This is a genomic window from Ruegeria sp. D7 (assembly GCF_056534355.1).
This window is the reverse complement of the sequence record NZ_JBQFPG010000007.1, coordinates 109873-163875: the sequence shown is the minus strand read 5'-3', so window position 1 is coordinate 163875 and position 54003 is coordinate 109873. Positions and strand designations below refer to the sequence as shown.

Annotated in this window: 59 protein-coding genes (2 of these 59 cut by a window edge); 31 read left to right on the top strand and 28 right to left on the bottom strand. The window is 57.9% G+C overall.

Features of this window, described 5'->3' with window-relative positions:
• Both mobB and ACRZ9U_RS12180 read left to right on the top strand, forming a co-directional pair.
• Positions 1-147 carry the 3' end of a molybdopterin-guanine dinucleotide biosynthesis protein B gene (gene mobB / locus ACRZ9U_RS12185; RefSeq protein ID WP_170566241.1) on the top strand. 345 nt of this gene lie to the left of the window's left edge, so 147 of the gene's 492 nt are visible here — the last part of the coding sequence; its start codon lies beyond the left edge, outside the window; it ends in the stop codon at positions 145-147.
• Positions 144-1409, top strand: coding sequence for a molybdenum cofactor synthesis domain-containing protein (locus tag ACRZ9U_RS12180; RefSeq protein WP_170408366.1), 1266 nt, complete (start codon positions 144-146; stop codon positions 1407-1409). Before mobB ends, ACRZ9U_RS12180 begins: the two co-directional genes overlap by 4 nt.
• Here the strand turns inward: ACRZ9U_RS12180 and ACRZ9U_RS12175 are convergent.
• The 3 genes from ACRZ9U_RS12175 to ACRZ9U_RS12165 all read right to left on the bottom strand — a co-directional run bounded on the left by ACRZ9U_RS12175 (position 1406) and on the right by ACRZ9U_RS12165 (position 3498).
• Entirely contained in the window at positions 1406-2398 is a 993-nt protein-coding gene (locus ACRZ9U_RS12175) for a hypothetical protein (protein ID WP_170408365.1), read from the bottom strand. The genes ACRZ9U_RS12180 and ACRZ9U_RS12175 overlap by 4 nt on opposite strands.
• A 14-nt stretch (positions 2399-2412) precedes the next feature.
• Positions 2413-2883, bottom strand: coding sequence for a transcription elongation factor GreA (greA, locus tag ACRZ9U_RS12170; RefSeq protein WP_170408364.1), 471 nt, complete (start codon positions 2881-2883; stop codon positions 2413-2415).
• Between the two features lie 234 nt (positions 2884-3117).
• Positions 3118-3498 (bottom strand): VOC family protein, encoded by a 381-nt coding sequence (locus tag ACRZ9U_RS12165; protein ID WP_170408363.1) that lies wholly within the window; start codon positions 3496-3498, stop codon positions 3118-3120.
• An 89-nt stretch (positions 3499-3587) separates the two neighbouring features.
• Here ACRZ9U_RS12165 and soxR point away from each other — a divergent pair, with 89 nt between their 5' ends.
• From soxR to ACRZ9U_RS12145, 4 genes are all read left to right on the top strand, one after another.
• A complete protein-coding gene (soxR, locus tag ACRZ9U_RS12160; protein ID WP_170408362.1) occupies positions 3588-4043 on the top strand; it encodes a redox-sensitive transcriptional activator SoxR in 456 nt (151 codons plus the stop codon).
• 136 nt (positions 4044-4179) lie between these two features.
• Positions 4180-5826, top strand: a complete 1647-nt coding sequence (locus ACRZ9U_RS12155; protein WP_170408361.1) for an electron transfer flavoprotein-ubiquinone oxidoreductase — start codon at positions 4180-4182, stop codon at positions 5824-5826.
• Positions 5827-5930: 104 nt separating this feature from the next.
• Positions 5931-7643 carry a tetratricopeptide repeat protein gene (locus tag ACRZ9U_RS12150; RefSeq protein WP_170395730.1) on the top strand — a complete coding sequence of 571 codons (1713 nt, stop codon included), beginning with the start codon at positions 5931-5933 and terminating at the stop codon, positions 7641-7643.
• Positions 7633-8451: a 4-(cytidine 5'-diphospho)-2-C-methyl-D-erythritol kinase gene (locus tag ACRZ9U_RS12145; RefSeq protein WP_170408360.1), complete on the top strand. Its 819-nt coding sequence runs from the start codon at positions 7633-7635 to the stop codon at positions 8449-8451. The genes ACRZ9U_RS12150 and ACRZ9U_RS12145 overlap by 11 nt, the downstream gene beginning before the upstream one ends.
• Here the strand turns inward: ACRZ9U_RS12145 and ACRZ9U_RS12140 are convergent.
• On the bottom strand, positions 8444-9442 hold the full coding sequence (locus ACRZ9U_RS12140) for a polyprenyl synthetase family protein (RefSeq protein WP_170408359.1): 999 nt from the start codon (positions 9440-9442) through the stop codon (positions 8444-8446). The genes ACRZ9U_RS12145 and ACRZ9U_RS12140 overlap by 8 nt on opposite strands.
• Before the next feature lie 56 nt (positions 9443-9498).
• On the opposite strand from ACRZ9U_RS12140, the gene ACRZ9U_RS12135 reads away from it, so the two are divergent.
• From ACRZ9U_RS12135 to ACRZ9U_RS12125, 3 genes are all read left to right on the top strand, one after another.
• On the top strand, positions 9499-9714 hold the full coding sequence (locus tag ACRZ9U_RS12135; RefSeq protein ID WP_008755664.1) for a putative signal transducing protein: 216 nt from the start codon (positions 9499-9501) through the stop codon (positions 9712-9714).
• Positions 9711-10478, top strand: a complete 768-nt coding sequence (locus tag ACRZ9U_RS12130; protein ID WP_170408358.1) for a methyltransferase — start codon at positions 9711-9713, stop codon at positions 10476-10478. The genes ACRZ9U_RS12135 and ACRZ9U_RS12130 overlap by 4 nt, the downstream gene beginning before the upstream one ends.
• Positions 10479-10602: 124 nt before the next feature.
• Positions 10603-10767, top strand: a complete 165-nt coding sequence (locus ACRZ9U_RS12125) for a YdcH family protein (RefSeq protein WP_170395738.1) — start codon at positions 10603-10605, stop codon at positions 10765-10767.
• A 4-nt stretch (positions 10768-10771) separates the two neighbouring features.
• Here the strand turns inward: ACRZ9U_RS12125 and yddG are convergent, their stop codons facing one another.
• The 10 genes from yddG to ACRZ9U_RS12075 all read right to left on the bottom strand — a co-directional run bounded on the left by yddG (position 10772) and on the right by ACRZ9U_RS12075 (position 18792).
• Positions 10772-11638 (bottom strand): aromatic amino acid exporter YddG, encoded by an 867-nt coding sequence (yddG, locus tag ACRZ9U_RS12120; protein WP_170408357.1) that lies wholly within the window; start codon positions 11636-11638, stop codon positions 10772-10774.
• Complete coding sequence (locus ACRZ9U_RS12115; protein ID WP_170408356.1) at positions 11635-12582, bottom strand: transcriptional regulator GcvA; 948 nt, start codon at positions 12580-12582, stop codon at positions 11635-11637. The genes yddG and ACRZ9U_RS12115 overlap by 4 nt, the downstream gene beginning before the upstream one ends.
• Before the next feature lie 303 nt (positions 12583-12885).
• Positions 12886-13608 carry an acetoacetyl-CoA reductase gene (gene phbB / locus ACRZ9U_RS12110; RefSeq protein WP_170395744.1) on the bottom strand — a complete coding sequence of 241 codons (723 nt, stop codon included), beginning with the start codon at positions 13606-13608 and terminating at the stop codon, positions 12886-12888.
• 187 nt (positions 13609-13795) lie between these two features.
• On the bottom strand, positions 13796-14971 hold the full coding sequence (locus ACRZ9U_RS12105) for an acetyl-CoA C-acetyltransferase (protein ID WP_170395746.1): 1176 nt from the start codon (positions 14969-14971) through the stop codon (positions 13796-13798).
• Between the two features lie 194 nt (positions 14972-15165).
• Entirely contained in the window at positions 15166-15999 is an 834-nt protein-coding gene (locus ACRZ9U_RS12100) for an EAL domain-containing protein (RefSeq protein ID WP_170408355.1), read from the bottom strand.
• A gap of 110 nt (positions 16000-16109) precedes the next feature.
• Positions 16110-16298: a hypothetical protein gene (locus ACRZ9U_RS12095; RefSeq protein ID WP_170395750.1), complete on the bottom strand. Its 189-nt coding sequence runs from the start codon at positions 16296-16298 to the stop codon at positions 16110-16112.
• Positions 16299-16388: 90 nt separating this feature from the next.
• Positions 16389-17360 (bottom strand): sterol desaturase family protein, encoded by a 972-nt coding sequence (locus ACRZ9U_RS12090; protein WP_170408354.1) that lies wholly within the window; start codon positions 17358-17360, stop codon positions 16389-16391.
• A complete protein-coding gene (locus ACRZ9U_RS12085) occupies positions 17357-17743 on the bottom strand; it encodes a hypothetical protein (protein ID WP_170408353.1) in 387 nt (128 codons plus the stop codon). Before ACRZ9U_RS12085 ends, ACRZ9U_RS12090 begins: the two co-directional genes overlap by 4 nt.
• A gap of 59 nt (positions 17744-17802) precedes the next feature.
• The gene (locus ACRZ9U_RS12080) at positions 17803-18132 is read right to left on the bottom strand and encodes a hypothetical protein (protein ID WP_170395756.1); all 330 of its coding nucleotides are present in this window, start codon (positions 18130-18132) and stop codon (positions 17803-17805) included.
• Between the two features lie 93 nt (positions 18133-18225).
• The gene (locus tag ACRZ9U_RS12075; protein WP_170395758.1) at positions 18226-18792 is read right to left on the bottom strand and encodes a TlpA disulfide reductase family protein; all 567 of its coding nucleotides are present in this window, start codon (positions 18790-18792) and stop codon (positions 18226-18228) included.
• Positions 18793-18813: 21 nt separating this feature from the next.
• Between ACRZ9U_RS12075 and argH the strand changes: the two genes are divergently transcribed.
• The 4 genes from argH to ACRZ9U_RS12055 all read left to right on the top strand — a co-directional run bounded on the left by argH (position 18814) and on the right by ACRZ9U_RS12055 (position 24527).
• Positions 18814-20202 carry an argininosuccinate lyase gene (gene argH / locus ACRZ9U_RS12070; RefSeq protein ID WP_170408352.1) on the top strand — a complete coding sequence of 463 codons (1389 nt, stop codon included), beginning with the start codon at positions 18814-18816 and terminating at the stop codon, positions 20200-20202.
• Positions 20202-20384 carry an argininosuccinate lyase gene (locus tag ACRZ9U_RS12065; protein WP_170395762.1) on the top strand — a complete coding sequence of 61 codons (183 nt, stop codon included), beginning with the start codon at positions 20202-20204 and terminating at the stop codon, positions 20382-20384. Before argH ends, ACRZ9U_RS12065 begins: the two co-directional genes overlap by 1 nt.
• A 294-nt stretch (positions 20385-20678) precedes the next feature.
• Positions 20679-21944 (top strand): diaminopimelate decarboxylase, encoded by a 1266-nt coding sequence (lysA, locus tag ACRZ9U_RS12060; RefSeq protein ID WP_170408351.1) that lies wholly within the window; start codon positions 20679-20681, stop codon positions 21942-21944.
• Between the two features lie 36 nt (positions 21945-21980).
• Positions 21981-24527, top strand: coding sequence for a TIGR02302 family protein (locus ACRZ9U_RS12055; RefSeq protein ID WP_170408350.1), 2547 nt, complete (start codon positions 21981-21983; stop codon positions 24525-24527).
• Here the strand turns inward: ACRZ9U_RS12055 and ACRZ9U_RS12050 are convergent.
• Complete coding sequence (locus ACRZ9U_RS12050) at positions 24524-25291, bottom strand: zinc-ribbon domain-containing protein (RefSeq protein WP_170408349.1); 768 nt, start codon at positions 25289-25291, stop codon at positions 24524-24526. The two genes, ACRZ9U_RS12055 and ACRZ9U_RS12050, sit on opposite strands and share 4 nt — an antisense overlap.
• 182 nt (positions 25292-25473) lie before the next feature.
• Between ACRZ9U_RS12050 and ACRZ9U_RS12045 the strand changes: the two genes are divergently transcribed.
• The 4 genes from ACRZ9U_RS12045 to ACRZ9U_RS12030 are packed head-to-tail and all read left to right on the top strand — an operon-like array spanning position 25474 to position 28379.
• On the top strand, positions 25474-26151 hold the full coding sequence (locus ACRZ9U_RS12045; RefSeq protein ID WP_480886365.1) for a cell division ATP-binding protein FtsE: 678 nt from the start codon (positions 25474-25476) through the stop codon (positions 26149-26151).
• Positions 26148-27047, top strand: coding sequence for an FtsX-like permease family protein (locus tag ACRZ9U_RS12040; protein ID WP_170408348.1), 900 nt, complete (start codon positions 26148-26150; stop codon positions 27045-27047). The genes ACRZ9U_RS12045 and ACRZ9U_RS12040 overlap by 4 nt, the downstream gene beginning before the upstream one ends.
• On the top strand, positions 27047-27787 hold the full coding sequence (locus ACRZ9U_RS12035) for a lysophospholipid acyltransferase family protein (RefSeq protein ID WP_170408347.1): 741 nt from the start codon (positions 27047-27049) through the stop codon (positions 27785-27787). The genes ACRZ9U_RS12040 and ACRZ9U_RS12035 overlap by 1 nt, the downstream gene beginning before the upstream one ends.
• A complete protein-coding gene (locus ACRZ9U_RS12030) occupies positions 27774-28379 on the top strand; it encodes a pyridoxamine 5'-phosphate oxidase family protein (RefSeq protein WP_170408346.1) in 606 nt (201 codons plus the stop codon). The genes ACRZ9U_RS12035 and ACRZ9U_RS12030 overlap by 14 nt, the downstream gene beginning before the upstream one ends.
• Positions 28380-28396: 17 nt before the next feature.
• Here the strand turns inward: ACRZ9U_RS12030 and ACRZ9U_RS12025 are convergent, their stop codons facing one another.
• From ACRZ9U_RS12025 to mdh, 9 genes are all read right to left on the bottom strand, one after another.
• The gene (locus ACRZ9U_RS12025; protein WP_170408345.1) at positions 28397-28705 is read right to left on the bottom strand and encodes an EthD family reductase; all 309 of its coding nucleotides are present in this window, start codon (positions 28703-28705) and stop codon (positions 28397-28399) included.
• 121 nt (positions 28706-28826) lie between these two features.
• The gene (gene lpdA, locus ACRZ9U_RS12020; protein WP_170408344.1) at positions 28827-30215 is read right to left on the bottom strand and encodes a dihydrolipoyl dehydrogenase; all 1389 of its coding nucleotides are present in this window, start codon (positions 30213-30215) and stop codon (positions 28827-28829) included.
• A gap of 71 nt (positions 30216-30286) precedes the next feature.
• Positions 30287-30556 (bottom strand): hypothetical protein, encoded by a 270-nt coding sequence (locus ACRZ9U_RS12015; RefSeq protein WP_170395780.1) that lies wholly within the window; start codon positions 30554-30556, stop codon positions 30287-30289.
• Between the two features lies 1 nt (position 30557).
• Complete coding sequence (gene odhB, locus ACRZ9U_RS12010) at positions 30558-32078, bottom strand: 2-oxoglutarate dehydrogenase complex dihydrolipoyllysine-residue succinyltransferase (RefSeq protein WP_170408343.1); 1521 nt, start codon at positions 32076-32078, stop codon at positions 30558-30560.
• Positions 32079-32081: 3 nt separating this feature from the next.
• Positions 32082-35039, bottom strand: coding sequence for a 2-oxoglutarate dehydrogenase E1 component (locus ACRZ9U_RS12005; protein WP_170408342.1), 2958 nt, complete (start codon positions 35037-35039; stop codon positions 32082-32084).
• A complete protein-coding gene (locus tag ACRZ9U_RS12000) occupies positions 35036-35575 on the bottom strand; it encodes a DUF805 domain-containing protein (protein ID WP_170408341.1) in 540 nt (179 codons plus the stop codon). Before ACRZ9U_RS12000 ends, ACRZ9U_RS12005 begins: the two co-directional genes overlap by 4 nt.
• 34 nt (positions 35576-35609) lie before the next feature.
• On the bottom strand, positions 35610-36491 hold the full coding sequence (sucD, locus tag ACRZ9U_RS11995) for a succinate--CoA ligase subunit alpha (protein ID WP_152456828.1): 882 nt from the start codon (positions 36489-36491) through the stop codon (positions 35610-35612).
• Positions 36492-36574: 83 nt separating this feature from the next.
• Complete coding sequence (sucC, locus tag ACRZ9U_RS11990; RefSeq protein ID WP_170395786.1) at positions 36575-37768, bottom strand: ADP-forming succinate--CoA ligase subunit beta; 1194 nt, start codon at positions 37766-37768, stop codon at positions 36575-36577.
• Between the two features lie 309 nt (positions 37769-38077).
• On the bottom strand, positions 38078-39040 hold the full coding sequence (gene mdh / locus ACRZ9U_RS11985) for a malate dehydrogenase (protein WP_170408340.1): 963 nt from the start codon (positions 39038-39040) through the stop codon (positions 38078-38080).
• A 161-nt stretch (positions 39041-39201) separates the two neighbouring features.
• On the opposite strand from mdh, the gene ACRZ9U_RS11980 reads away from it, so the two are divergent.
• Positions 39202-39957, top strand: coding sequence for a sulfite exporter TauE/SafE family protein (locus tag ACRZ9U_RS11980; RefSeq protein WP_170408339.1), 756 nt, complete (start codon positions 39202-39204; stop codon positions 39955-39957).
• Here ACRZ9U_RS11980 and ACRZ9U_RS11975 read toward each other — a convergent pair.
• Positions 39954-40253 (bottom strand): hypothetical protein, encoded by a 300-nt coding sequence (locus ACRZ9U_RS11975; protein WP_170408338.1) that lies wholly within the window; start codon positions 40251-40253, stop codon positions 39954-39956. The genes ACRZ9U_RS11980 and ACRZ9U_RS11975 overlap by 4 nt on opposite strands.
• A gap of 175 nt (positions 40254-40428) precedes the next feature.
• Between ACRZ9U_RS11975 and ACRZ9U_RS11970 the strand changes: the two genes are divergently transcribed.
• The 11 genes from ACRZ9U_RS11970 to ACRZ9U_RS11920 all read left to right on the top strand — a co-directional run bounded on the left by ACRZ9U_RS11970 (position 40429) and on the right by ACRZ9U_RS11920 (position 48861).
• Positions 40429-41286: an HpcH/HpaI aldolase/citrate lyase family protein gene (locus tag ACRZ9U_RS11970; protein WP_170408337.1), complete on the top strand. Its 858-nt coding sequence runs from the start codon at positions 40429-40431 to the stop codon at positions 41284-41286.
• 6 nt (positions 41287-41292) lie between these two features.
• Positions 41293-41847, top strand: a complete 555-nt coding sequence (locus ACRZ9U_RS11965) for an NnrU family protein (RefSeq protein ID WP_170395794.1) — start codon at positions 41293-41295, stop codon at positions 41845-41847.
• 12 nt (positions 41848-41859) lie between these two features.
• Positions 41860-42066, top strand: a complete 207-nt coding sequence (locus ACRZ9U_RS11960) for a DUF1737 domain-containing protein (protein WP_170408336.1) — start codon at positions 41860-41862, stop codon at positions 42064-42066.
• A complete protein-coding gene (locus ACRZ9U_RS11955) occupies positions 42066-43094 on the top strand; it encodes a MaoC family dehydratase (RefSeq protein WP_170408335.1) in 1029 nt (342 codons plus the stop codon). The genes ACRZ9U_RS11960 and ACRZ9U_RS11955 overlap by 1 nt, the downstream gene beginning before the upstream one ends.
• Positions 43095-43160: 66 nt before the next feature.
• Positions 43161-43832 (top strand): DUF1194 domain-containing protein, encoded by a 672-nt coding sequence (locus ACRZ9U_RS11950; protein WP_370644346.1) that lies wholly within the window; start codon positions 43161-43163, stop codon positions 43830-43832.
• Between the two features lie 207 nt (positions 43833-44039).
• Complete coding sequence (gene sdhC / locus ACRZ9U_RS11945; RefSeq protein WP_170408334.1) at positions 44040-44423, top strand: succinate dehydrogenase, cytochrome b556 subunit; 384 nt, start codon at positions 44040-44042, stop codon at positions 44421-44423.
• Between the two features lie 13 nt (positions 44424-44436).
• On the top strand, positions 44437-44820 hold the full coding sequence (locus ACRZ9U_RS11940; protein WP_170408333.1) for a succinate dehydrogenase, hydrophobic membrane anchor protein: 384 nt from the start codon (positions 44437-44439) through the stop codon (positions 44818-44820).
• Between the two features lie 12 nt (positions 44821-44832).
• A complete protein-coding gene (sdhA, locus tag ACRZ9U_RS11935; RefSeq protein ID WP_170395802.1) occupies positions 44833-46641 on the top strand; it encodes a succinate dehydrogenase flavoprotein subunit in 1809 nt (602 codons plus the stop codon).
• Between the two features lie 12 nt (positions 46642-46653).
• Positions 46654-47433, top strand: coding sequence for a succinate dehydrogenase iron-sulfur subunit (locus ACRZ9U_RS11930; protein ID WP_170408332.1), 780 nt, complete (start codon positions 46654-46656; stop codon positions 47431-47433).
• Positions 47434-47570: 137 nt separating this feature from the next.
• On the top strand, positions 47571-47711 hold the full coding sequence (locus ACRZ9U_RS11925) for a hypothetical protein (protein ID WP_170408331.1): 141 nt from the start codon (positions 47571-47573) through the stop codon (positions 47709-47711).
• 286 nt (positions 47712-47997) lie between these two features.
• Positions 47998-48861 carry a DUF1989 domain-containing protein gene (locus ACRZ9U_RS11920; protein WP_170408330.1) on the top strand — a complete coding sequence of 288 codons (864 nt, stop codon included), beginning with the start codon at positions 47998-48000 and terminating at the stop codon, positions 48859-48861.
• A gap of 12 nt (positions 48862-48873) precedes the next feature.
• Here the strand turns inward: ACRZ9U_RS11920 and deoD are convergent, their stop codons facing one another.
• The 3 genes from deoD to ACRZ9U_RS11905 all read right to left on the bottom strand — a co-directional run bounded on the left by deoD (position 48874) and on the right by ACRZ9U_RS11905 (position 51997).
• Entirely contained in the window at positions 48874-49584 is a 711-nt protein-coding gene (gene deoD / locus ACRZ9U_RS11915) for a purine-nucleoside phosphorylase (RefSeq protein WP_170408329.1), read from the bottom strand.
• 18 nt (positions 49585-49602) lie between these two features.
• Entirely contained in the window at positions 49603-49914 is a 312-nt protein-coding gene (locus ACRZ9U_RS11910; RefSeq protein ID WP_170408328.1) for an H-NS histone family protein, read from the bottom strand.
• A gap of 115 nt (positions 49915-50029) precedes the next feature.
• Entirely contained in the window at positions 50030-51997 is a 1968-nt protein-coding gene (locus tag ACRZ9U_RS11905; RefSeq protein ID WP_170408327.1) for a protein meaA, read from the bottom strand.
• Positions 51998-52142: 145 nt separating this feature from the next.
• Here ACRZ9U_RS11905 and ACRZ9U_RS11900 point away from each other — a divergent pair, with 145 nt between their 5' ends.
• Positions 52143-53525, top strand: a complete 1383-nt coding sequence (locus tag ACRZ9U_RS11900) for a 1-acyl-sn-glycerol-3-phosphate acyltransferase (RefSeq protein WP_170408326.1) — start codon at positions 52143-52145, stop codon at positions 53523-53525.
• 111 nt (positions 53526-53636) lie between these two features.
• Positions 53637-54003: the start of a crotonyl-CoA carboxylase/reductase gene (gene ccrA, locus ACRZ9U_RS11895; RefSeq protein WP_170395824.1), read on the top strand. It continues 920 nt past the right edge of the window; 367 of the gene's 1287 nt are visible here — the first part of the coding sequence; its start codon is at positions 53637-53639; its stop codon lies beyond the right edge, outside the window.

Sequence of the window (54003 nt, the reverse complement as noted above, 5' to 3'; positions counted from 1 at the left end):
GAACCCGGAAATCCGCTGATCGCCACGGATGATGACACGGTTCGCGCGGTTGCAAGTGATACGCCTTTGGAATTGGATTGCCCGGTGTTTGATCTGGATGATACGGCGGCCATTGCAGATTTTATCCTGGAAGAGGTCGGATTATGAGCACGCCGGATATCTCACCTCCGCCCTTGCGCAATGATTGTTTCGCCTTGCCTGCAGGGGTGAACTGGACACCCGTTGATGAGGCTCTGGCGCTTTTGCGAGACAGATTGTCGGTGGTAGCTGGGGTTGAAAACGTGCCCGTGATGCGGGCGGCGGGCCGAGTTCTGGCGGTGGACGTGTCGGCCAAACGATCAAACCCGCCTCAGCCCAACACCGCTGTCGATGGGTACGGATTTGCCGGTCCGGTGCCGGACGGACCCTGTGTCATGCCTTTGGTAGAGGGCCGGGCGGCCGCGGGTGTACCCTTTGACGGTGAGGTCCCAGAGGGCCATGCGATACGCATTCTTACCGGAGCTGCACTGCCAAAGGGTGTTAATACGGTCATATTGGAAGAGGATGTGACCTTTGATCAGGGGCACATTGCATTCCGAGGTCCGTTAAAACAGGGCGCGAACACGCGAAAGGCAGGCGAAGACGTGGTTGAAGGCGCGCTGACCTTGCCAGTTGGGCGGCGTTTAACACCAACGGATCTGGCGCTTTTGTCGGCGGTTGGTCTGACTGAAGTTTCTGTCCGCAAGGTTTTGCGGGTCGGAGTGCTATCGACCGGGGATGAGCTGGTCGAGCCGGGTGACAGCGCCGGACTGGGGCAGATTTATGATGCCAATCGTCCGATGCTGCTGTCACTGGCCGAGCGGATTGGATTCAAATCGGTTGATCTTGGGCGCGCCGAGGATGATCGCGCGGCGCTGAAACAGCATTTGGATCGCGCAGCTCAGCAAGTGGATGTAATCCTTACCAGTGGCGGCGCCTCCGCCGGCGATGAAGATCACGTCTCGGCATTGTTGCGAGAGGCCGGGGCGATGCAGGAATGGCGCATCGCACTAAAACCCGGGCGGCCTTTGGCGCTGGGCATGTGGGATCAGACGCCGGTGTTTGGCTTGCCGGGCAATCCGGTGGCAGCACTGGTTTGCACGTTGATCTTTGCCTGCCCAGCACTGAACCTGCTGGCCGGTGCAGGCTGGCAAGAGCCGCAAGGCTTCGACGTGCCCGCCGCGTTCAAAAAGCACAAGAAACCGGGTCGCCGGGAATACCTGCGGGCGCGCATCCGTGAAGGACAGGCCGAGGTATTCCATTCGGAAGGATCTGGCCGGATCAGCGGGCTGAGCTGGGCCGAAGGCTTGGTCGAAATCGAGGACGGTGCCCGCGATATCAAGCCCGGCGATCTGGTGAGGTTCATACCCTACGGGAGTTTTGGGCTTTAATCGAACGTCCCTGCGACACGTCCCACCAGCATGAAGGCACGCGCTGTGCGGGTTTCGCCCAGAGCTGTAAGCTCGGCATCGCTGGCATTAGGTTCGAACTCGACGATCATATGGTCAAAGCGGCGCAGGAAATGGTGTGCGGCATCGCGAAAGATCGGATCCTGTTTCATCCGCGCCGCAGTCAGCGCCAGTGACGAACGGTCCCGAATGCCACCCAAGGCAGCCACCGACCGCCCGCGCGCGCCTTGGGCAAATTGCCGCCAGACTTCGGGTCGGGCCATATCGGGGCGCAGGTCATCCATATAGATGCCTTCCTGGCTGAGAAGGGTCAGAACATCTTGTGAGGCCTGCACAAGTTTCGAGGTCTTGCGATCTTTCAATGCAAGCCGCAGCGCGTTAAATCCCTCGGCATCGCTTTGCGTCTCGGGGAAGTTCAGGGCGCGGATAAAGATGTCGGTGGGCAACGGGGGCGCAATTTCTTCCGCTGAGGTGCCAAGTTCCAACGAAGTCTGATTGGCCATGTCCGGCGCGGGCCTTTGGGTGCGCCCGGGTTCACCGCGATTGGTCGAGAATGTCGCCAGCGCGCTCTCGGTCTTTTTTGTGCTTTCGGCGATTTCATCCAGTTTCTTGCCGACCGTCGGCTCATACGTGCTGGCCGCGCGTTGTTGCTGAACGACATAGCTGTTGCGGATCGCATCGATGGCTGTCTGCAGGCGGGCGCTTTCTTCGCGCATCACTCGGCTGGCGCGCATCGCAAGGGCTGCGACCCAGATCATTGCGACCGGCATGAACACCGCCAGGAAGGTGACGATGAACCCTCCTTGTTGCCCGCCGGGCAGTACCAGAAACACGACCGACACCACCAGCCAGATCACGCTGAGAACAACTGCTGCAATCTCGATCTCGGTGACCGAACGGTGCGCCGGACGGTCGTAGATACCCAGCGAGGTGGGTTTCTCGGGTTCTTGCTCAGGTTCAGACCCTGACATGACAAACGCTCCGGTCAGGCGTATTCGATATTCAGAACTTCATAAGAGCGCACGCCTCCGGGGGTGCGGACCTCGACACTGTCGCCTTCTTCTTTGCCAATCAGGGCGCGGGCGATGGGGGATTTGATGTTCAGAAGGCCCGCTTCGATATTGGCCTCATACTCACCCACGATCTGCCAGGTCTTTTCTTCGTCGGTATCTTCATCCACCAACGTGACCTTCGCGCCGAACTTGATGGCCCCTGACAGTTTGGCCGGATCAATGACATCTGCCAGCGACAGGATGCCTTCAAGCTCTTTGATGCGGCCTTCGATAAAGCCCTGCTTTTCGCGCGCCGAGTGGTATTCGGCGTTTTCTTTCAGGTCGCCCAGTTCGCGGGCTGAGGCAATCGCCTCGATGATCGCCGGGCGCTCGACGGATTTCAGATTCTTCAGCTCTGCCTCGAGCGCGGCATTGCCCGAAGGCGTCATGGGGATCTTTTCCATTGTCTTGTCGTCCACGCAGAAATTGTTACGCCCCGCCGCACAATAGCGTCGGGGCGAAGGATGGGTTGGCATTTACCTGACCCAAATGAGGCGTGAATTGCAAGAGGGGAGGTGTGCGTTGTCAGTAAACTCGCAACTTAGCGCCGCCGTTCCGGGGGGCGGGTGCGCCTGTGGCGCTGTCCCAACAATTCTCCACTTCGCCAACGGCTGGCTTCGTGCCCAAGCCACAGCATCTCAATCATACTGAACCACTTCGAATTCGATGCCATTGTCATCTTCGAAATAGAACCGCTTACCGGGCTCATAGTCTGCGTGGTTGTGCGGTTCAAATCCCGCTTTGCGGACCTTTTCCTCGGTGGCGTCGATATCCTCGACCAGCACACCTACATGGTTCAAGCCGCCCACGAAATCATAGCTGTTTTCGCCTGATGGCTTGGGATCGCCGGGGGCGTAGAGTGCCAGATAGGTATGCGGGCTGCCCACATGCACCGTATAGCCACCGGCAATGGCAGGGCCTTCCCAGCGTGTTTTCCAGTCGAAGACTTTCTGCATCCACGCCGCAGATGCCTTTGGGTCGCGGACCGTGAAATTAGTATGTTCCAGCGTCGCCATCATGGGATTCTCCTTCCAATTTGAGGCTTGTCCCGACTCACTGTAATTTCTAAACCTAACTTTAGGTCAAGAGATTTCTTTGGGAGGATGTAATGGTTGTTTCGGAAGGTCTGGCGATTGGAGCATTGGCCCGGCGCACCGGGTTGGGGGTGTCGGCGATCCGATACTACGAGGCGCAAGGTTTGATATCTCCATGGCGTAACGCGGGTGGGCAGCGGCGTTATCAGCGCGCCGATATCCGACGGCTAAGCTTTGTGATGATCGCGCAGCAATTCGGTCTGACTTTGCCCGAGATCCGCGAGGTATTGTCGGGCTTGCCAGGAAATCGCACACCGACGCCTCAGGACTGGAAGAGTATCAGCGAACGGCTGCGCACGCATCTGGATCAGCGAATCGATACGCTGATGCGACTGCGCGACAATCTGGATGGATGTATTGGTTGTGGCTGCCTCAGCCTGCCGAAATGCAAGCTTTACAACCCCGATGACAGGGCCAAATCCCATGGTAGCGGTCCCAGATACCTTATGGGGGACGCACCCGGAGCCTGAAGTGTCGAATAGCGGCGTTGTTACGCCGTGTTTCGATTGACCAAAGTCTTTATGACCATGTAATCAGCCGTGAAACAATATTGCGCCGACCGCATGAAGAAAGCGCCAATTCGGAAAGTTAGCTAAGGAGCCCGCGATGGCCGAGATTGAACGCGAAGCGATGGAATATGACGTGGTGATCGTGGGTGCTGGCCCCGCGGGCCTGTCTGCGGCCATCCGTCTGAAACAGCTGGATGCCGACCTGAACGTCGTGGTTCTAGAGAAGGGTTCGGAAGTGGGTGCGCATATCCTGTCGGGTGCGGTGCTGGACCCTTGTGGTCTGGATGCTCTGATCCCCGATTGGAAGGAAAAGGGTGCCCCGCTGAACGTGCATGTGCATGAAGACAATTTCTACATGCTGGGCGAGGCTGGCAAGATCCGCATCCCCAATTTCCCGATGCCGCCGCTGATGAACAACCACGGCAACTACATCGTCTCGATGGGCAATGTCTGCCGCTGGATGGCAGAGCAGGCCGAAGAACTAGGCGTCGAAATCTTCCCCGGCATGGCCTGTTCCGAGCTGGTCTACGGTGAGAACGGTGAAGTCAAAGGCGTTGTAGCCGGTGTATTTGGTCTGGAGCCAGACGGATCCTACGGCCCCAACACCGAGCCGGGCATGGAACTGCATGGCAAATATGTCTTCCTGTCGGAAGGCGTGCGCGGCTCACTGTCCAAGGAAGTCATCGCCAAATACGACCTGTCTGCCGGTAAAGAGCCGCAGAAATACGGCGTTGGCATGAAAGAGATCTGGGAGATTGATCCGGCCAAGCACAAAGAAGGCAGCGTCACGCACACCATGGGCTGGCCGCTGGGCAGCAACGCGGGTGGCGGGTCGTTCATCTATCACCTTGAAAATAATCAGGTCTATGTCGGTTTTGTGGTCCACCTTAACTACAAGAACCCGCACCTGTACCCCTACATGGAATTCCAGCGTTTCAAGCACCACCCGATGGTGGCCGAGCTGCTGAAAGGCGGCAAGCGTGTGGCTTATGGTGCCCGCGCGATCACCGAGGGTGGCTACCAGTCGATGCCGAAACTGGTCGCACCGGGGGTTGCGCTGTTGGGTTGCTCGGCCGGCATGGTCAACGTGCCGCGCATCAAGGGCAACCACAACGCGATGCTGTCAGGCAAGGCCGCGGCCGAGGCCGCCTATGACGCCATCAAGGCCGAGCGTTCGGGTGATGAGCTGACCGCTTATGAGGCCAACGTTCGCGATGGTGCAATCGGCTCGGATCTGAAGAAGGTGCGCAACGTCAAACCGCTGTGGTCGAAATACGGCCTGACCGCCAGCCTGGTACTGGGCGGTATGGACATGTGGACCAACACGCTGGGCTTCTCGCTGTTGGGCACGCTGGGTCACGGCAAGAACGACGCGGAATCGACCGAAGATGCCAGCAAGCATCAACCCATCGACTATCCGAAACCCGATGGCACACTGTCCTTTGACCGCCTGACGAACGTATCGTTTGCGGCCACCAACCACGAGGAAAGCCAGCCTTGTCATCTGAAACTGGCCGACCCGGACATCCCGGTTAAGGTCAACCTGCCCAAATTCGACGAGCCGGCACAGCGTTACTGCCCCGCAGGCGTCTATGAGATGGTCGAGGATGAAGACGGGCCGCGATTCGTGATCAACTTCCAGAACTGTGTTCACTGCAAGACCTGTGACATCAAGGATCCCAGCCAGAACATCACCTGGACTACACCGCAGGGCGGCGACGGGCCGAACTACCCCAATATGTAGGCAAGAACACGGGCGTTGGCAGGGTCGTGAAGGCTCTGCCATTGCCTCTCGCCCAGCAAAGCCCTAGCTTGTCGGTCAGTCAACGACAGCAAGGCAGATTATCAGTGGTTTCCCTGGTTCGACGCGCGGCTCTGGCCGTGATCCTCAGTTCTTCAATCGCGTTTCCTGCGGTATCGGATACCGGATCGGGGTCGTATCTGGCCGGGCGTCAGGCGATTTATGAGAGCGATTATCCCGCTGCCGAGCGTTACTATGCGCAGGCGCTTCGCGCTGATCCCCAAAATCCGAAACTGCTGGAAAACGTGGTCGTCGCCCGGCTCGCCTTGGGTGAGATTGAGCGGGCCCTGACCGTCGCCGAAGTTATCGAGGAAAATGAACTGCCCAGCCAGGCCGCTCGGATGGTGATCGCCGCCAATCTGGTGGCAGATGGCAAGCTGGATGAATTTCTGGCCCGCGATCCTGAAACGCAGGGGGTTGGACCGCTGGTTGATGGCCTGATGATTGCTTGGGCTCATATGGGGCAAGGCGCCATGACCAAAGCGATGGAACAATTTGACGTTGTTACCACGCAGGAAGGTCTGAAAGAATTTGCACTTTATCACAAGGCCATGGCGCTGGCGTCAGTCGGAGACTTTGAGGGGGCTGAGGCGATCCTTGCCGCAGATGATGGCCTGGTTGCCCGCTTTTCACGCCGGGCTGCGCTGGCGCGTGCCGAAGTGCTGTCGCAGCTGGATCGCAACGACGATGCGCTGGAATTTCTGGATAACGTCTTCGCCGCCGGCAGTGATCCGACCATCGAAGGTTACGTCACCCGGCTGTCTGATGGCGAAACGCTGCCCTTTACCCATGTCCGTTCTGCACAGGATGGCATGGCCGAGGTTTTCTTTACCGTTGGCGCTGCGCTGAGTGCGGAGGCCGCGCAGGATTATGTTCTGCTATATGCCCGGGTCGCGGCCTTTCTGCGGCCTGACCATATTGATGCGCTTTTGCTAAGCGCTGAGTTGTTGGATGGGCTGGAACAATATGATCTGGCGGTTGATGTCTATCGGCAGGTGCCTCCGGACAGCAGCGATTATCATGCCGCCGAGCTGGGGCGCGCCGAGGTCCTAAGTCGCTCTGACAGAAAAGAAGCTGCCGCCGAGGTCCTGCAAAACCTTGCCGCCCAAAGCCCTGATTTGCCCGGTGTGCATGTAGCCCTGGCCGACCTGCGGCGCCAGCAAGAGGATTACGCGGCAGCGGTCACCTCTTACGACAAGGCGATTGGCCTGACGGAAGAGGGTGCAGGCGGAAACTGGTTCCTGCATTATGCCCGCGGGATATCGCATGAACGCCTGAAGAACTGGGACGAGGCCGAGGCCGATTTCCGCCGCGCGCTTGAGTTGAACCCGGACCAACCACAGGTGCTGAACTATCTCGGGTATTCGCTGGTCGAGCGGCGCGAGAAATTGGACGAAGCGTTGAATATGATCGAACGCGCCGTCGCAGCGCGCCCTGACAGCGGCTATATCGTTGACAGCTTGGGCTGGGTGTTGTTCCGCCTGGGCCGGTACGACGAAGCAGTCGACCACATGGAGCGCGCCGTTGAACTGATGCCGGTCGATCCGGTGGTAAATGATCATCTGGGCGATGTTTACTGGGCCGTAGGTCGCGGGCGTGAAGCCGAGTTCCAGTGGAAACGAGCCCTGTCTTTCATTGATCCTGAAGATACCGACGGCGAAGCCGATCCTGAACGCATTCGCCGCAAGATTGAAGTCGGATTGGATGCGGTTCTGGCCGAGGAAGGCGCCGAACCCCTGAAGGTCGCCAATGAAGGCTGAGGCATTTGCCCCCGCCAAGATCAACCTGACCCTGCATGTGACCGGCCAACGCGCGGATGGCTATCATCTGCTTGATTCGTTGGTTGCCTTTGCCGATGTTGGGGATCAGTTGAGCCTCAGTTCCGGCCCCGAGCTGTCTCTGTCGGTCACGGGTGAGTTTTCGGATGGCGTACCGACCGATGATCGCAATCTGGTCTGGCAGGCCGCCGAGGCCGCAGGCTGGACCGGTCGCATTCATCTGAACAAACAACTGCCGCACGGTGGCGGTGTCGGGGGCGGCTCATCGGATGCTGCGGCGGTTTTGCGCACCGTGAAGAAGGGGGGAGAGTGGCCCGATAGCGTGTCGCTGTCGCTCGGCGCGGATGTCCCGGTATGCGTACACGCCGCGGCAGCGCGTATGCGCGGGATTGGTGAACAGATTGAGCCGATGGCGTCGCCGCCCCTCCCGGCGCTTTTGGTCAATCCGGGTATTGAAGTTCCCACCGGCCCGGTGTTTTCCGCTTTGCAGAGCAGAGACAACGCACCGATGCCTGCTGAGATCCCTGCATTCAAAACACCGGAAGACTGCGCCACGTGGTTGCAGGTTCAGCGGAATGATTTAGAGGCACCTGCAATATCTGTAGCGCCGGGCATTGCGGAGGTCTTAGCGGCGTTGGAAGACACCCGAGATGCGTTGATGGTTCGTATGTCGGGTTCAGGCTCAACCTGTTTCGCACTTTATCCAACGCTCAAAGCAGCCCATTTTGCTGCCTATGAGATCGGCGCGGCCCAACCCGGCTGGTGGTGCCGCGCAACGACGCTCAGTTAAGGCGCGATACGACGTAATCGGCCAGATCGCCTAACAGGGTGCGGATTTCGTGATCCGGAAGAGGCGCCAGCGCAGCCTTGGCCCTGGCCGCCCAACCAAACGCATCCGCGCGGGTTGCATCCAGCGTGCTGTATTTGGCCATCAGCGACAAAGCGTGATCCAGATCACCCTCTTCCTGCCGCCCGCGTCCGATCGTCCGTTCCCAAAACGCGTGTTCCTCGGCAGTTGCCTGAGCCACGGCTTTGATCACCGGTAGGGTCAATTTGCGTTCACGGAAGTCGTCGCCGACGTTTTTGCCTGTGGCCGCACTATCGCCCTGATAATCCAAAAGATCATCTGCGATCTGGAACGCGATTCCAAGCGCATCGCCATAGTCATACAGCGCCTTGACCTGCGCCTCGGTCGCGCCTGCGATCACACCACCCACTTCGGTTGCGGCAGAAAACAGCGCCGCTGTCTTGCCGCGCACAACCTGCAGGTAGACACTTTCATCCGTGCCCAGATCGGTGGCCGCTGTCATCTGCAGCACCTCGCCTTCGGCGATTGTGGCCGACGCATTTGCAAGGATATCCAGAACCCGCAACGAACCGGTTTCGACCATCAACTGAAAGCTGCGGGAAAACAGGTAATCGCCAACCAGAACACTGGATTTATTGTCCCATAGCAGGTTTGCCGTCGGTCGCCCGCGCCGCTGCCCGCTTTCATCGACGACATCGTCATGCAGCAGGGTTGCGGTATGAATGAACTCGACCGTTGCAGCCAGCTTGACGTGATGGTCGCCTGAATAGCCGAACAGCTGCGCCGCCGCCAGGGTCAGCATCGGGCGCAGACGCTTGCCGCCCGCCTCGACCAGGTGCGCGGTCACTTCGGGAATGCGCGGGGCATGTTCCGACGCCATACGCGTCCGAATCAGCGTATTTACTGCTGCCATTTCGCCCGCAAGCATCTCTGCCAGACGCTCATGCGGTTTCGAGATCGTGCTGACGTTCATCACTCTCCTGATACAAGGCTCGACATCCCTGTCACCTTGCCCTTACATCCATCCCCATGAAAGAACTATTGCGCAGCACCGATCCGACAATCCTAGCCTTTGCAACGGCTCTCCTTGAGGGCGAGGATATAGACTGCTTTCAGATGGACGTAAATATGAGCATCCTAGAAGGCGGCATCGGAATCTTTCCCCGTCGCCTGATGGTGCGGGCAGATGATCTGACCCGCGCCGAACGGGTCATGCGTGATAACGAGATCCCGCTGGGGCGATGAGCAGCTTTTCCGACAGTGATCTGACCTGCAATGATTTTCTGGGCGGGCGTGTGCGTCTGTGGCAGCCGCGTTCAGGATATCGTGCAGGGGTCGATCCGGTCTTACTGGCGGCATCGGTCCCGGCACAAGCTGGCCAGTCGGTGCTGGAATTGGGCTGCGGGGCAGGGGCTGCTATTCAGTGCCTAATGGCGCGAGTGCCGCACCTGAAGGCAACGGGAGTTGAACTGCAGGCTGGCTATGCAGATCTGGCCCGCCGCAATTCGGAACAAAACGCAGCGATCACCCTGGTTGAGGCGGATTTGAACGCACTACCGAATGATCTGCGACAAGAACAGTTCGATCATGTGATCGCCAATCCGCCCTACTACCGGGCAGGCGCGCATAGCCCTGCCACCGACGCGGGTCGGCAGATCGCACTGGGTGAAGACACGCCGCTTGAGGACTGGATCAATGTCGCCGCCCGACGTCTGGCGCCGCGCGGTTATCTTCACATGATCCAGAGGGCAGACCGGCTGCCCGATATGCTTGCGGGGTGCGCGGGCCGCTTGGGCTCGATTCAGGTGCTACCTCTGGCCCCCCGTGTGGATCGCGGGGCTGAGCTAGTGGTTTTGCGCGCCAGAAAGGGCGGACGCGCCGCATTTCGGCTGCACGCTCCGCTGATTCTGCACCTCGGTGAACAGCACGTAGAAGACGGTGAAAGCTATACTCCTGTGGTTTCGGCGGTGTTGCGCGATGCGGCGGATTTGACAGGGCACTTTGCCTGATCGGCAATGACCAGCCGAATTTGTCGGATTTATTATAGATTTCGTGCGTCTGCAGCGTGACAGGCTGGAAATGATGTGATCAACTTCTTACGTGACACTTACAAACCAGAGAAGGAGGACCGCCATGAGCGTGAGCGCACATCTGACGGAGTTGAAGAAAAAACACGAAATTCTCGGTCTTGAAGTGGAAGAAGCGCAACGCTCACCTGGTATTGACGATCTCCATATCGCACAGCTGAAGAAGCAAAAGCTGAAGCTAAAAGAAGAGATCGAGCGCCTGTCGACCTAAGGTTCTAGGCCTTCAGGCTGGCGCGGGCCGCGATGGCAGCGCCACCGGTGACAAACAAGGCCGCGATCGCCAGGCCCCAGGACGGGGCGGCGATCCCGGCCAGAACCAACACAAGCGTCGATAGCAAAGGTGCCGCGTATGAGACGGTGCCCAGTATTTGAATGTCCCCGCGCTTGACGCCGATATCCCAGACATAGAACGCCAGCCCAACCGGTCCCAGGCCAAGTGCAAAGGTCGAGGCCAAGCCAAATGTGCCTTGCGGCCAGATCGTTTCTTCCACCGTGAAATGCAAGGCCCATGAGGCGATCGCCGTCAAAATGCAGAACACCGCGACCGAACTTGTCGGCACATCACCCAGCCGTCGCGATAGAACCGAGTAGCTGGACCATGTAAGCGCGCACAGCAAGGCCAGCCCGTAGCCGGGCAGATGCTGGACCTGAAACCCTGCGCTGCCACCACCCGTGATGATGACGGCGGCTCCAGCAAAGCCAAGGCAGGCTCCGATAAGGTGACCAGGTTTCAGATGTTCTCCGGGCAGCAGACCTGACAGAAGAACGATCAGCAAAGGCCAGAGATAAGCGATAAGCCCAGCCTCGGCTGCAGGGGCCATGCGAAGGGCTGAAAAGTACAGCGCGTGGTAGCCAAAAAGGCCAATTGATCCAAGCAGGTATGTCGTCCACGCGACCTGGCGCAGTTGACTCAGCCCGCCGCTGGCGAATGTCCAAATCAGACCCAGCGTACCGCCGATGGTAAAACAGATCGCGTTCAACAACAAAGGCGGCGTCGGGGCCGAACCCACAGTGAACAGCGCCAGCAGAGACCATAGCAAAACGGCGACAAAACCAATCGCGGTCGCGCCCATTCTGCTCATTCACCAGCTACCTTCTCAACAGGGATGATTTCAAACTCATCCGATATATGCGCGGTCTTTTCAATCTCGGATATGAACCAGTCGCGGAACGCTGCGATCTGCGGTCGCTTCTCTGCCCCTTGCAGGCAGAGGAAACGAAATCGCCCGGCGGTCTCCAGTGCCACTTTGAACGGCGCGACCAGTCGCCCTTCGGTCAGGTCTTTCAGGATCATGGCGCGCCGCCCCAGAACCACGCCCACCCCGGCCACGGCAGCATCGATGGCGTGATCGGCGTTTGAAAAATGCGCCCCATGGGTCGGTGTGAAGTCCAATCCCACCGCGCGGAACCATGCAGGCCAGTCGCAACGCGGCTTGAGGAAACTGATCGAATCGTCGTGGATCAGGGGGGCGTCGCGCAACGACGCAGGCGTGGGGAATTGTTCGGCCAGCTCCGGGGTCATAACCGGTGTCAGCCACTCCTTGCGGACGGGAACCGAATAGAGCCCCTCATCCGGCCCATAACCAAAGCGGATCGCCACGTCCACGTCATCCCGTTCAAGGTCCATGTTGCGCAGAGTGGCCGAGAATTTCAGGTCAATCCCCGGATTTGCACGGGCAAACTCATAAAGGCGCGGTGCCAGCCATTTCGCTGTCAGGGCAGGGCCTGCTGTAACCGTTAGGCTGGTTTCATCCTGCAGCCTCCGCGTCGCTTGCCACGCGGCTTGCAGGGCGGCAAAGCCATCTGCGGTTCCGGGTGCCAATGTGCGCCCGGCTTCGGTCAGTTCGACGGCGCGATTGAGCCGGCGAAACACGGGGTGACCCAGATGCTCTTCTAACGACTTGATTTGAAAGGACAGGGCAGCCGGGGTCACGTTCAGCTCCTCCGCCGCCTTGGCAAACGACATATTTCGTGCGGCGGCATCGAAGGCGCGCAAAGCAGTCAGCGGAGGCAGGCGGTCGGTCATGTCGGTTAAGTTTTTCTGAACTGAAGGATCGAAAACTCTCGTTTGTGCAATTTAAAATCAAAGGCCATGTTGATGGCAAGACAAATCCAACTTGATTGAGAGGGGTTCAGCATGATCGAGATGACAACAAACCCAGCCATTCAGAACGCCATTCACCGCGCTCATGAAGAGCGCGGCAAGGTGGTTGTAGGATTCTGGTCCTGGCTATTCGGTTCCCGCTGATCGCAGCGCGCGTGATCTTACGGGATAAAAGAAGGGCCGGTCCTTGATGGACCGGCCCGTTTTCATTCTCAGGTCGCCGGTTTAGACGAAGAACTGTGCACCGTTTGCGGAAATGGTCGAGCCGTTGATGAACTGCGAATCGTCCGATGCCAGGAAGGCGACGCAACGCGCGATTTCTTCCGGTTCACCCAGACGACCAGCCGGGATTTGACCGATGATCGATTCGCGCACTTTTTCCGGCACGGCCATGACCATTTCGGTCGCGATGTAGCCGGGGCAGATCGCGTTGGCCGTGATACCGGCCCGCGCACCTTCCTGCGCCAGAGATTTCACGATGCCCAGATCGCCCGCTTTGGTTGCGGCATAGTTGACCTGCGCAAACTGGCCTTTCTGACCGTTGATCGAGCTGATCACGATGATACGACCAAATTTACGCTCGCGCATACCCGGCCATACCGGGTGCACGGTGTTGAACACACCAGTCAGGTTGGTGTCGATGACCTGATGCCACTGTTCAGGTGTCATCTTGTGGAACGGAGCGTCGCGGGTGATACCTGCGTTGGCGACCACGATGTCGATCGGGCCAACCTCGGCCTCGACTTTTTCGATGCCCGCTTTGGATTCGTCGTAATCCGCAACATTCCATTTATAGGTTTTGATACCGGTTTCGTCGGTGAACTTTGCGGCGGCTTCGTCATTGCCTGCATAAGTGGCGGCAACATTGTATCCTTCGGCCTTCAGCGCCTTGGAAATTGCTGCGCCGATGCCGCGGGAACCGCCGGTTACGAGTGCTGTACGTGCCATTTAGGACTCCTCCAAATTTAGTCGTCTTGGTAATTCTGTTACTCTGAGAGTTAAGGGTGCGCAATATCGTTTCGTGATCGATCTTGTCTTTCTGTCCGGCGATATTGTCGCATCTAAGGGGTATGATCCGATTGTAACAAAAAAGGGCGCCCAGTAGACGCCCTTTTGTATTTAGTTTTCAGCGCACTTAGTCACGCTCCACACACAGGGCGACACCCATGCCGCCGCCGATGCAGAGGGTCGCGAGACCTTTCTTGGCATCCCGGCGCTTCATTTCGAACAGCAGGGTGTTCAGAACCCGGCAGCCGGACGCGCCGATTGGGTGTCCGATGGCAATTGCACCACCATTGACGTTTACGATCGACGGATCCCAACCCATGTCTTTGTTTACAGCGCAGGCTTGCGCTGCGAAGGCTTCGTTTGCTTCGACCAGATCCAGATCATCGACCGACCATCCAGCTTTCTCCAGCGCCTTGCGCGAAGCGTAGATCGGGCCAACGCCCATGATCGACGGGTCAAGTCCGGCGGTCGCGTAGGATGCAATTCGGGCCAAGGGCTCAATCCCACGCTTTTCGGCATTCTCAGCCGACATCAGCAGGGTGGCAGCGGCACCGTCATTCAGGCCCGAAGCGTTTGCGGCCGTGACAGAACCGTCCTTGGCGAAGGCGGGGCGCAGTTTGCCCATGGCTTCGATTGTCGCGCCGTGGCGGATGTATTCGTCCTTGTCCATCACGATGTCGCCCTTGCGGGTCTTGATGGTGAAGGGCACGATTTCATCGGCGAACTTGCCAGCGTTCTGGGCCGCTTCGGCTTTGTTTTGCGAGGCGACCGCAAATTCATCCTGCATATCGCGGCTGATCTGCCATTTCTCGGCGACGTTCTCAGCCGTTTGACCCATGTGATAGCCGTTGAAGGCATCCCACAGACCATCGCGGATCATCGTGTCGATGTATTTCATGTCACCCATTTTATGACCGGCGCGCAGGGCGGCGGCATGGGGCGACAGGGTCATGTTTTCTTGTCCACCAGCCGCAACGATGTCGGCATCGCCCAATTGGATATGCTGTGCACCCAGAGCAACAGCACGCAGACCCGAACCGCAGACCTGGTTGATGCCCCAAGCCGCGCTTTCCTGCGGCAGGCCCGCATTTATATGCGCCTGGCGCGCTGGGTTCTGACCTTGGGCGGCAGTCAGGACCTGGCCCATGATGGTTTCGCTTACTTCGCCCTTGTCGATCCCAGCACGTTCGACAACTGCTTCAAGGACGGCAGCGCCCAGATCATGTGCGGGGGTGTTCGCAAACGAACCGCTAAAGCTACCGACGCCCGTACGTGCGGCGGATGCGATTACTACGTTGGTCATAAAGTCAATCCTTTACCGTCATGGTCCTGTGGGAAATCTGACGGCGCGGTGTAAGGAGAAGTCTTCTCCGGGTGCAAGAGCGCCTCGTGATCCCCCGCTCAAGCATCTTCTGCAATAGCGCAATGCTGCATCTGCAGCAACGGACAGCTTGTCTCAGAGTGAGCCTTGGCGGTGTTCCGCGCGACCAGATGCTATCAACTGCCCGTTTTTGCAGCTTTTTCCGAGCTCCAGGGCGGAGTGACTGAAGGCGCTCCATACAGAAAGCCCTGCAGACAATCGACACCGTTTGCGATCAGGAAATGAGCATCTTCGTCACTTTCGACCGATTCGGCGGTGACAAGAATTTCGAATTCCCGCGCAACTGCAATCAGTGCGCGCACCAGCGATTGATTGTCGGGATTGCTGCTGATGCCCCTGATGAACTGCCCATCGATCTTGGCGGCATCGAACAGAAATTCACGAAAGTGGCGAAAGCCAAAGTTACTGGCCCCAAAATCATCCAGCGCAAAGGCGATACCGCGGGCTTGTTGGCGATCCATGAAATCTACCACCAGTTCGGGCACCTGCATCGCCGAAGATTCTGAGATTTCCAGAATCAACCTTTCGCCCAAGCTTGCGTCTTTTTTCAGAAACCTATCCAGCACACGCGACCAGTTGGAATAACCGATGGACCGCGCGGACATGTTGATTGACAGGCGGATGCCAGGGTTGCGGATCAGAGTGCGCAGCCCCATTTCAAGCGCGACGCAATCAAGGTCCCGGCCAATTGGCGTGTTCTCAACCTGTGGCATGAACTCGCGCGCGGGGATGACGCGGCAGGTTTCATCCAATACACGGATGAACCCCTCGTAGAACGCGATTCCCTGAGGAGGATGTGCTTGAACAACAGGCTGGAACGCCAGCCTGCATTGTCTATGCTTCACGGCTTCGGTCGCCATCTGTACCACCGATCGATCCCGTGAAGTGACGGCGGCGCTCAAAGGGTCGTCCGATCCCTCGGGCAGGTCTGCGCGTTTCCTGTTTCCCATGACGTACCGTTCCCCTGATCCCGATGATTTTGGCCGGGGCCAGTTTCAGGGAAGACAGGTAAAACCGGGGTTAACGCTCAAAGTTTTATCGCAGGTGGCGGGGCGGAAGATCAGTGTGTTGATTGCCAAGCATGTCGCAGCGAAGCAGCCGCACCGATAAGCGCTCCTAAAAGTCCCAGCGCGGCCATGACAAATCCCAACCCCAATAGCGCGGGCATTGCTCCGTTGAGTGCGGCGGTCATTGTGATGACGAGGCCCAGCAAACCTGTGATCGTAGAAATTCTCATCAGCTTTGACATGCGGACCTCCGGAAATGCACTCTTAAAACATCTCAGGGGATATGGAGCGCTTGTGCCAAATTTCAAGCAAAGAAAAGGTCTTTTTGAGACCTAGGCCCGCTTGGCTGTGGAAGCAGGTGATTTGGTGCCGAACTGTTCGAATCCCGGTGTGCCGTGATCTTGCGGATGGCGGACAAGGTGCTTGGCCTTGATCTGTTGGGAATTGTCGCGGCTGCCATCGTGGCTATAGCCCGGAGGGGCAAAACAATAAGCCAGACGTTGGCGCAAGGTCAGGCCCGGTTGGGTGGCGTCCCGCCAGATTCCAACCCATTCATGAAACGCCACGCGCAGCGGATTGAACGTGCCGATATTGTGGACAAGCCCATAGTCGACCTTGTCATCTTCTTGCTCGGGGACAAATGTGCCGAACATCTTGTCCCAGATGATAAAGACACCCGCATAGTTGCAATCAAGATATCGCGCATTTCGCCCATGATGGGCGCGGTGGTGACTGGGCGTATTCATGACGGCTTCGAACCAGCGCGGCATTTTGCCGATCGCTTCGGTATGGATCCAGAATTGGTAGATCAGGTTCAGACCTCCGACGAACAGCACCATCGCCGGGTGAAAGCCTAGTAAGATTAGCGGCGCACGTACCGCCATCATGAAGCTGAATGTATAGGTCCAGGTCTGCCGCAGCGCCGTTGTCAGGTTGTAATGCTGTGAGCTGTGGTGGTTCACATGACTGGCCCAGACCCAGCGAATGCGGTGCCCAAAGCGGTGCACCCAGTAATACCGCAGATCGTCCAGTACAAAGCACAAGATGATGACCGGGATCGAGGTCCCTAGGTTGAGCGGTGTGATCTGCCACAGCCACATGAAAAACGCATATGCGATGAAGCCCAGCAAAAAGCCCGAGGCGATATTGCCTGCCCCCATGATTAGCGAGGTCAAGGCATCGCGGGTTTCGTACCTACCGCCCCGGCCTTTGATCGCGATCCAAAGGAATTCGGCCAAAATGGCCGCGATGAAGAAGGGCACGGCCCATTGCACCGCGTCGGGAAAACTCACGTGATCGGTCATGCGGGATCCATCAGATTTTGCCAGTGCTGGCGTTCGGTCTCATCAAGGTGGACGATGACCCGAGGAGTGCTGAAATCGTGGAACAGGACTTCAAAGCCTTCGGGATGATCCAGCCAATCGAAATCCCGTAAATGGCGGGCCACGGTATCGGCACCAAAGGACCACAGCAGACCGGCTCCGGTTTCGGTTCGGATAAGGGCGGCGTGACCATCATGGGCAACGGTTACGTCAATGATGGAATCATCTGGAAAGTGACGCAGCCACTGTTCGTGCGCTGTCTCAGGCGTCAGCACTTGCAAGCGTGACTTGCCCGTCAGATGCAGCAGCAAGGCGACCCCGGCAATGCCGCCGACGACGAGGATCAATAGTATTTCCAGCGGCATTCCATCCTCCTGCAGATAACCTGCAAGCGGGCGATTTGTCTGTCAAAGGTGGCGTGGCGTCAGCCGCTTTCCAGGCTTTCCAGAATCTCATGCTGGACGATGCGTGCGACAAACGGCATTAACCCGTCAGGGCCAGAGGCCCGATCTTTGAGATGGATGCAGATATCGGGCCTGCGCGCGGCGATGATGCCAACCATTTCTCCGCGTATCTTGTCATCAAGACCCGCGCCCATGATCGCACAGGCGATGCGCGGTTCCGCGTCCAGCTGCCGCCGCACCTCATCCTGATCATGCGCGCCCAGCCACTGAATCGGCAGGTGATCCAGTTGTTGTGCCACGTTGCCGATTACATTCGGCAACCGCCCAATCAACAGAACTACCGGTTTCATCGGAGTCTCCCTTTCTTCCGGTCGCAAACGAAAACCGGCCCGTTGGGGCCGGTCTCATTCTAACACAGATTTTCTGCAAGAGCGCGCGGGACCTCAGCTATTGCCTTCGACAAGCGCTGAAATTATCGCCTTGGCACTGTCCGAGTTCCATTCTGCATCACCGATCAGGCGTGCGATCTCATTGCCATCGGGGTCGATGATCACAGTGATCGGCAGGCCAATCACTCCCATTTCGCGTGCAACCGCCTGTTTCGGATCCTGATGACGCGGCAAGTTGTCGATGCCGTTTTCGTCAAAGAACTTCTTGATCCCGGCAGGTGTGTTGCGACCGGTCGCCAGGGTCAGAACCTCGAATTTGTCACCGCCAAACTCCTGTTGCAGTTCAGCGATCTGAGGCATTTCTTTGCGGCACGGCGCACACCATGTGGCCCAGAAGTTCAGCAGCACATACTTGCCTTTGTAGTCGGCCAGCGATCCGGTGCCGCCATCATCTTCTAGTTCAAAATCGACCACTTTGACCGGCTTGGGCTCACTATGCAGGATCAGCCGCTTCAGGCTGCCCTCACGCAATGGGCCAAGCGTTGCCGCATCTGTTGCCAAAGCGGCGTTTGCACCCAGCGCTAGGGCCATATAAAGGGGGATCAGACGTAACAGGCGCATATCAACTCCGGGTTTTCTTTCATGACCGATCAATCTTCGAACCAGATGTGGGGCGGCCGCTTTGCCGCTGGTCCAGACGCGATCATGGAGGCGATAAATGCCTCGATCGGGTTCGATCAGCGGATGGCAGCCCAGGACATCGCAGGCTCGCGCGCCCATGCCGCCATGCTGGCTGCCACAGGCGTTATTACTGATAGTGATGCGCACGCCATTCGGGAAGGCCTGCTCACCGTTTTGTCAGAAATTCAGAACGGAGAATTTCAGTTCTCGACTGCGCTGGAAGACATTCACATGAATGTCGAGGCGCGACTGAAAGAGGTGATCGGAGAACCCGCAGGCCGTCTGCACACGGGCCGGTCGCGAAACGACCAGGTGGCGACCGATTTCAAACTCTGGGTTCGCGACCAGCTAGATGCCGCAGAATCCGGTCTTCTGGCCCTGATCCGCGCGCTTTTGGCGCAGGCCGAGGCCGGGGCAGACTGGGTCATGCCCGGTTTCACCCACCTGCAAACCGCGCAGCCAGTAACCTGGGGTCACCACATGATGGCCTATGTCGAGATGTTTGGCCGCGATCTGTCCCGCGTGCGCGACGCCCGTGCCCGGATGAACGAATCCCCCTTGGGCGCAGCCGCGTTGGCCGGGACCTCTTTCCCAATCGACCGCCAGATGACAGCTGAGGCGCTGGGCTTCGACCGCCCCGCAGCCAACTCATTGGACGCTGTCAGCGACCGCGACTTCGCGTTGGAGTTCCTGTCGACCGCCTCGATTTGCGCCATGCACTTGTCGCGCTTTGCCGAGGAATTGGTAATCTGGTCCTCGGCCCAATTCCGGTTTGTATCACTGTCTGATCGCTTCTCGACTGGTTCATCAATCATGCCGCAAAAGAAGAACCCCGATGCAGCTGAGCTCATCCGTGCCAAGGTTGGCCGCATATTTGGTGCGAATACTGGCCTGATGATGGTGATGAAGGGGCTGCCGCTGACCTATTCCAAGGACATGCAGGAAGACAAAGAACAGGTATTTGATGCGGCAGATAACTGGATGCTGGCACTTGCCGCGATGGAAGGCATGGTCAAGGACATGACCGCCAATCGCGAAAGCCTGGCTGCCGCTGCCGGGTCTGGCTTTTCAACTGCGACCGACCTGGCCGACTGGTTGGTCCGCGTGCTGGGCCTGCCCTTCCGCGACGCGCACCATGTCACTGGATCGCTGGTGGCCATGGCTGAAAGCAAGGGCTGCGACCTACCGGATCTGACGCTGGAGGACATGCAATCGGTCCACGCGGACATCACCGACGACGTCTATTCTGTTCTTACCGTCGAAAATTCGGTAAACTCTCGCCAATCCTATGGCGGCACCGCACCGGATCAGGTGCGGGCCCAGATCAAGCGATGGAAGGCGCTGGTGTAATGCAGATACGACGGGTGGTGCTATTGATTGCGGTCGCAGCGGCCTTGGCCGGGTGTGGTGCCGATGGCGAACCCATACAGCCCACCATGAGCGCAAGCGTCGGCGTAGGCAGCAGCGGCACCTATGGCGGTGTTGGCGTTGGTCTCAGACGCGGTGGGCTGGGCGTTTATCTGGGGCTCTGAACTCCAAAATTGCAATTTGCTGATCGCACACCCATCTGCATCTGACACGTCCTGAATGACAAAGAGAAAATGCATGAGACCTGTCGGCCTGATCCTCTGCCTCGCCGTACTTGCAGCTTGCGACCCGTCAGGCGCACCCCGAACGGAACCAACGGCCGCACCTAGCGGGTCCGGGGTCTCGGTTTCAGGATATGCGAGGGTTGGCGCGTCAAAGACGTTCTGAACCGCGACGGTGACCACAACCCTACCGGAATCATTTGATCCACATACCTCTTTTGGTCTAAGCGCGCAGGCATGGATCATTTTCTCTACCGCGACGGCGCGCTTTTCGCCGAGGATGTGCCAATCTCCGAAATCGCAGCCGCGGTCGGAACCCCGTTCTATGTCTATTCGACGGCGACGCTGCAGCGGCATTTCAAGCTGTTCGATGACGCGCTTGAGGGCACTGATCACCTAGTCTGCTATGCGATGAAAGCGGCCAGCAATCAAGCCATCCTGAAGACGCTGGCGCAGGCAGGTGCGGGAATGGATGTGGTTTCGGGCGGGGAATATCTGCGCGCCAAAGCCGCGGGCGTGCCCGGAGACAAGATTGTCTTTTCGGGCGTCGGCAAGACAGCGGATGAGATTCGTACCGCTCTGACCGGTGGCATTCGTCAGTTCAACGTCGAATCCGAGCCCGAAATGCAGGTGATCAATGCGGTTGCACTGGAATTGGGCAAGGTTGCGCCGATCACTGTTCGGGTGAATCCGGACGTGGATGCAAAAACCCACGCCAAGATCGCCACCGGCAAGTCCGAGAACAAGTTCGGTATCCCAATCTCGCGTGCGTCCGAGGTTTATGCACTGGCCGCAAGCCTTCCGGGACTGGAGGTGATTGGGATCGATGTCCATATCGGCTCACAACTAACCGAGCTTGAGCCGTTTGAACTGGCTTATATGAAGGTTGCGGAACTGACAGAGCGCCTACGCGCAGAGGGGCATAACATCCGCCGCCTCGATCTGGGCGGTGGTTTGGGTATTCCTTATGCCCGTTCCAACGACGCGCCTCCGCTGCCGGTTGAATATGGTGCGATGGTCAAGAAAACACTGGGCCATCTGGGCTGCGAGATCGAGATTGAGCCCGGTCGGCTGATCGCTGGCAATGCGGGTCTGATGGTGTCCAAGGTCATCTATGTTAAATCCGGCGAAGACCGCGATTTCCTGATCCTCGATGGCGCAATGAACGACCTGATCCGCCCCGCGATGTATGAGGCGTATCATGATATAGTGGCGGTCGAAGAACCTGCCGCAGGGGTCGAACAGCGCCCGTATGATATCGTTGGTCCGGTCTGTGAATCCGGGGATACCTTTGCAAAACAACGCAACATGCCGGCTTTGAAATCGGGCGATCTTATCGCATTCCGCAGTGCAGGTGCCTACGGTGCAGTCATGTCTAGCGAATACAATACGCGGCCCCTGATCCCTGAGGTTCTGGTGAACGGGGATCAATTTGCCGTAATTCGTGAACGCCCAAGCTTTGACGAAATCATAAACCGCGATACCATACCTGAGTGGCTTTGACGCGATAGGCGCGTCGGGCCGATCAGGAGGCCTGCCTTGCGCGACAACCAGACCTTGCCAATTCCAAGACTGTCCCTGTGGCTGACGCACGGGGGTATGCTGGCTGAGCAGGTGATGCGCGCCTTCTGGCCGTTCTTTTCTATTCTTATGGCGCTGCTGGCCGCCCTGATGCTGGGTCTGCACGATCTTGTGCGCATTGAAGCCGTTTGGATTTCTGCAGCGATCGGATTGATTGCTTTGATTGCGACAGCGGTTTTGGGAATCAGACGGTTCCACCTGCCAACCCGGGCCGAGGCGCTGGTTCGGCTGGATGAAACCCTGCCCGGACGCCCGATACAAGCACTGATGGACGATCAGGCAATCGGTGCGATGGATGCGGATTCGGTGGCACTGTGGCATGCGCACCAGACGCGCATGGCAGATCGTGCATCAAAGGCCGATCCGGTGAAACCCGACTTGCGGCTGGCGTCTCGCGATCCCTATGCGCTTCGCTATGCTGCCTTATTGGCACTCGTCGTTGCGGCTCTGTTCGGCTCGTTCTGGCGGATAGGCTCAGTCGCTGACATGACGCCGGGGACCGCTCAGGCGGGGCAGGGCCCGACTTGGGAGGGTTGGATTGAACCGCCGCGCTACACCGGGCTGCCAACACTCTACCTTGCAGATCAGACCGATCCGACGTTGACGGTGCCTAAAGGCAGCCGCATCACACTTCGGTTCTACGGCGAGATCGGCGCGCACAGCCTGACAGAATCTTCGACACCTCTGGGCACCGAAGCCGCGACAGAACCGGAACAGGAATTTGTTGCGGAACGCTCGGGTCAGATGCGGATCGATGGCCCGGCCGGGCGCGATTGGGCGCTTGAGATCCTTCCGGACACTGCCCCCAGGATCGCGACGGCAGGAGTGGCGCAATCAGAGGCTGGCGGACAGATGAAGCTACCCTTCGCTGCTGCGGATGACTATGGAATCGTCTCCGGCACCGCCCGGATCGAATTGGACCTGCCTGCGGTCAACCGTCAATTCGGTCTTGCGACCGAGCCAGAACCGCGCGAGATCATTACGGTCGAGTTGCCAATGCCGATTACAGGCGATCGGACCGATTTCACCGAAGACTTGATCGAGGATTTCTCGCAGCACCCTTGGGCACATTTGCCGGTGAAAATAACCCTCATGGCCATCGATGCGGCGGATCAAGAGACGGTGGCAGAACCTTATCTGACAGAACTGCCCGCCCGTAGGTTCTTTGACCCATTGGCTGCTGCGGTGATCGAACAGCGGCGCGATCTGCTCTGGTCGCGCGAAAACGCGCTGCGTGTATCGCAATTGCTGCGCGCGGTTTCGCACCTACCCGAGGACCTGTTCCGCTCAGATACAGCGTATCTGCGTCTGCGTGTGATCCTGCGGCGGCTGGAGACCTTCGACAAATACAGCGCACTGAACGTCAAACAGCAGGAAGAAATTGCGCAAGCACTGTGGGATCTGGCGGTTCTGATCGAGGATGGCACGCTGGCCGACGCACTGGAACGGATGCGCCGTGCGCAGGAGCGTCTGACCGAAGCGATGCAGAACGGTGCCAGCGACGAAGAGATTGCCGAACTGATGCAGGAGCTGCGCGAAGCGACACAGGATTACATGCGGCAACTCCAGCGTCTGGCGCAGGAAAACGGTGAGACGCAGCAAGGACAGCAGGGCCAGAACGGCGAAACCCTGCAGATGACGCAGGATGACCTGCAGCGAATGATGGACCGCATTCAGGAGCTCATGGAACAAGGCCGCATGGCCGAGGCGCAGCAGGCATTGGAAGAGTTCCAGCAAATGATGGAAAACATGCGCGTCACACAAGGGCAGGGCCAAGGTGGCCAGTCCGAAGGACAGCAGGCCATGGAAGGGCTGGCAGAAACCCTGCGCGAACAACAGGGCCTCAGCGATCAGGCATTCCGCGACCTGCAGGAACAGTTCAACCCCGGTGCGCAAGCGGGCGAAAGTCAGGGCAATGAGGGTCGCAACGGTGGTCTGGGACGCGGCCAGAGCCATGAAGGCCAGGGCGGCCAGGGCCAGGGGCAGGATGAGGCTGGTGAAGGCCAGCAAGGTCAGGGGTCACTGGCGGATCGGCAGCAGGCGCTGCGGGATGAGTTGAGTCGGCAACAACAAGGTCTGCCCGGCGGTGGTACACCCGAAGGCGACGCTGCGCGCGAAGCATTGGGCCGTGCGGGCCGGGCCATGGACGACGCCGAAGACGCCTTGCGCAGCGATGATCTGGCCGAGGCGATTGACCGTCAATCCGAGGCGATGGAAGCCTTGCGCGAAGGCATGCGTTCACTGGGCGAAGCCCTGGCGCAGAACCAGCAGAACCAGCCGGGTCAAGGGACCGAGGCCGGCGACATGCAGGCCAATAACCGCGATCCATTGGGTCGTACGCCAGGTTCCGCGGGATCAATCTCGACCGACGACAACCTGCTGCAAGGCGAAGATGTATATCGCCGTGCGCGCGAGTTGCTGGATGAAATCCGCCGTAGGACCGGTGAACAGGATCGGCCTCAGATCGAGTTGGAATACCTCAAGCGATTGCTCGAAAGGTTCTAGTTCTGCCCTGCGCCCCCGGTCTGTGTCTCAAGCCAAAGGCGCGCTTGATCGACCAGTGAGACATATGATTTCAGCATCGGATCAGCCTGAGGAACCGCCTCGCTGATCTGATTGGCGTTTCCATATATCAGAAACAGAATGACGCCGATGATAATGATCAAGGCAAAGCCACGCAGAAACCCACCGGATTTGCGGGCCGGAGCAACGGCTTCAGCTTCGTCCGATGTCAAGTCGCTGCGCAGACCCGAGTTGATCGCCTCAACATCCGGCAGCTCATCTTTCTGACCTGCGTCAGCGGCGGTTTCAGTGGCCGAGGGCCGTTTCGGTTTGACTTTGGGCTCTTCAGGCGGATCCAATGCCAGATCAGGTTGGCTTTCCAGATTGCTGCCTTCACGCTCGCGCAGCTCTGCCTCGCGTGCAGCCTCTTCCTTGAGGATGCTGGATACCGCTGGGTCTACGTTTCCAACACTCAATTCCTCGGGCGCATCGGGTTCTGGTGTGTCTTCTGCCTTAACCTTTTCTGGCTCGGCCTTGGCCGCATCGGGTTCTGGCGCATCCTCTGACTTAACATCTTCCGGTTCGGCAAAGGCTGCCTGGATTGCAGTCGCAGATTTCGCTTCCGGCTCTGCTTTGCTGGCGACTCGATACTTTTCCTGAAACCAGGTCTCTTCGCAAGCCGAGCATTGAACTTCGCGCCCGTCCTCGGGGATCACTTCGTCCGGGACTTCGTACTGGGCGCTGCAATTCGGACACGTTAAACGCATTCTGCCTCCTGGCCTTCAAGGCTGGCCTGATAATAGTTTTTTCAGGGATGATATTCCGTTAAGACCCAACAGCAAAGCGTGTTTTCGGTTTCGCGGGCCAAGTGTCGCCAATTGGCCCCGCCCGAGGCATTGAATCCACCGCTGCGCTCGGGCAAGAGGTGAGCAGAATAAAGGGGGCAGGCGTGATCGAGCTGGAGAATATCAGCTATACCTACGGCGGTGGTGAGTTGCTAAGCGATGTTTCGCTGCAATTGCAGCCCGGATCGTTCCACTTTCTGACCGGGCCTTCGGGTGCGGGCAAGACCACATTGCTGAAACTCTGTTATGGCGCGTTGTTGCCAACCTCGGGCAGGTTGATGGCCTTTGGCGAGGATATCGCCCGCATGGACCGTGATCAGATGGCGCTGCTGCGCCGCCGAATTGGCGTGGTGCATCAGGATTGCCGGTTTTTGGATCACATGACGCTGGCCGAGAATGTCGCGTTGCCGCTGATGGTCTCGGGGCGCTCTGAAAATGGGCAGCAGGACGATCTGACCGAACTGCTTGGCTGGGTCGGGCTTGGCAGCAGGCTTGAGGCGCACCCGCCTGAACTATCGGGGGGCGAACGCCAGCGTGCCGCATTGGCCCGCGCAGTCATCCTATCGCCCGATGTGGTGCTTGCGGATGAACCCACCGGCAACGTGGACTGGGAGATGTCGCAACGACTTCTGCACCTGTTGGTCGAATTGAACAGGATGGGAAAAACCGTGCTGATCGCCACCCATGACCTAAGCCTGATCCGCGCCGCCAAAAGCCAGGTTCAGGCTCGCGTTCTGCGTATCGCGCAGCGCCGGGTGCAGCTTGCAGGGGCGGATCTATGAGCAAGGGCACGATCCGCAATTTGCTGCGCCGTGATAGCCGCGCCGACCGGGTGGTGCCACCCACGGGCTTTACGGCGCAATTGACCCTGTTCGTGTCTGGTGCAATGGCCTTTCTGGCGGTTTTTGCGCTGGCTCTTTCGTTAGCCTCGGGCCGTGTGGCGGATCGTTGGGCTTCAGAGTTGGCGGGGGCAGCGACCTTGCGGATCAATGCCCCTGCAGATCAACGTGCGGCGCAAACCGAGGCTGCTTTGAATGTCCTCCAGCAAACGCCGGGTGTGGCTTCGGCTCGCGCGTTGACGAGCGAAGAGCAGGCCACACTGCTGTCACCCTGGTTCGGACCGGACTTGCCTCTGGACACTTTACCAATCCCGCAGCTGATAGAGATTATCGAAGGTGAGCCGGGTCTTGATGCGGCTGGCCTGCGGCTGCGGCTAGGGGCTGAGGTGCCGGGCGCAGTGCTGGATGATCACACTCGCTGGCGCGAGCCATTGGTTGATGCGGCCAATTCGCTGCGGCGTCTGGGCTGGATTTCGATCCTGCTGATCGGTGGCGCCACTGCCGCCATGATCACGCTTGCCGCCAACGCCTCGCTTGCCGCCAACGCGCAGATAATTGAGGTTCTGCGTCAGGTCGGCGCGCGGGACCGGTTCATCGCCGGAGCGTTCGTGCGCCGCTTTACGTTCCGGGCGCTGTTTGGGGCAGCGGTTGGCACCTTGCTGGGTATGACGGGTGTATTGTTGCTCCCCGAAGCCTCGGATGCGGGTGGTTTTCTCACTGGCCTTGGGTTTCAGGGTATCGGTTGGATCCTGCCCGTGCTGATCCCGGTATTGGGCGCGGCCGTTGCGTTTCTGGCAACATGGTCAGCCGCGCAGCGCAAGTTGAAGGAGCTTTCGTGATGTTCACGGCCATTCAATGGGTCCGGTCGCTGATCTTCATGATCACCATCTATGCCTGGATGCTGGTGCTGGGGCTTGTCTTTGCCCCCTATGCGCTATTTGCCAAGCGTGGCGCATTGCGAGCATGCAAAACCTATGCGCGCACAACCAAGTGGTTGGCCCGCTGGATGGTTGGTATTCGCTGCGAAGTGCGCGGGGAAGTCCCACATGGCGAGGTTGTGATCGGCGCCAAGCACCAGTCGTTTCTGGACATCATCATAATCTTCGACGCCATCCCACACGGCAAATTCATCATGAAACGAGAGCTTCTGTGGACGCCGGTCATCGGAATGTATGCGCGCCGTCTGGGATGTATCCCGGTCAATCGCGGCAAACGCGGGGCGGCGGTTGCGAAGATGGTCAAGGATGTCGCGCGCGAGTTCAGCGAACCCGGTCAGTTGGTGATCTACCCGCAAGGTACACGCGTCGCGCCTGGGGTGCACAAGCCTTACAAGGTTGGAACGGCGGTTCTGTATGAAGGGCTTGGGTTCCCGTGCGTGCCAGTTGCCACCAATGCGGGCGTCTTCTGGCCCAGAACCGGTATCATGCGCAAGCCCGGCACGGCGATTGTTGATTTCCTTAATCCGATCGAACCCGGCGTTGCGCGGAATGCCTTTCTGGAACGGCTGGAAAACGTGATTGAGACACGGTCCAACGAACTGATGCGAGAAGTGGGGTTTGATCCGGATGGAATTCATTGAGGACATTACCGCTCTGGAAGCGCTGTATGGCACGCCCGGAGCAGCCTCGATCCGCAAAGTGGCGCGGCGGCTAACACCGCTCTACCGCAAATGGATTATGGCCTCACGCTTGTGTATCCTCAGCACCGTCGGCTCCGAAGGTGTCGATGGCAGCCCGCGTGGAGATGAAGGGCCAGTTGTGTTGGAACTGGACCAAGGTACCCTGGCACTGCCGGATTGGCGGGGAAACAACCGCTTGGATTCCCTGCGAAATATCGTACTCGACCCGCGCGTCTCATTGTTGTTCATGGTGCCCGGTTCGAACAATGTGGTTCGGGTAAATGGGAACGCTCAACTGACTGATGATGAAGCCCTGCGCGCCCGGTTCGAAAAACACGGAAAACGCCCCGCAACCGTCATCGTAATCGAGATATCCGAGATTTACACACAATGCGCGCGCGCCCTGATCCGGGCCAGAACCTGGAGTGGCCACGATGAAAGCGAGGGCCTGCCGACGGCTGGCGAGATATTGTCGGAAATGACGTCAGGAGAGGAAGGCGGCGCGCAATATGATCAGGAATGGGGTGCCCGCGCCGCAAAAACCATGTGGTAGGTAAACATGGCTCTGATTCAGCCGATCACCTCACCGATCAGCATCTGCGGTTTGACATTGGTGAAGTTTGGCAGATCGGCCAGGACCGGGCCAGCCTTTGACATAGCGTCGTTCATCGCTTCCTGATCTTCAAATATGATCGTTGCGATCGCGTAGTGACCCGCCGCCTCATCCGGGCCTCCCGCAATGCCTTTGGTTACGACCGTACGTTCGATATGTGACCCCATGTGCTCGCCGACAAGCGGAAGATGTGTGCCGACATAATAGTCGAAATCGAAATGTGTTTCTGTACCTATGGGATAGATCACCTGTAAACTGACGCTCATCTGACTTCCTTTCCAAAAGCAATGGAGTCAGTAAACCGCGTCTGATCACCTGCCGCAAATGGTTTTGAGCGACACGGGGTGCCGCTCAAGGAGACTAGGTAGAGGACCTGCTCAGGTTGGGTCAGCTGTGAATTGGCCCGTCACCACAGGCGAGCGCCGCCTCGCGCACTGCTTCGGAATAGGTCGGGTGAGCGTGACAGGTCAGGGCCAGATCTTCGGCTGATGCGCCGAATTCCATGGCGACGCAAACCTCGTGGATCAGGTCTCCGGCCGCGGGGCCGATGATATGCGCGCCCAGAATGCGATCGGTTTCTTTGTCTGCCAGAATCTTGACGAACCCGTCGGCTGCGAAATTCGCCTTGGCCCGGCCATTGCCCATGAACATGAACTTGCCGACCTTGTAGGCGCGGCCCTGTTCTTTGAGTGTCGCTTCGGTCTCACCCACATTGGCCACCTCGGGCCAAGTGTAGATGACCCCAGGAATAACACCATAGTTCACATGACCATGCTTGCCTGCAACCTGCTCGGCTGCGGCCATGCCCTCGTCTTCAGCCTTGTGGGCCAGCATCGGGCCTTCGGTCACGTCGCCGATGGCGTAGATGCCCGGCACGTTGGTCTGCCAATCACTGCCGACCTTGATCTGGCCGCGCGGGGTCATCTCGACGCCTAAAGCATCCAGCCCCAGACCCTCCGAATAGGGCTTGCGCCCGGTGGCCACCAGCACGGCATCAGCATCGATGACGTGCTCGCTGTCATCCTTGAGCAGCTTGTACGTTACCTTGGCTTTGGTCTTGGTGGCTTCGGTCTTTTGCACCGCAGCGCCCATGACGAACTTCAAACCCTGTTTCTTCAGGATGCGCTGGAAAGTCTTCTGAACCTCGGGGTCCATACCCGGCGTGATTTCCTTGAGGAATTCGATCACCGTCACCTCTGCGCCCAAACGGCTGTAGACTGAGCCCAATTCAAGCCCGATCACACCGGCACCGATCACAATCATTTTCTTGGGAACTTTGCCCAGAGACAACGCGCCAGTCGAAGTCACTACGACCTTTTCGTCAACCTCGACGCCGGGCAGCGCTGACGGCTCAGAACCCGACGCGATAATGATGTTCTTGGTCTCATGGACCTCATCACCAACCTTGACCTTGCCCGCAGCAGGGATTGAGCCCCAGCCTTTCAGCCAATCGATCTTGTTCTTCTTGAACAGAAACTCGATGCCCTTGGTGTTGCCATCGATGACCTCGTCCTTGTAGGCCTGCATCTGCTTCCAATCGACCGAAGGTGACTTCCCCTTCAAACCCATCTTTGCAAAGTTGTGTTCGGCTTCGTGCAACTGATGGCTGGCATGCAACAATGCTTTCGAGGGGATGCAGCCCACGTTCAGGCAAGTCCCACCCAGCGTCTCGCGCCCCTCGACAACTGCGGTTTTAAGGCCCAGTTGGGCGCAACGGATGGCGCAGACATAGCCGCCGGGTCCGGCGCCGATTACGATGACGTCATAATTTGCCATTACATTCTCCTAAATCGACCGGGTGATCCGGCAGCGTCCCGATCCGGTGTGGTGGGTCGGGTACCTATATTTCAAACGGGTTCCAGCAGCTTGATTGATATATGCGCAATGCCGCCGCGTTCGTGGTGCATCGCCAGTTCTTCGGACCCAAAAAAGGCTTTGGCCTTATCCAGATTCATAACCTCGAACATCGCTATCGCATGATCCCGCTGATCTGGATCGCGCCAGACATGCAGGTCGCGGATACCCGCGGCCTTGCGCATCGGTTGATCCTCGCGGAACACTTTCAGCCAGGCATCGAAATCGGCCACATCGGCTTGCCACAGTACATGAGTCGCCATCTTAAAGATCCATCAGCAGGCGACGCGGGTCTTCCAGCGCCTCTTTTACGCGGACAAGGAATGTCACAGCACCCTTGCCGTCCACAATACGGTGATCATAGGACAGCGCCAGATACATCATCGGGCGGATTTTGATCTCACCATTGATGACCATGGGACGATCCTGGATCTTGTGCATGCCCAGAATGCCCGATTGCGGCGGGTTCAGGATCGGTGAAGACATCAGCGAGCCGTAGACGCCTCCGTTCGAGATCGTGAAAGTGCCGCCCTGCATTTCCGCCATCGAGAGTTTACCATCACGGGCGCGCTTGCCCTTTTCGGCGATGGCTTTCTCGATCGCTGCGAAAGACATCGAGTCCGCATCCCGGATGACTGGAACCACCAGCCCTTGCGGCGTACCTGCGGCCACACCCATATGCACGAAGTTCTTGTAGACGATGTCATTGCCGTCGATCTCGGCATTCACTTCGGGCACTTCTTTCAGCGCATGACAGCAGGCCTTGGTGAAAAAGGACATAAAGCCCAGACGTACGCCATGCTTCTTCTCGAACTGGTCCTTGTACTGGTTGCGCAGGGCCATCACCTCGGTCATGTCCACCTCGTTATAGGTGGTCAGGATCGCGGCGGTGTTCTGCGCGTCCTTCAGGCGCTTGGCGATGGTCTGGCGCAGACGGGTCATGCGCACGCGCTCTTCGCGGCTCGCATCCTCGGCAGCCACAGGCGCGCGCGGAGTTTGGGCAGCGGGGGCGGGCACAGCCGCCGCAGGCGCTGGGGCCGTAGCTGCTGCAACTGCCTTTGCCACGTCTTCTTTCATGATACGACCATCGCGTCCGGTGCCAGTGACCTGATCCGCAGACAGACCGGCTTCGGCCATCGCTTTCTCAGCCGATGGAGCGTTGGACACGTCTTTACCTGTGCTGGCTGCAGCCGGAGCGGCGACGGCCGCCACCGGAGCCGCTGCTGCACCTGCGGCTGCGCCCGAGATCACCGCCAATTTGGCAGAAGCATCGACCGTGCTGCCTTCAGGCGCAACGATTTCAGCCAGAACGCCTGCCGCCGGGGCAGGGACCTCGACCGAGACCTTGTCGGTTTCCAATTCGCACAGCATTTCATCCTGTGCAACGCTGTCGCCGACCTGTTTGAACCATGTCGAGACTGTAGCCTCGGTGACGGATTCACCCAATGTCGGCACCATCACATCTACACTGCCGCCTGATGCTGCGGGTGCCGCTGCCGCCGGGGCCGGGGCCGGGGCCGCCGCTGCCGGAGCAGGCGCAGCCCCTTCGCCCGCCGCTATCGTGGCAAGCAGGGCATCGACGCCCACGGTCTCACCTTCGGCTGCAACGATCTCACCCATCACGCCAGCAGCGGGTGAGGGCACCTCGACCGTGACCTTGTCGGTCTCAAGTTCACATAGCATCTCATCTACGGCGACTGCATCGCCGGGTTTTTTGAACCAAGTCGCAACGGTGGCTTCGGTGACAGACTCGCCCAGCGTGGGAACACGAACTTCAATCGTCATCGTTTACTTTCCTTCAATGCTCAGCGCTTCGTTCACCAGCGCTTCTTGTTGGGCTTTGTGTTGGCTGGCCAGACCCGTCGCGGGCGAGGCCGAAGTTGCGCGACCGGCATAGACCGGACGGGTGTGTTTTGCGCCAATGCGGGTCAGAACCCATTCGATATTGGGCTCAATAAAGGTCCAGGCCCCCTGGTTCTTGGGTTCTTCCTGACACCAGACCATCTCAGCCCCCTTGAAGCGCTCAAGCTCGTTGATTAGCGAATGCGCAGGGAAAGGATAATACTGTTCGATCCGCATCAGGTAGATGTCGTCGATGCCACGCGCGTCGCGTTCCTCAAGCAGATCAAAATAGACCTTGCCCGAGCACATGACGACCCGCTTGATCTTGTCATCTGCCACCAGTTTAGTGTCCGAGTTGCCCTGTTGAGCATCATCCCACAGCACCCTATGGAAGCTCGAGCCTGTGGTGAATTCCTCGGCCTTGCTGACCGCCAGCTTATGGCGCAGCAGCGACTTCGGCGTCACCAGGATAAGCGGCTTGCGGAAGGTCCGGTGCAATTGACGGCGCAGGATGTGGAAATAGTTCGCAGGCGTTGTGCAGTTCGCCACGATCCAGTTGTCCTGACCGCACATTTGCAGAAACCGCTCAAGCCGTGCAGATGAGTGCTCTGGGCCTTGCCCTTCGAACCCATGCGGCAGCAGCGTGACCAGACCAGACATCCGCAGCCACTTCGATTCACCCGAACTGATGAACTGATCGAACATTATCTGTGCCCCATTGGCGAAATCGCCAAACTGTGCCTCCCAGAGAACAAGCGCGTTGGGCTCGGCCAGTGAATAGCCATATTCGAACCCAAGCACCGCGTATTCGGACAGCATCGAGTCAATCACGTCATAATGTGATTGGCCCTTGCGGATATTGTTCAGCGGGTAATACCGTTCCTCGGTTTCCTGATGGACAAATCCGGAATGGCGTTGGCTGAATGTGCCACGCGTCGCGTCCTGTCCGGCCAAACGTACAGGGTAGCCTTCAGTCAGCAGAGAGCCAAACGCCAGAGCCTCGCCCGTTGCCCAGTCAAAGCCGGTTCCGTTTTCGAACATCTGTTTCTTGTGGTCCAGCAACCGGCCCACGGTTTTGTGCATCGCAAAACCTTCGGGGGCGCTGGTCAGAGCAGTGCCGATCTCGGCCAGCGTCTCTGGTGTAATTGCGGTTTCACCGCGCATGTATTCGTCTTTGTGCTTGTCCAGATGCGACCAGCGCCCATCCAGCCAGTCGGCTTTGTTTGGCTTGTAGTCTTTCCCGGCATCGAACTCTTCATTCAGATGTGCCTGAAAGGCCGCCTTCATGTCTTCAATCTCGCCTTCGGGGATAAGCCCGTCCCTGACAAGGCGCTCGGTATACAACGACAACGTGGTCTTATGCGTCTTGATCTTCTTGTACATGATCGGGTTGGTGAACATGGGTTCGTCACCCTCGTTATGACCAAACCGGCGGTAGCAGAAGATATCCAGCACCACGTCCTTGTGGAACTTCTGGCGGAACTCGGTCGCCACCTTGGCGGCATGCACCACCGCCTCGGGGTCGTCGCCATTCACGTGGAAGATGGGAGCTTCAACCATCAGCGCGATATCCGTGGGATAAGGGCTGGAACGGCTGAAATGCGGCGCGGTGGTGAAACCGATCTGGTTGTTCACCACGATATGCATGGTTCCGCCGGTCTTATGCCCTTTCAGACCCGACAGGCCGAAGCCTTCGGCCACAACACCCTGTCCGGCAAAGGCTGCGTCGCCGTGCAGCAGAATGCCCATCACTTTGGTGCGGTCTTCGTCGTTCAACTGGTCCTGCTTGGCACGGACCTTGCCCAGAACCACCGGGTTCACTGCCTCAAGGTGGCTTGGGTTTGCGGTCAGCGACAGGTGAACGCTATTGCCATCGAACTCCCGGTCGCTTGACGCGCCGAGGTGATATTTCACGTCGCCTGATCCATCCACGTCTTCGGGCTTGAAGCTGCCGCCCTGAAACTCGTTGAAGATCGCGCGATAGGGCTTGCCCATCACATTGGCCAGAATGTTCAGCCGGCCCCGGTGGGGCATGCCGATCACGATATCGCTGAGGCCTAAGGCGCCGCCGCGCTTGATGATCTGTTCCATCGCAGGGATCAGCGCCTCGCCACCATCCAGACCAAACCGCTTGGTGCCCATGTATTTCACATGCAGGAATTTCTCGAACCCCTCGGCCTCGACCATCTTGTTCAGGATCGCCTTGCGGCCTTCCTTGGTGAAGGCGATTTCCTTACCGAACCCCTCGATGCGTTCCTTCAGCCACGCGGCCTCTTCCGGGTTCGAGATATGCATGTATTGCAGCGCGAAGGTGCCGCAATAGGTCCTCTTCACGATCTCGACGATTTGGCGCATGCTGGCCATCTGCAGGCCCAGCACGTTGTCAATAAAGATCGGTCGATCCATGTCAGCATCGGTGAACCCGTAAGTCTTCGGGTCCAGCTCGGGATGCGTACTGGCGGCGCGCATGCCCAGCGGGTCCAGATCAGCTGCCAGATGGCCCCGGATACGATAGGCCCTGATCAGCATCAGCGCCCGCAGGCTGTCCAGCACCGCGCGCTTGATCTGGTCATCGCTGACCTCGACCCCCTTGGCTTCGGCCTTGCCCTTGATCTTCTTGCCTGCCGCCTTGGCGTCGATCTCGGCCCACTCGCCAGTCAACGCACCGGTCAGATCATCCGCAGGCATCGGAGGCCAATCGCTGCGTGCCCACGAAGGCCCCTCGGCCTCGCGCTGCACATCCGGCGCGTCATCGCCCATGGCCTTGAAGAACTCGACCCAGGCTGCGTCGACCGCACCGGGGTTCTTGGTGTACTGGGCATAAAGCTGCTCCAGATATTCGGCATTATGCCCCTGCATGAAGCTTGAGGCATGAAAGGCGGTGTTGGGCGAGTGTTCGGTCATTGGGCTACCTCATATGGGTTGGGACCGTATTGGTTGGTGCCTGGTTCGCTGGGGCGGGTCAGCCACCACAGAACCAGGAGGGGCGACACAAACAGGACAAGAAGTGTCGGAATGACAATAAGAAGAGTTGCGCGGGTGAACAGGATATCCAACGTGCCGCCATGGAACTGGCTGGCAAGGCCGATGCCAAAGATCAGAACCGCCAGCGCACCGAGGATCAGCAGGATTGGCAGCAGAGCATAAAGCCCGCTGCGCCCCGTATCATGCATCCGCCGCCACGCGACGGCCAGATGCGGGAAAAAGACGATCAGGCTGACGATGCTTTGGACCGGGCCTGTTGAGGTGGCCGTGACGGATTTGGATGTTTCGGTTTCAGTCACTGCGACCTGAGTGAAGAACTGCCAGTCGATGATCCCGGCAATGATGCTCCAGATCACGATGAACAGGAAAAAAAACCAGTATTCGGGCCGCGAGGCACGGCCCGAAAAGGTGAAAAACTTGGAGAAACAGGTTTTAATGGCTTCGCCGAAAGTCATGTTTACCGCTCCTCCCAAAGCAGTCAAATTCTGGTCAACCGATGGCTTCCAGCACAGCCTCACCCAGCTGCGCCGGGCTTTCGGCCACGACAATACCAGCCGAGCGCATGGCTTCGATCTTGTCCTCGGCGCCGCCTTTGCCGCCGGCGACGATGGCGCCCGCGTGGCCCATGCGGCGGCCAGGAGGGGCCGTGCGGCCCGCGATGAACCCTGCCGTGGGCTTCTTGCGGCCTTTCTTGGCCTCATCCGCCAGGAACTGTGCAGCTTCTTCTTCGGCAGAGCCACCGATCTCACCGATCATGATGATCGACTCGGTTTCGTCATCCGCCAGGAACCATTCCAGCACGTCGATATGCTCGGTGCCTTTGATTGGGTCGCCGCCGATGCCAACGCAGGTGGACTGGCCCAGACCCACATCTGTGGTCTGCTTGACGGCTTCGTAGGTCAGGGTGCCCGAACGCGACACTACACCGACCGAGCCGCGCTTGTGGATGTGGCCGGGCATGATGCCGATCTTGCAGGCATCCGGCGTGATGACACCGGGGCAGTTCGGGCCGATCAGGCGCGATTTTGAACCTTCCAGCGCGCGCTTCACCTTCATCATGTCCAGAACCGGAATGCCTTCGGTGATACAGACGATCACCTCCATCTCGGCATCAATCGCTTCGAGGATCGAGTCAGCCGCAAAGGGTGGCGGAACATAGATCACCGAGGCGTTGGCTTCGGTCACATGCTTGGCCTCGTGGACTGAGTTGAACACTGGTAGACCCAAGTGCTCCATCCCACCTTTGCCCGGGGTCACGCCGCCGACCATCTTGGTGCCATAGGCGATGGCCTGTTCAGAGTGGAATGTGCCCTGCGAGCCGGTAAAGCCCTGACAGATCACTTTGGTATTTTCGTCGATGAGGACTGCCATCTGGCGTTCTCCTTTATACGGCAGGCTTCTGCCCGCCAAAATCTTGGGAAAGGCGGGCTGAAGCCCACCCTACGGGATGACACTCAGCCTTTAACCGCCTTCACGATCTTCTCGGCACCGTCTTTCAGGTTGTCCGCCGCGATCACGTCTAGGCCCGAGGTGTTGATGATCTCTTTGCCCTTCTCGACATTCGTGCCTTCCAGACGCACGACCAGCGGGACCTGCAGGCCCACCTCTTTCACCGCGGCAACGACGCCCTCGGCAATCACATCACAGCGCATGATGCCGCCGAAGATGTTGACCAGAATGCCTTTGACGTTCGGATCCGAGGTGATGATCTTGAACGCCTCGGTCACTTTCTCTTTGGTCGCGCCACCGCCCACATCCAGGAAGTTGGCAGGCTCGGCACCGTAAAGCTTGATGATGTCCATCGTGGCCATCGCCAGACCGGCACCGTTGACCATGCAGCCGATCTCACCGTCCAGCGCGATGTAGTTCAGGTCGTATTTGGACGCTTCCAGTTCCTTGGGGTCTTCCTCGGTCGTGTCGCGCAACTCGGCAATATCCGGGTGGCGGTATACCGCGTTACCATCAAAGCCGACTTTTGCGTCCAGTACTTTCAGGTCGCCCTTGTCCGAGACGATCAGCGGGTTGATCTCCAGCATCTCCATGTCCTTCTCGACGAAGGCATTGTAGAGCTGGTTCATCAGCTTGACGCATTGTTTGACCTGCGCGCCTTCCAGTCCCAACGAGAACGCGATGCGGCGGCCGTGATAGGGCTGATAACCAGTGGCGGGATCAACCGAGAAGGACAGGATTTTCTCAGGCGTCGCAGCGGCCACCTCTTCGATGTCCATGCCGCCTTCGGTCGAGCATACGAATGAGATACGGCTGGTCTGGCGGTCCACCAGCAGGGCCAGGTAAAGTTCACGTTCGATGCCCGAACCGGCTTCGATGTAGATGCGGTTCACCTGCTTGCCTGCGGGGCCGGTCTGATGGGTGACCAGCGTGCGGCCAAGCATCTTCTTGGCTTCTTCGGCGGCTTCTTCCACCGATTTGGTCAGACGGACACCGCCTTTTTCACCGGCGTCGGCCTCTTTAAAGGAACCCTTGCCGCGACCACCCGCGTGGATTTGCGCCTTGACGACCCAAAGCGGCCCGTCCAATTCACCGGCTGCGGTTTTGGCTTCCTCGGCGCGCAGAACTGCGCGACCATCGGAGACCGGAGCGCCATAGCTGCGAAGAAGCGCTTTGGCTTGATATTCGTGAATGTTCATCGAAATTGTCCCGTCTGACTACGATTACACCGTTATAGGGGTGTCTAAGCGCCAAAATTAAAGAGTTTTTTGACCGGTCACGGGAAATTGTCGAAGATTTTCAGTATTTGTGATCACAGGTTTTTGGGGTGTGATCACAAAAATTGCGGGGCGTGGAAATTGATTCGATGATCCGGGATCATGCCCACAAAACACATTCATAGATGAGTTTTGCGACGTTTGCGCGAACATCTTTTAGCCAGCTTGGCACCGTGTAAAAGAAAACCGGCCCGTGAAGAGGGCCGGTTCATTGGTTCTAGGGTTCGTGACTTAGGCCAGCGAGCTGTCGATACCCTTGCATGCTTCGATCAGGCCCTTAACGGCATTGACCGAATTGTCGAAACCGGCCTGTTCTTCTTCGTTCAGCTTGATGTCGACGACGCGCTCGATACCACCTGCACCGATTACGGTAGGCACGCCGACATACATGCCGTCGACACCCAGTTCGCCGTTGCAATAGGCAGCACAGGGCAGAACGCGTTTCTGGTCTTTCAGGTAGGCTTCGGCCATTTCGATCGCCGAAGTCGCCGGTGCATAGAAAGCCGAGCCGGTCTTCAGCAGACCAACGATTTCTGCGCCGCCGTCACGGGTGCGCTGAACGATGGCGTCCAGTTTTTCCCGCGTGGTCCAGCCCATCTCAACCAGATCGGGCAACGGGATACCGGCAACGGTCGAGTAGCGTACCGAAGGCACCATCGTGTCGCCATGGCCGCCCAGAACAAAGGCGGTGACGTCGCGCATGGACACATTGAACTCTTCCGACAAGAAGTGTGCGAAACGGCCCGAGTCCAGAACGCCCGCCATGCCGCAGACTTTGTTGTGCGGCAGGCCCGAGAATTCACGCAGCGCCCAAACCATCGCGTCCAGCGGGTTGGTGATGCAGATGACGAACGCATCCGGAGCGTTTGCGGCGATGCCTTCACCGACCGATTTCATGACCTTCAGGTTGATGCCCAGCAAGTCGTCGCGGCTCATGCCCGGCTTGCGCGGCACGCCGGCGGTGACGATGCAGACGTCGGCACCGGCGATGTCCTCATAGGACTGGGTGCCCTTCAGTTTGGCGTCGAAGCCTTCCGAGGGGCCGGATTCGGCGATGTCCAGCGCCTTTCCTTCCGGGGTGCCTTCGGCGATGTCGAACAGCACGACGTCACCAAGTTCTTTCATTGCAGCGAGGTGGGCGAGCGTGCCGCCGATCTGACCTGCGCCGATCAGCGCGATCTTGGGTCTGGCCATTTGGAATATCTCCGGTCGGTTTTGAAATCGCGGTTGTGCTAGTCGCAAAAACGGCGTCACGCAAGCCTTCTGCGGCGCGGCATGCCACCGCATACCGTTTGCACACACCCCGCCGATTGCGCTAAACCGCCTGTGAATCATGCATATTTCCGGGGTGCCTGATGCTCGACATGAACCTGATGTTTTTTGCAGTGGCGATCCCGGCGGTGATCTTCGCGGGCATCTCGAAAGGTGGGTTCGGCTCGGGAGTGGCGTTTGCATCTTCGTCGATTCTGGCTCTGATACTGACGCCAGGACAGGCGCTAGCGCTAATGCTGCCGATACTGATGGTGATCGATCTGGCGACGTTAAAGCCGTATTGGAAACGCTGGAGCTGGCCGGATTCGCGCCTTCTGATGTTGGGCGCAGTACCCGGTATCGCGCTGGGCGCGTGGCTTTATCGTGCGACGGATGACGATCTGCTACGTCTGTTGATTGGCGGAATATCGGTCGGTTTCGTGATCTGGCACGTTGCCCAGACCAGAGGCTGGGTGCGGGGTTTTGCCAACCGGTTGCCTCCATCGGCGGGCCTGTTTGCCGGGCTTATCGCCGGATTCACCAGCTTTGTCAGCCATGCGGGCGGCCCACCCGCCGCCGTGTACCTGCTGTCACAACGCCTGACGAAAACCGAATTTCAAGCCTCGACCGTGCTGGTCTTCTGGGTAATCAACGCCGTCAAATTCGTGCCCTTCGCCTATCTGGGCCTCTTCACCTGGCACACAGCCTTGGCAGACCTCTTGCTGACCCCGTTTGCGATCCTCGGGGCCTGGCTGGGCGTCCGGGCGCATTTCATGCTCTCCGAACGATTGTTTTTCAACATTGCCTACGTCTTGCTGACCCTGACGGGAAGCAAACTTATTTGGGATGCGCTGGTTTAGGCGTTGGGCGGCAATGCTTCGGCCAGTGTTTCATAAGACTGGCCTGAGGCGATCAGGCAGGTCACACCTTCCGGCAAGGTCACAACAATGGTCCAGCTGCCGGTTTGGTCCGAGGCAAAAACCTCCATCACCGCTCCCCGACGCGCAATACCGATGCCTCGTCGGGTTTCGCCATATGACTTTGTCAATCGCTTGATCACGTCTTCGCGTGGCGCACAATTCTGTGCGCTGACTTGTTGCGCTGCCAGTACCATGATGCCCAAGCCAATCGTCATTTTCAGCATAATCGTTTTCATTGGTCACCCCTTTCAAGCTCTTCCTCAAAGCAGCGTGCCGTAGGCAAAAGGACATCGCGTTAAGGCAACGCACGTTGCGCAGCGCAGGAAATGCTGCGCTGCGGCGATTTTGTTCTTGAACTTTCCGTCAAAAAATGCCCCATTCCGCGCAACATTATTTCAATGGGAGAGTCCAGTGGACCCGCGCCAACGCCCCTATCGCTCGGTACTATACATCCCCGGCTCGCGTGAACGCGCGCTTGATAAGGCCCGCACATTGCCGGTGGACGCCATCATCTTTGATCTTGAAGACGCGGTTGCGGCTGATGAGAAAGAGAACGCGCGCGAGACCCTCAAGGCGGCTTTGGCCGCCGGAGGCTATGGCGCTCGGGTCAAGATCGTGCGGATCAACGGGCTTGATACCGAATGGGGGCGCGCGGATGCCGAAGCCGTGCGCGAGATGGATGCAGATGCCGTTCTGTTGCCAAAGGTGAGTTCTGCTGCGCATGTGGATGCGCTGACCTCAATCACCGGAGACCTGCCGATCTGGGCGATGATGGAGACGCCGCGCGGGATGCTGAACGCAGCCGAAATTGCCGCACATCCGCTGATGGCAGGCTTTGTCATGGGGACCAACGATCTTGCGAAAGAGCTTCAGACGCGCTTCCGCCCCGACCGTTTGCCGATGATGACCTCGCTTGGCCTGTGCCTGTTGGCGGCCAAGGCAGAGGGGCTGATCATCGTCGATGGCGTCTACAATGCCTTCAAGGACACCGACGGTCTGGCCGCCGAGTGTGCCCAGGGCCGCGACATGGGCTTTGATGGCAAAACCCTGATCCACCCGGCCCAGGTCGACATCGCAAACTCCGCCTTTGCCCCTTCCGAGGATGAGATTGATCTGGCTCGCCGTCAGATTGCCGCTTTCGAGGAAACCGAGTCGCAGGGGCAGGGGGTCGCCGTTGTCGATGGCAAGATTGTTGAAAACCTACACGTTGTAACTGCCCGCGAAACTCTGGCAAAAGCAGAGGCGATAGTAGCTTTGCAAGCGGGGTAAGCCAGTATGGGCTTTGTTCTTCTGATCCTTGGTGTGGCACTTTGGTGGGCCGCACATCTTTTTAAGCGCGCGATGCCGGAACGACGTGCCGCCATGGGCGACGCGGGCAAGGGCGTCGTGGCGCTCGCCTTGGTGGCCTCGGTATTGTTGATGATCTTCGGTTATCGCATGACCGATTTCATATATGTCTGGGCGCCGCCAACCTTTCTGATTCACGTCAACAACCTGCTGGTGTTGATCGCGTTCTATCTGGCCAGCCCTGCGGGAACCAAAGGTCGCCTGTTGAACAAAGTCCGTCACCCCATGCTGGGTGGCTTTAAACTCTGGGCCTTTGCGCACCTGTTGGTGAACGGTGATCTGGCCTCGATCATCCTGTTTGGTGGCTTGCTGGCCTGGGCAATTGTCGAAGTGATCGTGATCAACAAATCCGAACCAGACTGGGCGCCGGGCGAACCCGGCACATACGGCAAAGATGCCATGTTCTTTGTGGGCTCCATCGTGCTGCTGGGCGTTGTGGGCTATATTCACGGGCTGGTTGGTCCGTCTCCGTTTGGTGGATAAGGGGCCTAATCAATGGCGAAGCTTTATCGTTTGTTGACCGAGGAAGACACATCAGCCTTCTGCCACAAGGTCTCGGACGCGTTGGCAAAGGGATGGGAGCTTTATGGCGACCCGTCCTATGCCTTTGACGCCGCAAATAACGTGATGCGTTGCGCGCAGGCTGTGACCAAAGAGGTCGCCGCTGATTACACCCCCGACATGAAACTGGGACAGCAATAATGGCAAAAACCAATCCGGGTAACTTTTTCGAGGATTATTCAGTCGGGCAGATCCTGCATCACGCCGTGCCGCGCACGGTGACCGAAGGCGAGCGCGCGTTGTACCACGCGCTCTACCCTGCACGACATGCGCTCTATTCCTCGGATGAGTTCGCCCGGAATTGTGGCCTGCCGCAAAGCCCGATTGATGATCTGGCGGCGTTCCATGTGGTATTCGGCAAAACGGTTCCCGATATCTCGCTGAACGCGGTCGCCAATCTGGGCTATGCCGAGGGTCGCTGGCTGAAACCGGTCTATCCCGGCGATACCTTGCGCGCCGAATCCGAGGTGATCGGCCTCAAGCAAAACTCAAACGGCAAAACCGGCGTCGTCTGGGTCCGCACCCGCGGGCTGAACCAGCGCGACGAAGTGGTGATCGAGTATGTTCGCTGGGTCATGGTGCGCAAATCAAACCTCGACGCGCCTGCACCAGAGACGGTGGTGCCCAATCTGAAAAAGGCGCTTGATGTCAGCGATCTGGTGGTACCACCGGGGCTCGATTTCTCGAAATACAATTTTGTACAATCCGGCGAAAACCACCGCTGGGATGCGTACAACACGGAAGAAACGATTGATCACGTCGATGGCGTGACCGTCGAAGAGGCCGAGCACATGCTGGCCACCCGCCTGTGGCAGAACACCGCCAAAGTGCATTTCGACCTCACCTTCCGTCCAGAGGGACGGTTGATCTATGGCGGCCACGTTATCTCAATGGCGCGTGCCTTGTCGTTTAATGGCCTGGCGAATGCGCAGATGATCGTTGGCCTGAACGGCGGTGCCCATGCCAACCCTTGTTTCTCGGGCGATACGATCAAAGCCTGGTCCGAAGTTTTGGACAAGGCCGAGACCGGAACTCCCGGAATCGGTGCCATCCGCCTGCGCCTTGTTGCGACCAAAGGCGGCGAGCCTTTCACTTTGCGCAATCATGAAGGCAAGTACCTGTCTAACGTTTTGTTAGATTTGGATTATTGGGCTATTATGCCAATGTAGCCAATGCCTTCTGGCGGCTGACATTCAAGTGATCGCGGTCCGCGAAATCCATGCTACGCTTGGCGCATGATGATGTTTCGTGCGCTCGCCGCCAGCCTGTATCTGGCATCTCAGGCCTATGCTTGTGATTTGGCTCTGGCCTTGGCCGTAGACGTTTCAGGCTCGGTTGATTCCGAGGAATATCGTATCCAAATGGACGGTCTTGCCGCAGGTCTGCGGGACCCGATCGTATCCGAGGCCTTGGTGCGCGGACAGGCTCGGCTGATGCTTGTGCAATGGACTGGCAGTTCTCGCCAGAGGATCACGATCCCCTGGACCCGGATCGATAGTTTTAACACCTTGGACAGTTTTGCTGATCAGGTCGCAGCTGATCCTCGTGTCTGGCGTAACTTCTCAACTGCGATAGGTGAGGCGCTCGATATGACGGTTGCCAGCTTTGACGACGTGCCCGAATGCGAAAGGCATCTTATTGATCTTTCGGGCGACGGAATTTCGAATGAAGGAATCGAGCCGTCGACCATCCACGCCAAACTGCGGGATCGCGGCATCACCGTGAACGCGATCGCGATTGAAGAAAGTGAACCCGATCTGACAGCCTATTTCTTCGAGAACGTCATCGTTGGCGAGGGGGCCTTTGTCGTCTCTGCAGCAGGCTTCGCGGATTATCCCGAACGTATTCGCAAGAAGCTTTTACGCGAGGTGACACAGCAGACTGCAGGGCTGACGCCGCTCCAATAATAGATTCGTGATCACATTGCTTTTTCATTGAAAACGCTAACATTGGCGGTATCGAATGTAATTTGTGATCACGAGAATATTTTGTGTGATCACAAACACGGATTATCAGCGATTTTGCGTTAAATTTATTGGATTTTGCACCTGCAGCGCGTGACAGAGTCGTAAAAAACAGTAAAACGTTCGGTAGCCAACCGAAAAGGAGCCAACATGGCCGATGTAAATCGAGGCAACCGCCCGCTTTCTCCACATTTGACGATCTATCGTCCACAGATGACGTCCATATCTTCGATTATGGTGCGCATCACGGGTCTTGCTTCTTTTGGTTTGGCTTTGTTGGTCGTCTGGTGGTTACTTGCTGCGGCCACATCGGAAAGCGCCTTTGAGCTGATCAATGGATTGATGACCAGTTTCCTGGGTGATCTGGTCATGTTCGGCGCGGCTTGGGCCATTTTTTATCACATGCTGGGCCGTTTACGGCACGTCATCTGGGATCTGGGATATTGCGTGAATGTTGAAGTGTCCGAGAAGATGGGCATTGGCATGTTCGTGCTGGCAACTGTTCTGGCTCTGATCACAGCCGTAGCGCTTTAAGGGGAGGTTCGCGATGCAGTTTCTCACAGACCGTAAACGCGCGCAGGGCATGGGGGCCGGACGTGCAGGTACACATCGCCACTGGCAAATGATGCTCAGCTCGGCGGCATTGGTCATCCTTGTTCCGCTGTTTGTATTTACCTTCGGGCACGCCCTAGGCGGAACCTACGAAGAGGCTCTGGCCTATTACAGCCGCCCGTTCCCGGCGATTATCATGGGTCTGACACTGGTTGTTGTCGTCCCGCATTTGTTGCGCGAAGCCCAGGAAGCGATTGAGGACTACGTGCATGGCGTCGCGGAAAAGCTGGCGCTGATGGCCGCGCAAGCTTTTGCATACACACTCATTGCTGCGGGTCTGTTTGCGCTCGCGCGTCTGGCCCTCGGATATGCGCAGTAAGGAACAAGAACAATGACAGCAGCATATGAATACGAAACCCACGAATATGACGTGGTGGTTGTCGGTGCCGGTGGCGCGGGTCTGCGTGCAACATTGGGCATGGCCGAGCAGGGTTTGCGCACCGCTTGCGTGACGAAGGTATTCCCGACTCGTTCACACACAGTGGCCGCCCAAGGCGGCATTGCTGCGTCCTTGTCGAATATGGGGCCAGACCATTGGCAGTGGCACATGTATGACACCGTAAAGGGCTCGGACTGGCTGGGTGACACCGATGCGATGGAATACCTCGCGCGTGAAGCACCCAAAGCCGTATATGAGCTAGAACATTACGGAGTGCCATTCAGCCGGACCGAAGAAGGCAAGATCTATCAGCGCCCATTTGGTGGCCACACCACCGAATTTGGCGAAGGCCCCGCCGTGCAGCGGACCTGTGCCGCCGCCGACCGGACCGGTCATGCGATCCTGCACACGCTGTATGGTCAGTCGCTGAAGAACAACGCCGAGTTCTACATCGAGTATTTCGCCATTGATCTGATAATGTCTGAGGACGGACAGTGTCAGGGGGTCGTGTGCTGGAAGTTGGACGACGGCACGATGCACGTCTTCAACGCCAAGATGGTTGTTCTGGCGACCGGCGGCTATGGCCGCGCCTATTTCAGTGCAACCTCGGCACATACCTGCACCGGCGACGGTGGTGGTATGGTGGCCCGCGCGGGTCTTGCACTGCAGGATATGGAATTTGTTCAGTTCCACCCAACCGGCATCTACGGATCGGGCTGCCTGATCACCGAAGGTGCACGTGGTGAAGGCGGATACCTAACCAACTCGGAAGGCGAGCGATTCATGGAGCGCTATGCGCCTCAGTACAAAGACCTCGCGCCGCGCGACTACGTTAGCCGTTCAATGACCATGGAAATTCGCGAAGGGCGCGGCCACGGTGACAACGGCGATCACATCCATCTGAACCTCAGCCATTTGCCAGCCGAAGCTTTGGCGGAACGCCTACCGGGCATTTCAGAATCTGCGCGCGTCTTTGCCGGTGTTGACGTTACCAAGGAACCGATCCCGGTTCTGCCGACCGTGCACTATAACATGGGTGGTATCCCGACGAACTATTGGGGTGAAGTTCTGAACCCGACAGCCGACAACCCGACCGCCGTGGTCCCTGGTCTGATGGCTGTGGGCGAGGCCGGGTGTGCCTCGGTTCACGGGGCAAACCGTCTTGGTTCAAACTCGCTGATCGACCTCGTGGTGTTTGGCCGTGCGGCGGCGATCCGGGCGGGCAAAGTTGTGGATGCCGACGCGTCGAACCCGGTTCTGAACCAGGCCTCTGTAGATAAAGCGTTTGACAGGTTCGATGCGGCGCGCAACGCCAGCGGCGCAATTCCAACCGCAGATCTGCGGCTTGAGATGCAGCGCACCATGCAAGAGGACGCGGCGGTTTTCCGCACCTCGAAGACCATGGCTGAGGGCGTCGAGAAGATGACCGCGATCGCTGCCAAGATGGACGACCTGAAGGTTTCTGACAGATCGTTGGTCTGGAACAGCGATCTGATGGAGACGCTCGAGCTTACCAACCTGATGCCAAGCGCGCTCGCCACCATCGTTGGTGCCGAAGCGCGTAAGGAATCCCGCGGTGCACACGCCCATGAAGATTTCACCGAGCGTGACGATGAGAACTGGCGCGTCCACACGGTCAGCCGTGTCGATGGCAATAAAGTAGAGCTTAGCTACCGTCCGGTTATCGTTGATCCGCTGACGACCGAAGACGAGGGCGGCATCAGCATGAAAAGAATCGCGCCCAAGGCGCGGACGTTCTAAGGAGAGGAACCCATGGTACAACTGACCCTCCCCAAGAATTCCCGGATCACCACCGGTAAAACCTGGCCCAAGCCCGACGGCGCGACCAATGTGCGCAAATTCCAGATCTATCGCTGGAACCCGGATGATGGCCAGAACCCGCGCGTCGATACTTATTTCGTCGATATGGATACTTGCGGCCCGATGGTTCTGGACGCTCTGATCAAGATCAAGAATGAGATCGATCCGACTCTGACCTTCCGCCGTTCGTGCCGCGAAGGCATCTGCGGGTCCTGCGCGATGAACATCGACGGGATTAACACGCTGGCCTGTATCTATGGGATGGATGAGATCAAGGGCGACGTGAAGATCTACCCGCTGCCCCATATGCCGGTGGTCAAGGACCTGATCCCTGATCTGACTCATTTCTACGCCCAACACGCCTCGATCATGCCGTGGTTGGAGACTAAGACCAATCGTCCGGCAAAAGAGTGGAAGCAATCCATCGAAGACCGCAAGAAATTGGATGGTCTCTATGAATGTGTGATGTGTGCCAGTTGCTCGACCTCGTGCCCCAGCTACTGGTGGAACGGCGACCGCTATCTCGGCCCTGCCGCGCTGTTGCATGCTTACCGCTGGATCATCGACAGTCGGGATGAGGCCACCGGTGAGCGCTTGGACGAGCTGGAAGATCCGTTCAAGCTGTATCGCTGCCACACCATCATGAACTGCGCCAAGACCTGCCCCAAGGGTCTGAATCCGGCCAAAGCGATTGCAGAAATCAAGAAGATGATGGTGGACCGCGCGGTCTGATCACGCGCCAAAACAAAGCACTTGCCGGGTTGCGGCAAGTGCATGCCGCCTCTGCAAAACTATGCGATGCGCTTGTACGAGCGCGGATCTAAAGTTGGCGCAGGGAGGAGTGATGAGTTCGAAAAGAGGTCACTCCGATGAACATGCAAAACCAAAAACACGACGCGACCAAAGCGCTGGAATTTCTGGAGCAAGCCTGGGCCTACTATACGCCCGAGCCCAAAGTTCCGGCCAAAGACGAAACACCAGAATTGTTTGAATATGCGAACGCGGCCTGACCGTGTCGCGCGGGCTTGAAAATTACGACACTATAGGCAATGCAGAGCTATGCCCGTTCTATTGCTTCTGCTCGCCGCTGGCGTATTTGCCTATTTTTTCTGGCGGTCCCGCACGTCGTCTCTGACGCGCGACTGCAGGTGGCGGCAACATCGAAGCGAGGGCCAGTGGCGCTGTGCTTACTGTGGCGCGGTGTCAAAATCTGATGTTGAGCCCACGCAGTGTCTGAAAGGGCAATAGCTGCTGTTGGGGGTTTCCCACCGGGCCGAACTGCGCCACTCTCGGCCCATGTCAGAATCTCGGAATACTCCCCGCCCACCCATGGATGCAGATGCGCGCCGCGCGATTGCGCCCGTTATTTGCTACCCGAATGAAGGGCTACCAAAACCCGATCTAGGGCTCTATCAAACTGGGCGTGATACAGCGCACAAAACGGGTGAGGTGTTGGTGCCACCGCGAGATGCGCGATGCTTTGAGGTGCCTGCAGGGCATTTCTTTAGGATCACTTCTGTTGAAGGATCGCAAGTTGGCGATCTAAACCTGTGGAACCTCAACGACCTTTCCGAGCGGTTCTATTCCGGCAAGACGCGCGCGTTGCATGGCACACATATCACCCTGGGTGAGCGCATGTGGTCGAGCTTTCCACATATGCGACCGATGGCGACAATCATTGCAGATACGCTGGGGTGGTACGGAATCGATGATTTCGGCGGGTCGGTGCACGATGTGATCGGGACCCGATGTGATCCCTATACCGGTAATTTGCTAGCTGGATCCCAGTACCATCACTGTTGCCATTCGAATCTGACACGCGCGCTGGCGGATCATTTGGGCGTCTCTTTGGCCGAAGCCGAGCCTGCGGTACATGATGTATTGAACGTGTTCATGTGCACCGGTTTCACGCGTGATACCGGGCAGTATTTCATGAAAGCCTCACCTGTCCGTCCGGGAGACTATCTTGAGTTTTTCGCCGAGATTGACCTGCTGGGAAATCTAAGCGCGTGCCCGGGCGGTGATTGCTCGTCCGAGCATTCATCGGATACCGCAGCCTGTTATCCCCTGCTGGTAGAAACCTTTGCCCCGGCTGAAGGTGCGCTTGAGGGATGGCGCAGCCCCGCGCGCAACGGATATGACCGCACGCACGGGCGCTAGATATCGCGCAATTCAGCTGTCCGGGAACGCCGCCTGCAGCGCGATTTCGACCATGTCGCCAAAACTGCTTTCTCGGTCCGAGGAGGGCAGGGCTTCGCCGGTCAGCAGGTGGTCCGAGACTGTCAGTACCGCCAATGCGCGGCATTTGTGACGCGCGGCAAGGATGTAAAGCTCTGCCGCTTCCATCTCGACACCCAAAATACCGTGCCGAACCATTTGTTCGTTCAGGTCCGGGCGTTCGTCATAAAAGACATCGGATGAATAGATGCCGCCAACATGGGTTGGCGTACCTTTGGCTTGTGCAGCCAATGCTGCAGACTGCAAAAGACCCCAATCCGCGCAAGGGGCGAAGTTTATTTCTCTCATGATCCCGCGCGAAGGGGTGCTGAGTGTGGTCGACGTCATCGCCAGAATAACATCACGCACATTCACACTGTCTTGCATCCCGCCACATGACCCGATCCGGATCAGAGTTTTGGCGCCGTAGTCACGGATCAATTCGTTCACGTAGATCGACAGAGACGGCATCCCCATGCCACTACCCTGAATGGTAACACGATTTCCTTTCCAGGTGCCGGTGAACCCCAGCATGCCACGCACTTCGTTTACCAGCTTTACGTCTTCAAGAAACGTTTCGGCCGCCCATTTTGCGCGATACGGGTCGCCGGGCAAAAGAACGGTTTCGGCAATCTCGCCTTTTTGGGCTCCAATATGGATAGTCATTTTGCCACTTTCCCCCGATCAGATTTCCAGATCAGTAATATCGGTACCGGCTTTGATTGCGTCATGAACCCACTGCGGTTTGCGGCCCCGCCCGGTCCAGGTTTGCGACGGATTGTTCGGATTTTGATATTTCGCTTTAGATGATTTTGCCGATTTAGCGCTGTCTCCTGACAATTCAGACAACGAAAACCCATATTCCGCCGCCGCCTTTTCGGCAGCTTTCAACGCTTCTTTTCGCTCACGCACTTCGGCGGTTTTTAGCGCCTTTTCGACCCGATTGCGCAATTCGAGCAGTTCTTTGCGCGACATTTTTTCAAGATCGATCGCCATAATCTTCTCCATTTCGGCTATTCCCCTACTTATTGCAGGGGAAATTGAATAAACCCGAACCTATCTATTCCCATTTTACCGGAAATAGAAATGGAGATTTCTGTAATATGCTTTTCTATTCAGCCGCAATTTCCGTTGGGTCAACCAATGTGACGATATCGCCCATGATTGCATTCAATTCGAAATTTTTCGGCGTATAGATTTTCGATACACCCATGGAACGCAATTGATCCGCGTCCTCATCGGGGATGATCCCACCTACAATGACGGGAATATCGCTTAGCCCTGCTGCTTTCAGCCGCGTCATCACGTCCTTCACCAAAGGCAGGTGGCTGCCAGAGAGGATCGATAGACCAATCACATGCGCTTTGTCTTCTTGTGCCGCAGTTACGATTTCTTCGGGCGTAAGACGAATACCTTCGTAACTGATATCCATGCCACAGTCGCGTGCGCGGAAGGCGATCTGTTCGGCTCCGTTCGAGTGTCCGTCCAGACCAGGTTTGCCAACAAGAAACTTCAGCCTGCGCCCCAGTCGGTCGCTTACCGCATCTACGGCTGCGCGCAGGTCTTCCAGACCTTCGGTTTTGTTCGAAACAGATCCCGAGACGCCGGTTGGTCCACGATATGTACCGTAGGCCTTGCGCATTTCCTCGGCCCATTCGCCAGTTGTGACACCGGCCTTGGCCGCAGCGATTGAAGGTGCCATCACGTTGGCACCGGATCGCGCTGCTTCGCGCAATGCTTGCAGCGCCGCGGCCACTGCTGCGTCATCCCGATCCGCACGCCAGTCGTTCAAGCGTCCGATTTGTTCCTGTTCAACCGCCGGGTCGACGACCATGATGCCGCCATCCTCGGTCTGCAAAGGCGAGGCTTCGCCCTCGGTCCATTTGTTTACGCCAACGACGACGGTTTCATTGCGTTCAATACGGTTCAGGCGCTCGGCATTGGACTCGACCAGCCGCGATTTCATGTATTCGATCGAGGCTACCGCGCCGCCCATTGATTCGAGATTAGCCAATTCGGCTCGTGCGCCATTTTTAAGTTCTTCGACTTTGGCGTCGACAACCGGATTGCCGTCGAACAAATCGCCATATTCCAGCAGATCGGTTTCATAGGCGAGGATTTGTTGCATCCGCATCGACCATTGCTGATCCCAGGGACGAGGCAGGCCGAGCGCTTCGTTCCATGCAGGCAACTGCACCGCACGTGCGCGGGCACGTTTGGATAGCGTCACCGCAAGCATTTCAATCAGTATGCGATAAACGTTGTTTTCCGGCTGCTGTTCGGTCAGCCCCAGCGAGTTTACCTGAACGCCATAACGGAATCGGCGGAACTTGGGGTCTTCAATGCCATAGCGCTGCTGCAGAATTTCGTCCCAAAGATCCACAAAGGCGCGCATTTTGCACATTTCGGTGACAAACCGGATGCCCGCATTCACAAAAAACGAAATCCGCCCGCAGAGTGCCGGGAAGTCTTCAGCTGGAACGCGCGGGCGAAGTTCGTCCAGCACTGCAATGGCAGTCGCCAGAGCATAGGCCAGCTCTTGCTCAGGCGTCGCGCCTGCTTCTTGCAGGTGGTACGAACACACATTCATCGGGTTCCATTTGGGCACGTTATCGTAGCAATATTCGGCCACGTCCGCGATCATCTTCAGCGATGGCTTTGGTGGGCACACATAAGTGCCGCGGCTCAGGTATTCCTTGATCAGGTCGTTCTGGACGGTCCCCTGCAATTTCGAGACGTCCGCGCCCTGTTCCTCGGCAACTGCGATATAAAGCGCCAAAAGCCAAGGAGCAGTCGCATTGATCGTCATCGAGGTATTCATCTGTTCCAGCGGAATTTGATCGAACAGTACCCGCATGTCCCCCAGATGGCAGATCGGAACCCCAACTTTTCCAACTTCGCCGCGCGCCAAAGTGTGATCGCTGTCATACCCTGTTTGGGTTGGCAGATCGAAGGCCACGGATAGGCCGGTCTGACCTTTGGCCAGGTTCGCACGATAAAGCGAATTTGACGCTTTGGCCGTTGAGTGACCGGCATATGTACGGATGAGCCAGGGGCGATCTTTCTGCAACTGCGTCATGGGTCGGGCCTCGCGGATCGGTGGGTAACAAAATTACGTTCTATGGTGGTAAATAGTAATTTTCAGTACATGTCAATTCGCTGCGTTGCGGCATCGACGGTTTCTGCAGATTGTGGGTGGTCGCGTTTGATGGCACTGTGCCCGAATGATGCAGACTGTGGAAATCCCGCTTTGGCTGTTTGTGCTGATCGTGCTGTTTGCCGCGGTCACATTTGCCTCGCATTTTTTGTTTCCGTCGGTGCGCTGGTTTTTCCGCCGCCGCCTTGAGCGCGCCGTCGCACGGTTGAACAAGCGCCTTCAGCGCCCGATCCAACCGTTCAAGTTGGCGGGGCGGCATGACATGATTCAACGGCTTATCTATGACCCGCAAGTAAGCCGGGCGGTGCAGCAGCATGCCAAAGAAGAAGGTGTGCCTGACGCTGTTGCCTCAGAATTGGCACGGCGTTATGCGCGCGAGATTGCGCCCTCATTCTCGACAGTGGCGTATTTCAGCATCGCGATCCGTTTTGCCCGCATGCTGAGCAACGCCTTTTACAAGGTGCAGTTGGGTTACGAGGACAAAGCCGCGCTGGACAGTATCGATCCCGATGCGACGGTCGTTTATGTCATGAACCACCGCAGCAATATGGATTACGTGCTGGTCACCTATCTGGCGGCAGACCATTCGACCTTATCCTATGCTGTGGGCGAGTGGGCCCGTGTCTGGCCACTAAGTCGATTGATTCGCGCGATGGGGGCCTATTTCATTCGCCGCAAGTCGGGTAGCGACCTATATCGACAGGTCCTTGCAAGCTATGTAAGGCACGCGACCGAAGCGGGCGTGACGCAGGCCATGTTCCCTGAGGGCGGGCTGAGTCTGACTGGCAAACTGGGGCGTCCCAAGCTGGGATTGTTGAAGTATATCCTTGACGGAGTCGAACCGCAGGGGCGGGATGTGGTGTTTGTTCCGGTTGCTTTGAACTATGATCGGGTGCTTGAAGATACCGTATTAACAGCGGCAGCGAAGGATAGTGAACGCCGCTTCCGCGCGCGGATCGGGGTTATCACCCGCTGGTCGCTCAAGCAGATTTGGCGCAAGCTCGTCGGGCGCTACAAGAGATTCGGGATTGCCTCGGTGCGGTATGCGACACCGATTTCCCTGAAGGAATTTCGAGTCGCGCACGAACGGGACCTAACAACCGATCTGGCCCGCGAGTTGATGCGCAGGATCGGCGCCGCAATTCCCTTTGTTCCAGTGCCTGCTGCGTGTCGGCTGGTTCAGGAAGAAGGTGAGATGTCAGAGCAGGAGTTGAAGGCGCGTTTGCTGACGTTGGGCGGCGACGCGGTTGCCCAGGATGATGGAGAGGCTGTTGACGATGCCATCAATCAGTTGGTCGAGCGACGGATTCTGCGTCGTGAGGCTGGAGTGTTGCGCCCATCAGGCGAGCGATCAGAGCTGCTTGCTTATTACGCGGCAGCATCAGAACCCGTTGTTCGGGCTGAGAATGATGCAAGTGCAGAAAGTCTTTCTGCAACTGCTGGGTCATAAAATTACAAAATAGATACCAAAAACGGTTGCAATATTACTCAGGGGCTAATATTTCGTCTTTGGAAAGCCGCGATTCTGCGGCGCGGCAACAGTTGGAAAAAGGAGGCCAGCATGGCTTTGGATGTCGACAGCGGTATCGCGTCGTATGAGGCGCCGGAAAAGGACCTCTACGAGATGGGTGAAATCCCCCCGATGGGGTATGTTCCTAAGCAAATGTATGCCTGGGCCATCCGGAAAGAGCGCCACGGTGAGCCAGACACAGCGATGCAGCTGGAAGTCGTTGATGTCCCGAAGCTGGACAGCCACGAAGTGCTGGTTCTCGTTATGGCGGCGGGTGTGAACTACAACGGCGTCTGGGCATCGCTTGGCAAGCCGATCAGCCCGTTTGATGGCCACGGCCAACCCTTTCACATCGCAGGTTCAGATGCGTCGGGCATCGTCTGGGCGGTTGGTGACAAAGTGAAGCGCTGGAAAGTCG

What these genes read in the sequence shown, in the direction of transcription:
- ACRZ9U_RS12165 (WP_170408363.1), bottom strand. Translation starts at nt 3,498, where the DNA reads ATGATGGCGACGCTGGAACATACTAATTTCACGGTCCGCGACCCAAAG.
- ACRZ9U_RS12040 (WP_170408348.1), top strand. Translation starts at nt 26,148, where the DNA reads ATGAGCAAGGGCACGATCCGCAATTTGCTGCGCCGTGATAGCCGCGCC.
- ACRZ9U_RS12175 (WP_170408365.1), bottom strand. Translation starts at nt 2,398, where the DNA reads ATGTCAGGGTCTGAACCTGAGCAAGAACCCGAGAAACCCACCTCGCTG.
- ACRZ9U_RS11920 (WP_170408330.1), top strand. Translation starts at nt 47,998, where the DNA reads ATGTCAGAATCTCGGAATACTCCCCGCCCACCCATGGATGCAGATGCG.
- ACRZ9U_RS12000 (WP_170408341.1), bottom strand. Translation starts at nt 35,575, where the DNA reads ATGACTTTCGGCGAAGCCATTAAAACCTGTTTCTCCAAGTTTTTCACC.
- ACRZ9U_RS12025 (WP_170408345.1), bottom strand. Translation starts at nt 28,705, where the DNA reads ATGAGCGTCAGTTTACAGGTGATCTATCCCATAGGTACAGAAACACAT.
- ACRZ9U_RS12130 (WP_170408358.1), top strand. Translation starts at nt 9,711, where the DNA reads ATGAGCAGCTTTTCCGACAGTGATCTGACCTGCAATGATTTTCTGGGC.
- ACRZ9U_RS11955 (WP_170408335.1), top strand. Translation starts at nt 42,066, where the DNA reads ATGGCAAAAACCAATCCGGGTAACTTTTTCGAGGATTATTCAGTCGGG.
- ACRZ9U_RS12100 (WP_170408355.1), bottom strand. Translation starts at nt 15,999, where the DNA reads ATGGGAAACAGGAAACGCGCAGACCTGCCCGAGGGATCGGACGACCCT.
- ACRZ9U_RS11900 (WP_170408326.1), top strand. Translation starts at nt 52,143, where the DNA reads ATGATGCAGACTGTGGAAATCCCGCTTTGGCTGTTTGTGCTGATCGTG.
- deoD (WP_170408329.1), bottom strand. Translation starts at nt 49,584, where the DNA reads ATGACTATCCATATTGGAGCCCAAAAAGGCGAGATTGCCGAAACCGTT.
- ACRZ9U_RS11905 (WP_170408327.1), bottom strand. Translation starts at nt 51,997, where the DNA reads ATGACGCAGTTGCAGAAAGATCGCCCCTGGCTCATCCGTACATATGCC.
- phbB (WP_170395744.1), bottom strand. Translation starts at nt 13,608, where the DNA reads ATGGCACGTACAGCACTCGTAACCGGCGGTTCCCGCGGCATCGGCGCA.
- ACRZ9U_RS12140 (WP_170408359.1), bottom strand. Translation starts at nt 9,442, where the DNA reads ATGAACGTCAGCACGATCTCGAAACCGCATGAGCGTCTGGCAGAGATG.
- sucD (WP_152456828.1), bottom strand. Translation starts at nt 36,491, where the DNA reads ATGGCAGTCCTCATCGACGAAAATACCAAAGTGATCTGTCAGGGCTTT.
- ACRZ9U_RS12080 (WP_170395756.1), bottom strand. Translation starts at nt 18,132, where the DNA reads ATGAAACCGGTAGTTCTGTTGATTGGGCGGTTGCCGAATGTAATCGGC.
- ACRZ9U_RS11940 (WP_170408333.1), top strand. Translation starts at nt 44,437, where the DNA reads ATGCAGTTTCTCACAGACCGTAAACGCGCGCAGGGCATGGGGGCCGGA.
- mdh (WP_170408340.1), bottom strand. Translation starts at nt 39,040, where the DNA reads ATGGCCAGACCCAAGATCGCGCTGATCGGCGCAGGTCAGATCGGCGGC.
- ACRZ9U_RS12145 (WP_170408360.1), top strand. Translation starts at nt 7,633, where the DNA reads ATGAAGGCTGAGGCATTTGCCCCCGCCAAGATCAACCTGACCCTGCAT.
- sucC (WP_170395786.1), bottom strand. Translation starts at nt 37,768, where the DNA reads ATGAACATTCACGAATATCAAGCCAAAGCGCTTCTTCGCAGCTATGGC.
- ACRZ9U_RS11925 (WP_170408331.1), top strand. Translation starts at nt 47,571, where the DNA reads ATGAACATGCAAAACCAAAAACACGACGCGACCAAAGCGCTGGAATTT.
- ACRZ9U_RS12090 (WP_170408354.1), bottom strand. Translation starts at nt 17,360, where the DNA reads ATGACCGATCACGTGAGTTTTCCCGACGCGGTGCAATGGGCCGTGCCC.
- ACRZ9U_RS12115 (WP_170408356.1), bottom strand. Translation starts at nt 12,582, where the DNA reads ATGACCGACCGCCTGCCTCCGCTGACTGCTTTGCGCGCCTTCGATGCC.
- ACRZ9U_RS12050 (WP_170408349.1), bottom strand. Translation starts at nt 25,291, where the DNA reads ATGCGTTTAACGTGTCCGAATTGCAGCGCCCAGTACGAAGTCCCGGAC.
- ACRZ9U_RS11965 (WP_170395794.1), top strand. Translation starts at nt 41,293, where the DNA reads ATGGGCTTTGTTCTTCTGATCCTTGGTGTGGCACTTTGGTGGGCCGCA.
- ACRZ9U_RS12095 (WP_170395750.1), bottom strand. Translation starts at nt 16,298, where the DNA reads ATGTCAAAGCTGATGAGAATTTCTACGATCACAGGTTTGCTGGGCCTC.
- ACRZ9U_RS12105 (WP_170395746.1), bottom strand. Translation starts at nt 14,971, where the DNA reads ATGACCAACGTAGTAATCGCATCCGCCGCACGTACGGGCGTCGGTAGC.
- odhB (WP_170408343.1), bottom strand. Translation starts at nt 32,078, where the DNA reads ATGACGATTGAAGTTCGTGTTCCCACGCTGGGCGAGTCTGTCACCGAA.
- ACRZ9U_RS12030 (WP_170408346.1), top strand. Translation starts at nt 27,774, where the DNA reads ATGGAATTCATTGAGGACATTACCGCTCTGGAAGCGCTGTATGGCACG.
- ACRZ9U_RS12065 (WP_170395762.1), top strand. Translation starts at nt 20,202, where the DNA reads ATGCAGATACGACGGGTGGTGCTATTGATTGCGGTCGCAGCGGCCTTG.
- lysA (WP_170408351.1), top strand. Translation starts at nt 20,679, where the DNA reads ATGGATCATTTTCTCTACCGCGACGGCGCGCTTTTCGCCGAGGATGTG.
- ACRZ9U_RS12155 (WP_170408361.1), top strand. Translation starts at nt 4,180, where the DNA reads ATGGCCGAGATTGAACGCGAAGCGATGGAATATGACGTGGTGATCGTG.
- ACRZ9U_RS11980 (WP_170408339.1), top strand. Translation starts at nt 39,202, where the DNA reads ATGCTCGACATGAACCTGATGTTTTTTGCAGTGGCGATCCCGGCGGTG.
- ACRZ9U_RS12125 (WP_170395738.1), top strand. Translation starts at nt 10,603, where the DNA reads ATGAGCGTGAGCGCACATCTGACGGAGTTGAAGAAAAAACACGAAATT.
- ACRZ9U_RS12180 (WP_170408366.1), top strand. Translation starts at nt 144, where the DNA reads ATGAGCACGCCGGATATCTCACCTCCGCCCTTGCGCAATGATTGTTTC.
- ACRZ9U_RS12015 (WP_170395780.1), bottom strand. Translation starts at nt 30,556, where the DNA reads ATGGCGACTCATGTACTGTGGCAAGCCGATGTGGCCGATTTCGATGCC.
- soxR (WP_170408362.1), top strand. Translation starts at nt 3,588, where the DNA reads ATGGTTGTTTCGGAAGGTCTGGCGATTGGAGCATTGGCCCGGCGCACC.
- ACRZ9U_RS11950 (WP_370644346.1), top strand. Translation starts at nt 43,161, where the DNA reads ATGATGATGTTTCGTGCGCTCGCCGCCAGCCTGTATCTGGCATCTCAG.
- ACRZ9U_RS11975 (WP_170408338.1), bottom strand. Translation starts at nt 40,253, where the DNA reads ATGAAAACGATTATGCTGAAAATGACGATTGGCTTGGGCATCATGGTA.
- argH (WP_170408352.1), top strand. Translation starts at nt 18,814, where the DNA reads ATGACCGATCAATCTTCGAACCAGATGTGGGGCGGCCGCTTTGCCGCT.
- ACRZ9U_RS11910 (WP_170408328.1), bottom strand. Translation starts at nt 49,914, where the DNA reads ATGGCGATCGATCTTGAAAAAATGTCGCGCAAAGAACTGCTCGAATTG.
- greA (WP_170408364.1), bottom strand. Translation starts at nt 2,883, where the DNA reads ATGGAAAAGATCCCCATGACGCCTTCGGGCAATGCCGCGCTCGAGGCA.
- ACRZ9U_RS12005 (WP_170408342.1), bottom strand. Translation starts at nt 35,039, where the DNA reads ATGACCGAACACTCGCCCAACACCGCCTTTCATGCCTCAAGCTTCATG.
- sdhC (WP_170408334.1), top strand. Translation starts at nt 44,040, where the DNA reads ATGGCCGATGTAAATCGAGGCAACCGCCCGCTTTCTCCACATTTGACG.
- ACRZ9U_RS11930 (WP_170408332.1), top strand. Translation starts at nt 46,654, where the DNA reads ATGGTACAACTGACCCTCCCCAAGAATTCCCGGATCACCACCGGTAAA.
- sdhA (WP_170395802.1), top strand. Translation starts at nt 44,833, where the DNA reads ATGACAGCAGCATATGAATACGAAACCCACGAATATGACGTGGTGGTT.
- yddG (WP_170408357.1), bottom strand. Translation starts at nt 11,638, where the DNA reads ATGAGCAGAATGGGCGCGACCGCGATTGGTTTTGTCGCCGTTTTGCTA.
- lpdA (WP_170408344.1), bottom strand. Translation starts at nt 30,215, where the DNA reads ATGGCAAATTATGACGTCATCGTAATCGGCGCCGGACCCGGCGGCTAT.
- ACRZ9U_RS12135 (WP_008755664.1), top strand. Translation starts at nt 9,499, where the DNA reads ATGAAAGAACTATTGCGCAGCACCGATCCGACAATCCTAGCCTTTGCA.
- ACRZ9U_RS12085 (WP_170408353.1), bottom strand. Translation starts at nt 17,743, where the DNA reads ATGCCGCTGGAAATACTATTGATCCTCGTCGTCGGCGGCATTGCCGGG.
- ACRZ9U_RS12075 (WP_170395758.1), bottom strand. Translation starts at nt 18,792, where the DNA reads ATGCGCCTGTTACGTCTGATCCCCCTTTATATGGCCCTAGCGCTGGGT.
- ACRZ9U_RS11960 (WP_170408336.1), top strand. Translation starts at nt 41,860, where the DNA reads ATGGCGAAGCTTTATCGTTTGTTGACCGAGGAAGACACATCAGCCTTC.
- ACRZ9U_RS12035 (WP_170408347.1), top strand. Translation starts at nt 27,047, where the DNA reads ATGTTCACGGCCATTCAATGGGTCCGGTCGCTGATCTTCATGATCACC.